The organism is Paenibacillus sp. F024 (genome assembly GCF_057814255.1).
In genome coordinates, this window is sequence record NZ_JBVASZ010000001.1 from 515,513 (window position 1) to 573,183 (window position 57,671).

51 protein-coding genes (2 of these 51 running past the window's edge) are annotated in these 57,671 nt (G+C 50.9%); 10 read left to right on the top strand and 41 right to left on the bottom strand.

Annotated elements, in window-relative coordinates:
• The 18 genes from ACZYR9_RS02625 to leuC all read right to left on the bottom strand — a co-directional run.
• Positions 1-1,386, bottom strand: the 5' portion of a protein-coding gene (locus tag ACZYR9_RS02625; protein ID WP_488976882.1) for an ABC transporter substrate-binding protein. Its footprint begins 81 nt before the window's first position; 1,386 of the gene's 1,467 nt are visible here — the first part of the coding sequence; the start codon lies at positions 1,384-1,386; its stop codon lies beyond the left edge, outside the window.
• 59 nt (positions 1,387-1,445) lie between these two features.
• Complete coding sequence (locus ACZYR9_RS02630) at positions 1,446-2,327, bottom strand: ABC transporter ATP-binding protein (RefSeq protein WP_488976883.1); 882 nt, start codon at positions 2,325-2,327, stop codon at positions 1,446-1,448.
• Positions 2,328-2,331: 4 nt separating this feature from the next.
• Complete coding sequence (locus ACZYR9_RS02635) at positions 2,332-5,256, bottom strand: FtsX-like permease family protein (protein WP_488976884.1); 2,925 nt, start codon at positions 5,254-5,256, stop codon at positions 2,332-2,334.
• Positions 5,256-6,359, bottom strand: coding sequence for an efflux RND transporter periplasmic adaptor subunit (locus tag ACZYR9_RS02640; RefSeq protein ID WP_488976885.1), 1,104 nt, complete (start codon positions 6,357-6,359; stop codon positions 5,256-5,258). Before ACZYR9_RS02640 ends, ACZYR9_RS02635 begins: the two co-directional genes overlap by 1 nt.
• Positions 6,319-7,182, bottom strand: a complete 864-nt coding sequence (locus tag ACZYR9_RS02645; protein WP_488976886.1) for an ABC transporter ATP-binding protein — start codon at positions 7,180-7,182, stop codon at positions 6,319-6,321. The genes ACZYR9_RS02640 and ACZYR9_RS02645 overlap by 41 nt, the downstream gene beginning before the upstream one ends.
• A gap of 245 nt (positions 7,183-7,427) precedes the next feature.
• A complete protein-coding gene (locus ACZYR9_RS02650; protein WP_488976887.1) occupies positions 7,428-8,108 on the bottom strand; it encodes a DnaD domain-containing protein in 681 nt (226 codons plus the stop codon).
• Positions 8,109-8,129: 21 nt separating this feature from the next.
• Positions 8,130-9,428, bottom strand: a complete 1,299-nt coding sequence (gene asnS, locus ACZYR9_RS02655) for an asparagine--tRNA ligase (RefSeq protein ID WP_488976888.1) — start codon at positions 9,426-9,428, stop codon at positions 8,130-8,132.
• A 74-nt stretch (positions 9,429-9,502) separates the two neighbouring features.
• A complete protein-coding gene (locus tag ACZYR9_RS02660; RefSeq protein ID WP_488976889.1) occupies positions 9,503-10,717 on the bottom strand; it encodes an acetate/propionate family kinase in 1,215 nt (404 codons plus the stop codon).
• Positions 10,714-11,586 carry a 3-hydroxyacyl-CoA dehydrogenase family protein gene (locus ACZYR9_RS02665; RefSeq protein WP_488976890.1) on the bottom strand — a complete coding sequence of 291 codons (873 nt, stop codon included), beginning with the start codon at positions 11,584-11,586 and terminating at the stop codon, positions 10,714-10,716. Before ACZYR9_RS02665 ends, ACZYR9_RS02660 begins: the two co-directional genes overlap by 4 nt.
• 276 nt (positions 11,587-11,862) lie before the next feature.
• Complete coding sequence (locus ACZYR9_RS02670; RefSeq protein ID WP_488976891.1) at positions 11,863-12,984, bottom strand: mandelate racemase/muconate lactonizing enzyme family protein; 1,122 nt, start codon at positions 12,982-12,984, stop codon at positions 11,863-11,865.
• A gap of 84 nt (positions 12,985-13,068) precedes the next feature.
• Positions 13,069-14,349, bottom strand: a complete 1,281-nt coding sequence (locus ACZYR9_RS02675; protein WP_488976892.1) for a TRAP transporter large permease — start codon at positions 14,347-14,349, stop codon at positions 13,069-13,071.
• Entirely contained in the window at positions 14,328-14,828 is a 501-nt protein-coding gene (locus tag ACZYR9_RS02680) for a TRAP transporter small permease (RefSeq protein ID WP_488976893.1), read from the bottom strand. The genes ACZYR9_RS02675 and ACZYR9_RS02680 overlap by 22 nt, the downstream gene beginning before the upstream one ends.
• Before the next feature lie 22 nt (positions 14,829-14,850).
• A complete protein-coding gene (locus ACZYR9_RS02685) occupies positions 14,851-15,882 on the bottom strand; it encodes a TRAP transporter substrate-binding protein (protein ID WP_488976894.1) in 1,032 nt (343 codons plus the stop codon).
• Positions 15,883-15,917: 35 nt separating this feature from the next.
• A complete protein-coding gene (locus ACZYR9_RS02690; RefSeq protein ID WP_488976895.1) occupies positions 15,918-17,036 on the bottom strand; it encodes a mandelate racemase/muconate lactonizing enzyme family protein in 1,119 nt (372 codons plus the stop codon).
• A complete protein-coding gene (locus ACZYR9_RS02695) occupies positions 17,033-18,175 on the bottom strand; it encodes a mandelate racemase/muconate lactonizing enzyme family protein (protein ID WP_488976896.1) in 1,143 nt (380 codons plus the stop codon). The genes ACZYR9_RS02690 and ACZYR9_RS02695 overlap by 4 nt, the downstream gene beginning before the upstream one ends.
• 73 nt (positions 18,176-18,248) lie before the next feature.
• Positions 18,249-18,914: a GntR family transcriptional regulator gene (locus ACZYR9_RS02700; RefSeq protein ID WP_488976897.1), complete on the bottom strand. Its 666-nt coding sequence runs from the start codon at positions 18,912-18,914 to the stop codon at positions 18,249-18,251.
• Between the two features lie 323 nt (positions 18,915-19,237).
• Complete coding sequence (leuD, locus tag ACZYR9_RS02705; protein ID WP_488976898.1) at positions 19,238-19,822, bottom strand: 3-isopropylmalate dehydratase small subunit; 585 nt, start codon at positions 19,820-19,822, stop codon at positions 19,238-19,240.
• A gap of 32 nt (positions 19,823-19,854) precedes the next feature.
• Positions 19,855-21,273, bottom strand: coding sequence for a 3-isopropylmalate dehydratase large subunit (gene leuC, locus ACZYR9_RS02710; RefSeq protein ID WP_488976899.1), 1,419 nt, complete (start codon positions 21,271-21,273; stop codon positions 19,855-19,857).
• Positions 21,274-21,406: 133 nt separating this feature from the next.
• Here leuC and ACZYR9_RS02715 point away from each other — a divergent pair, with 133 nt between their 5' ends.
• Positions 21,407-22,336: a LysR family transcriptional regulator gene (locus ACZYR9_RS02715; RefSeq protein ID WP_488976900.1), complete on the top strand. Its 930-nt coding sequence runs from the start codon at positions 21,407-21,409 to the stop codon at positions 22,334-22,336.
• Positions 22,337-22,369: 33 nt separating this feature from the next.
• Here ACZYR9_RS02715 and ACZYR9_RS02720 read toward each other — a convergent pair whose 3' ends face one another.
• The 9 genes from ACZYR9_RS02720 to ACZYR9_RS02760 all read right to left on the bottom strand — a co-directional run bounded on the left by ACZYR9_RS02720 (position 22,370) and on the right by ACZYR9_RS02760 (position 32,222).
• Positions 22,370-23,743: an MFS transporter gene (locus tag ACZYR9_RS02720; protein WP_488976901.1), complete on the bottom strand. Its 1,374-nt coding sequence runs from the start codon at positions 23,741-23,743 to the stop codon at positions 22,370-22,372.
• A 112-nt stretch (positions 23,744-23,855) separates the two neighbouring features.
• On the bottom strand, positions 23,856-24,227 hold the full coding sequence (locus ACZYR9_RS02725) for a Rieske (2Fe-2S) protein (protein ID WP_488976902.1): 372 nt from the start codon (positions 24,225-24,227) through the stop codon (positions 23,856-23,858).
• Positions 24,227-25,357 (bottom strand): amidohydrolase family protein, encoded by a 1,131-nt coding sequence (locus ACZYR9_RS02730; RefSeq protein ID WP_488976903.1) that lies wholly within the window; start codon positions 25,355-25,357, stop codon positions 24,227-24,229. The genes ACZYR9_RS02725 and ACZYR9_RS02730 overlap by 1 nt, the downstream gene beginning before the upstream one ends.
• A 49-nt stretch (positions 25,358-25,406) precedes the next feature.
• A complete protein-coding gene (locus tag ACZYR9_RS02735; RefSeq protein WP_488976904.1) occupies positions 25,407-25,757 on the bottom strand; it encodes a Rieske (2Fe-2S) protein in 351 nt (116 codons plus the stop codon).
• Complete coding sequence (locus ACZYR9_RS02740; RefSeq protein WP_488976905.1) at positions 25,754-26,875, bottom strand: amidohydrolase family protein; 1,122 nt, start codon at positions 26,873-26,875, stop codon at positions 25,754-25,756. The genes ACZYR9_RS02735 and ACZYR9_RS02740 overlap by 4 nt, the downstream gene beginning before the upstream one ends.
• A gap of 161 nt (positions 26,876-27,036) precedes the next feature.
• Positions 27,037-28,209, bottom strand: a complete 1,173-nt coding sequence (locus tag ACZYR9_RS02745; protein WP_488976906.1) for an iron-containing alcohol dehydrogenase family protein — start codon at positions 28,207-28,209, stop codon at positions 27,037-27,039.
• 71 nt (positions 28,210-28,280) lie between these two features.
• Positions 28,281-29,585 (bottom strand): MFS transporter, encoded by a 1,305-nt coding sequence (locus ACZYR9_RS02750; protein ID WP_488976907.1) that lies wholly within the window; start codon positions 29,583-29,585, stop codon positions 28,281-28,283.
• Positions 29,586-29,922: 337 nt separating this feature from the next.
• Positions 29,923-30,705 (bottom strand): IclR family transcriptional regulator, encoded by a 783-nt coding sequence (locus tag ACZYR9_RS02755; protein ID WP_488976908.1) that lies wholly within the window; start codon positions 30,703-30,705, stop codon positions 29,923-29,925.
• A 404-nt stretch (positions 30,706-31,109) separates the two neighbouring features.
• The gene (locus ACZYR9_RS02760) at positions 31,110-32,222 is read right to left on the bottom strand and encodes an S-layer homology domain-containing protein (protein WP_488976909.1); all 1,113 of its coding nucleotides are present in this window, start codon (positions 32,220-32,222) and stop codon (positions 31,110-31,112) included.
• A gap of 349 nt (positions 32,223-32,571) precedes the next feature.
• Between ACZYR9_RS02760 and ACZYR9_RS02765 the strand changes: the two genes are divergently transcribed.
• The 7 genes from ACZYR9_RS02765 (at position 32,572) to mtnB (ending at position 40,063) form a co-directional block, all read left to right on the top strand.
• Positions 32,572-33,777 carry a pyridoxal phosphate-dependent aminotransferase gene (locus ACZYR9_RS02765; protein ID WP_488976910.1) on the top strand — a complete coding sequence of 402 codons (1,206 nt, stop codon included), beginning with the start codon at positions 32,572-32,574 and terminating at the stop codon, positions 33,775-33,777.
• 341 nt (positions 33,778-34,118) lie between these two features.
• Positions 34,119-35,231 (top strand): glutamate 5-kinase, encoded by a 1,113-nt coding sequence (gene proB / locus ACZYR9_RS02770; protein ID WP_488976911.1) that lies wholly within the window; start codon positions 34,119-34,121, stop codon positions 35,229-35,231.
• A 46-nt stretch (positions 35,232-35,277) separates the two neighbouring features.
• The gene (locus tag ACZYR9_RS02775) at positions 35,278-36,552 is read left to right on the top strand and encodes a glutamate-5-semialdehyde dehydrogenase (protein WP_488976912.1); all 1,275 of its coding nucleotides are present in this window, start codon (positions 35,278-35,280) and stop codon (positions 36,550-36,552) included.
• A gap of 48 nt (positions 36,553-36,600) precedes the next feature.
• On the top strand, positions 36,601-37,470 hold the full coding sequence (gene proC / locus ACZYR9_RS02780; RefSeq protein WP_488976913.1) for a pyrroline-5-carboxylate reductase: 870 nt from the start codon (positions 36,601-36,603) through the stop codon (positions 37,468-37,470).
• A 21-nt stretch (positions 37,471-37,491) separates the two neighbouring features.
• Positions 37,492-38,763 carry a 2,3-diketo-5-methylthiopentyl-1-phosphate enolase gene (locus ACZYR9_RS02785; RefSeq protein ID WP_488976914.1) on the top strand — a complete coding sequence of 424 codons (1,272 nt, stop codon included), beginning with the start codon at positions 37,492-37,494 and terminating at the stop codon, positions 38,761-38,763.
• Positions 38,760-39,422, top strand: a complete 663-nt coding sequence (locus tag ACZYR9_RS02790) for a 2-hydroxy-3-keto-5-methylthiopentenyl-1-phosphate phosphatase (RefSeq protein ID WP_488976915.1) — start codon at positions 38,760-38,762, stop codon at positions 39,420-39,422. The genes ACZYR9_RS02785 and ACZYR9_RS02790 overlap by 4 nt, the downstream gene beginning before the upstream one ends.
• Positions 39,419-40,063 carry a methylthioribulose 1-phosphate dehydratase gene (gene mtnB / locus ACZYR9_RS02795; RefSeq protein ID WP_488976916.1) on the top strand — a complete coding sequence of 215 codons (645 nt, stop codon included), beginning with the start codon at positions 39,419-39,421 and terminating at the stop codon, positions 40,061-40,063. The genes ACZYR9_RS02790 and mtnB overlap by 4 nt, the downstream gene beginning before the upstream one ends.
• Positions 40,064-40,132: 69 nt before the next feature.
• On the opposite strand, the gene pyrE is transcribed toward mtnB, so the two are convergent.
• The 7 genes from pyrE to pyrR form a co-directional block, all read right to left on the bottom strand.
• Positions 40,133-40,789, bottom strand: coding sequence for an orotate phosphoribosyltransferase (gene pyrE / locus ACZYR9_RS02800; RefSeq protein WP_488976917.1), 657 nt, complete (start codon positions 40,787-40,789; stop codon positions 40,133-40,135).
• Positions 40,790-40,829: 40 nt separating this feature from the next.
• Complete coding sequence (gene pyrF, locus ACZYR9_RS02805) at positions 40,830-41,546, bottom strand: orotidine-5'-phosphate decarboxylase (protein WP_488976918.1); 717 nt, start codon at positions 41,544-41,546, stop codon at positions 40,830-40,832.
• 104 nt (positions 41,547-41,650) lie between these two features.
• On the bottom strand, positions 41,651-44,863 hold the full coding sequence (gene carB / locus ACZYR9_RS02810) for a carbamoyl-phosphate synthase large subunit (RefSeq protein WP_488976919.1): 3,213 nt from the start codon (positions 44,861-44,863) through the stop codon (positions 41,651-41,653).
• A complete protein-coding gene (locus tag ACZYR9_RS02815; protein WP_488976920.1) occupies positions 44,850-46,028 on the bottom strand; it encodes a carbamoyl phosphate synthase small subunit in 1,179 nt (392 codons plus the stop codon). Before ACZYR9_RS02815 ends, carB begins: the two co-directional genes overlap by 14 nt.
• A gap of 57 nt (positions 46,029-46,085) precedes the next feature.
• Positions 46,086-47,369: a dihydroorotase gene (gene pyrC / locus ACZYR9_RS02820; RefSeq protein ID WP_488976921.1), complete on the bottom strand. Its 1,284-nt coding sequence runs from the start codon at positions 47,367-47,369 to the stop codon at positions 46,086-46,088.
• Positions 47,370-47,392: 23 nt separating this feature from the next.
• Positions 47,393-48,301 carry an aspartate carbamoyltransferase catalytic subunit gene (locus ACZYR9_RS02825; RefSeq protein WP_488976922.1) on the bottom strand — a complete coding sequence of 303 codons (909 nt, stop codon included), beginning with the start codon at positions 48,299-48,301 and terminating at the stop codon, positions 47,393-47,395.
• Positions 48,298-48,858: a bifunctional pyr operon transcriptional regulator/uracil phosphoribosyltransferase PyrR gene (pyrR, locus tag ACZYR9_RS02830; protein ID WP_488976923.1), complete on the bottom strand. Its 561-nt coding sequence runs from the start codon at positions 48,856-48,858 to the stop codon at positions 48,298-48,300. Before pyrR ends, ACZYR9_RS02825 begins: the two co-directional genes overlap by 4 nt.
• A 413-nt stretch (positions 48,859-49,271) precedes the next feature.
• On the opposite strand from pyrR, the gene dapD reads away from it, so the two are divergent.
• Together dapD and ACZYR9_RS02840 are read left to right on the top strand one after the other, a co-directional pair.
• Positions 49,272-49,985 (top strand): 2,3,4,5-tetrahydropyridine-2,6-dicarboxylate N-acetyltransferase, encoded by a 714-nt coding sequence (dapD, locus tag ACZYR9_RS02835; RefSeq protein WP_488976924.1) that lies wholly within the window; start codon positions 49,272-49,274, stop codon positions 49,983-49,985.
• Between the two features lie 96 nt (positions 49,986-50,081).
• Positions 50,082-51,233 (top strand): N-acetyldiaminopimelate deacetylase, encoded by a 1,152-nt coding sequence (locus tag ACZYR9_RS02840; protein ID WP_488976925.1) that lies wholly within the window; start codon positions 50,082-50,084, stop codon positions 51,231-51,233.
• A 50-nt stretch (positions 51,234-51,283) separates the two neighbouring features.
• Here the strand turns inward: ACZYR9_RS02840 and ACZYR9_RS02845 are convergent, their stop codons facing one another.
• The 7 genes from ACZYR9_RS02845 to ACZYR9_RS02875 all read right to left on the bottom strand — a co-directional run.
• Positions 51,284-52,204, bottom strand: a complete 921-nt coding sequence (locus ACZYR9_RS02845) for a siderophore ABC transporter substrate-binding protein (protein WP_488977136.1) — start codon at positions 52,202-52,204, stop codon at positions 51,284-51,286.
• A gap of 140 nt (positions 52,205-52,344) precedes the next feature.
• The gene (locus ACZYR9_RS02850) at positions 52,345-53,103 is read right to left on the bottom strand and encodes an iron ABC transporter ATP-binding protein (RefSeq protein ID WP_488976926.1); all 759 of its coding nucleotides are present in this window, start codon (positions 53,101-53,103) and stop codon (positions 52,345-52,347) included.
• A complete protein-coding gene (locus tag ACZYR9_RS02855; protein WP_488976927.1) occupies positions 53,097-54,047 on the bottom strand; it encodes an iron chelate uptake ABC transporter family permease subunit in 951 nt (316 codons plus the stop codon). The genes ACZYR9_RS02850 and ACZYR9_RS02855 overlap by 7 nt, the downstream gene beginning before the upstream one ends.
• Entirely contained in the window at positions 54,037-54,990 is a 954-nt protein-coding gene (locus ACZYR9_RS02860; RefSeq protein WP_488976928.1) for an ABC transporter permease, read from the bottom strand. Before ACZYR9_RS02860 ends, ACZYR9_RS02855 begins: the two co-directional genes overlap by 11 nt.
• 104 nt (positions 54,991-55,094) lie before the next feature.
• Positions 55,095-55,292 (bottom strand): nitroreductase family protein, encoded by a 198-nt coding sequence (locus ACZYR9_RS02865; RefSeq protein ID WP_488976929.1) that lies wholly within the window; start codon positions 55,290-55,292, stop codon positions 55,095-55,097.
• 180 nt (positions 55,293-55,472) lie between these two features.
• Positions 55,473-57,038: a helix-turn-helix domain-containing protein gene (locus ACZYR9_RS02870; RefSeq protein WP_488976930.1), complete on the bottom strand. Its 1,566-nt coding sequence runs from the start codon at positions 57,036-57,038 to the stop codon at positions 55,473-55,475.
• A 151-nt stretch (positions 57,039-57,189) separates the two neighbouring features.
• A protein-coding gene (locus ACZYR9_RS02875; RefSeq protein WP_488976931.1) for an aminotransferase A crosses the window boundary here: on the bottom strand, positions 57,190-57,671 show its end. 685 nt of this gene lie beyond the right edge of the window; the window shows 482 of its 1,167 coding nt (coding positions 686-1,167); the start codon falls outside the window, past its right edge; its stop codon occupies positions 57,190-57,192.

The window sequence follows — 57,671 nt, forward strand, 5'->3', positions numbered from 1 at the left end:
GGTCTGCCACTGCTTCAAAGCCTCGCGGACCTGAAGCCTGCCTTCCATCACCTGCTGAAGCTTCTGGTGCCCGATGGACTGCACATCATATAATCTCGGGTTTTCAAGATACAGCTTGTTGTCCTCAAAAGGCACCGGCAATAAAGTCGTGAACGCTTGCTGATTGTACTCCGCTCCGTCCTTTTTCTTTATATATTTTTGCCGGGACACGATATTGTGAGAGCTGCCGGCCTTCAGCCGTGCCCAATCCTCACCGTTAATAAACTTCAAAAACTTCCAGGCTTCCTCCGCATTTTGCGCTTTGGCGTTAATGGACATAATACCGTCCATCCCGATATAGCCCCCCATGTCCGGCGCCTCTTGATGAACCGGCAGCGTCACGACATCCCACTCGAATGCAGAAAATCCGTTGTACTGCTCAGTATTCTTCATCACATTGATGATCCGATCAAGCTCGCCATAGTTGATAATCGACATCGCCACGCGCCCCGACAGAAAATCGTCATGAAAGAACGGGTTTTCATTCTGGCCCGACATTCCGTTCATTTTGGACATATCGAGCGGTCCGGGAACAAGCTTTTCGCTGTTAATCTGCAGCATCGTTTTCCAAGCGTTCTCCCACTGAACCGAATCGACCGTCATTTTGTCGCCGCTGTCGTTGAACATTTTCAGCTGAAGAGGCGCGGTATACAGCTGTGTTGCCCAGGACATATCCCCGCCCATATTGTATGTCGAGAAGGAGAATCCGTACTTTCGGTTTTCACCCTCGCCCTTGGCCAGCCGCCGTGCCAAATCAAACGTTTGCTCCCAAGTCATTTTGTCCGTAGGATAAGGAACGCCCGCTTCGTCAAACAGCCTTTTATTGTAAATGACGGCGGAGGAGTTGAAGGTTGGCGCAAGCGCATAGATTTTACCTTCACCGACCTTTTTGATGCCCTCAATGACAGCCGGCACAATATCGTTGATATCGAATTTGTCTTTGGTGATCAACGGGTCGAGCTGCGTAAGCATATTATTGTTAATTAAATCCGGAAGCTGCTCATATCCGACCATAACGATATCCGGAGGATTGTCTCCCTGCATCGATTTCTTGAGCTTTTCGAGAGGATCCTCCGGCTTCTCCTCCCTGTTCGGCCGGCCACCGTACATATAACGATCGTCCTGCATCGGAATAATCTCAATCGTCACATTCGGATTGGCAAATTCATAAAGCTCGGTAAACCGCTGACGAAAATATTCATCATTCGCGCCATATGACGTTGTAGCAATGCGCAGCGTGCGCTCCGTGTTGTCCGTCGGATTCGGACCCGTACAAGCTGCAAGTAAAGACGTCATCATACTTGTGCTGAGCGACAGCGCCGCCGTTCTTTTGATCCATTTGTACATACTGAAAACCCCTCCGATGGAATAGTTAAAGCCGAGCTTATTTCAATTTGCACTGCAATTTAATCCAGTGAATTTGGGGGTTTGATCATGATTTTCTCCCCATCAAACTCCATGGATGCCTTGCCGTCGATTCCAAGCGCCTGCAAATACGTTCTAGGAATTTGCAGGCGACCCGCCCGGTCAAGCACCACGTACTCCTCATGGACATCATGAATCGTCCCCTTGCCTGCGGCTGCATCACCCTCCGCCTGGCCCAGGTTCGGATTCCGCTTGATGAATTCAGTACTCGTCATCCCGTCACGGATCGCAACCACCCGGTCCACCTTGCCGGCCAGCGTCATATCATGCGTTACGATCACGATGGTAACCCCAAGCTCCGTATTAAAACGGCGAAAGATGTCCATGATCATATCCGACGTCTTCGTATCGACGGAGCCGGTCGGTTCGTCGGCCAATAGAAGGGACGGACGGTTGGCCAGTGCGATCGCGATCGCTACGCGCTGCTGCTCGCCTCCGGAGAGCTGCTGCAGCTTGTTATTCAAGCGGTCCTTAAGACCCACCCATTCCAATAGCTGTTTGGCGTAATAGCGGTCAAGCTTTCCGCTCAGCATCATCGGCATCTCCACATTTTCCAGCGCGGTTAAATACGGCACCAGATTGCGGGCATTGTTCTGCCAAATAAAGCCGACGGTATTGCGTTTATACCGGACCAGCTCATCGTCTGTAATTTTGAGCAGATTCCATTCCCCCACGCGCACCCGCCCGGCCGAAGGACGGTCGAGGCCGCCGAGGATGTTCAGCAGCGTCGATTTGCCGCTCCCGCTGTTGCCGATAATCGCCATCATCTCACCTTTGTCTACGGTGAAGTTCAGTCCCTGCAGCGCAACAACTTCGATATCGTCGCTCTTATATATTTTGACGAGACCATCGCATTGAATCACCGCATCATTTCTCCTCTCCCAGCTTTACAGCCTGATGGACGCGCAGGCGTCGGATATGAAGGAACAACAATCCCGCTCCGGTCATCATCATGACCGCTACGACGACATAGAGCTGATCCATATCGCGGGCGTCAAAAATGACTCGAAACGGAGGCACCTGCGTCTTGACATTCTCCGCCGTTTGGAGAAAGGGTAAGAACAGGTAACTCGTCAATTTCCCGATGCCCAGTCCCAGCGCGATCGCCAAGCCTGCCGTAAGCATCTGCTCAAGCAGCAGCATTCCCGTCAATTGACGTCTGGATAGGCCCATCGCGCGCAATACGCCGAACTGCACCACTCGACTGGACAAATTGAAAAACCAGTACAGGATATATCCGATCAGCGAAACGAGTACTGACACGAGGAAGCCGAGGCTCAAAATACCGAACACGCCTCCGCGGGCAGGATGCCTCTTCTGCAAAATCAGCTCGTTGCGGACATCTTTAACGCTTGCAATGTCGATTTTCTTTTCGTTGAGCGCTTCAATCAGCGGAGTGACCTTGGCCCCTTCGTCCATTTTCAGCCACACCTCATAGGGCGTTACCGGCGCCTGGTCATAAATATATTCCAGATTGGCGATCATAAACGGCGTTTGCTCCGGATACTGACTCGGCCAGTAAGGAACGGTCGCCACGACGATGAATTCAACAGGCTGGCCGGATATCGTAATATTCATTAAATCTCCCGGCTTGATCTGATGCCTCTGGGCAAACGTTGTCGGAATAATGACCGCTTGCTCGTATTGTCCAAGCAAATTCAAATAATGGTTCGGATGAGTAGAAAACAAATCTTTTCGGAACCAGGCCACCTCGGCAAAATCCACGTTATCGATTCCCATCACCATGCCTTGGCCCAGCGATTTGCCGGAAACGACGACATTACTCTTGGAGAGCAGGACTCGCGCCGCATGCTGTACGCCTTCCAGCTCGCGGAACACCTCAAAGGGCGGTTCGATATAGCGCAGCACCGGCGGCGGCCCCCCCAAGCCCCCTCCGGGACTTCCCGGTTGTCCGGGTCCTCCCGGTCCCGGATTCGATCCTCCGGGATTTTGCCGATTCCCTCCCGGATTTCCCTGTCCCTGCCCTTGTCCTTGGCCGCCTCCGGGATTCGGAGCCTGCGGGAGCTCATCGGAGACCGCCTGCCAATCCGCCATCATGACCACGTCCGTCCCATAGGAATACAAAATACGGTCCGTCGAGTTCTGGTCGATCGTCCTCGCTGCCGAGGCGTTATACACCCCGAGCCCCAATGTCAGAATCAGCAGCAGCATCAACGGGTAATATGAAGCAGACGACCGCGACAGCTGTGTCAAAGTAAGGTACACCGGAACTGGGAGCACCCGCTTTCCGAGCCAATTGCCCAAGCGCAGCAGCCACGGAAAGATTCGAAGAAAGAACAATCCGAGACCGATGATCGATAACGCCGGAATGAAAAAGAGCAGCGGATGCACCTGCAGCTGATCCGTCGTCATCCCCGTCTGCGCAAACAGAAGCTGGCGCTGTCCGAACAAGTAGTACCCGTAGCCGACCAAACACAGCAGCAGCACATCAAGGAACCATTTTTGCCAGAACGGCTTCTTGTCTGAGCGCGCCAGTTGTTGTTTATAGCTGACAATTGAGGCTCTCGCGTATACCATGGCAGGCAGAACACTGGCCATCAGCGCAAGGATTACCGCAGCCGCTCCGTAAAACAGCGCCTCCCCGGACAAGCCGGCCGGTACCGCCTTGCGGTCCACGAAGGTCAGAAAGCCGCTGGAGGAACCTATGCTTTTGGCCATAAACCAGCCGAGCAGCGGACCTAGGATTAAAGCTGTCGTTCCCAGCAGAATGCCCTCCAGCAGATAGATCCATATGATTTGCCTGGTGCTGCCCCCCCGGCTTCGAATGACTGCGATCACAGTTCGCTGCCGGTCAAGCGACTGTTTGGCATTCATGACGATATAATAGAACACCATAGCAATCATGGGAGCGGCTAACGTAAATAACAAAATTTGCAGCTGCAGGCTTTGTACTTTAAATTCCTGCAGCAGCGGGATGAATGATACGTCCACACGGGTGTCCTTCAGCTTCTGATACACCGTGATGTCGAGCCGTTCCAGCTTGCGCTCCAGCGAGGAGAGCTGATTCGTTTTGATTTCCCGCAGATCAAAGGCGTAATACCAGTTAGCCAGATTAAGCGGAATTTTCTTCTTCTTTAAAAGCTCATCGTTAAAAGCCGTTTCACTCATAAAAAAAGTAGTGACAAGTCCTTCCATCCCTTGAAACCAATACGGATCGGCATCATACCTCGGCTTAAACGTGCCTGTGATTTTCACCTTCAGCGGAGTGATGCCGAGTCCCCCTGTAATCGGGTAGTTAAACACGTCGCCGACGCGCATATCTCCTCTGAACATGGCCTCCTCGTGTATGACCGCTTCGATCATGCCGCCTTGAGGCTGATCGGAGAACCAGTTCCCCTGCGTCAGCTCGACTTGCTCCTTCAAGCCGCTTTGCGCCGTCAGCGTCATCTGTCTGCGCTTGCTTGGATCCACTTTCGTCGGGTCGTCAGGAGTAAGCTGCGAGCCCCGGATGGACATGCTTCGAACGTAAGCTTGGTAAGGAAAACCAATCTCCTGCGGCAGCCCTTCTTTGATATATGCGTCCACATCGGTGAAAGCGCCGATGTCCGCCCGGTCATTGCCGGAAGCTTGATAACGGATCATGACCGAACCGGCCGACATGCCTTCGCTTTTCTCCTGCAGCGTGGAGGATACGACCCTTTTCAGCGAGCCCTCCGAATACATAGGTATGCTGGTTGTAAAGGCGACAGCCATGATGAGGCCGGCCAGCGTGCTGAGCGTAAGCCAGCGCGTGTTCCACATTTTGCGAAATAAAAAACGGAGCATGACCATCAGCGTCCCACTACTTTCTGCCCGGGGGTAAGACCTTTTACAATCTCCACATCGGTCGACGTCTGCTGGCCGATTTCCACGTCCACTTCCCGTTTGCCGCCTTGGTCATCCACGACCTGTACATAGCTGCGGCCTGCATAGGTGCGAAGCGCAGCAAGCGGAATGACGACCGCATTCTCCTTACGCTGCGTAATTACCGACACACTGAGAGGCGTGCCGCGATTCATATTCTCCGGGAACGGTTCCAATTGAACGATCATGTAGTTTTCAATCGAGTCCGGCTCTCTGCTCTGGCCGTCTCCTGGAAACCCGCCGTTTCCTCCGCTGCCATCGTTGTCCTTCGGATTCGGCAGCTGCCGCACCTTGCCTTTGTGCTGGCCGGCCGCATTAATATCTACGACGACCTCCATTCCGACAGCCACCTTCTTCAAGTCGTCTTGACTCAGCGTGGCTGCCACGGTAAGCTGCGACAAGTCGGCGATCGTCGCGACCGCATCATAGGCTTTCGCCGTATCACCCTTCTTCAGATATACGGATACGACAGTTCCGGAGAACGGGGCCGTCAGCTTCGCCCCCGCGATGGCCTTCTCCAGCTTGATCAGCTCTTCGCGCTTCAGCTCAAAATCGATCTTCGCCTGCTCCAGCTGCTCTGCGCTCATCTCGTCGGCCTTGCGCAGCGACTCGATCATAGTCAGCTCATCCTTGCGTGTCTGCAGCCGCTTTTGCTTAAGCTGACTTTCCAGCTCCGTAACGTCCAGCTCGGCAATCACTTGCCCTTGTGTCACTTGATCGCCGCTCTTAACGGCTATATTCTTGATCCGGCGGCTGGCCTCATCGGTAAAGTACAAGTCTTCCTCCACCGTCGCCATCAGCTTGCCGGAGCCGCGCACCTTCGTTTCCAGCGTATCCGTCTTCACCACGTATTCCGGCTTCTTGGACAGCTGGGGCGGCTTGACGATAGGCACAATTTCCTCCTCTTCTTCCTTAGGAAGAAGCGAGCAGCCCGAAGAAAATACCAGCGACGCTGCGAGGCATACGAGCAAAAAAGCTTTGGCCGCTTGCTTAACCATTGATAAATTTTCCATCCACCATTTCAAATACACGGTCGGCAACCTCCATTATTGTCGGATCATGTGTAGTCATGCAGATTGTCATTCGCTCCGTACGAATGATGTCCCGGAAGACGGCCATGACCTGAGCTCCCATTTGCGAATCCAGCTCCGCCGTCGGCTCGTCGGCCAGCAGCAGACTGGGCTTATGAGCAATCGCTTTGGCAATGGCCACGCGCTGCTGCTCTCCCCCGGAGAGCTCAAAGGGCCGGTGATGCATCCGTTTGCCCAGACCTACAAGCTCCAGACAGTGCGTCACCCGCGCTTTCCATTCGGATCTTGGACGACCGGCCATCCGCAGCGACAGCTCCACATTCTCCCAAGCGGATAAAAGAGGCATTAAAGCAAATGACTGGAAAATAAATCCAATTTCAGTTTTTCTTATGTACGTCCGCCGATCATCGCTGCATTGATGAATCCAATGCTCCTTAAATCGGATCTCCCCCCGGTTAGGCAGATCCAGCCCTCCGATTAAATTCAAAAGCGTTGTCTTGCCGGAGCCGGATCTGCCCTTCAGCATGATAAGCTGCCTTGGAAACAGCTCCATGTCAATGCCCCTCAGCACACGAAGCTCCTGTCCTCCCACTGTAAAAGAACGCTCCACACCGGATACGGTGAGGATCGGTTTGCTCGTATCCAATACAGGTTCGTGCTCCCCAGGTTCGTCTATTAGGGCCTGTTCCGAAGCAGCGCTCCCGATCGCTGCCGGCGGCTGCACAACGTCAGTCTCGGAAGATCCGTCATGCACTGCTGAGGGAGCTGCAGATAGCGAATCCCCATGCTTCACGTCTTGATGTCTGCGCAGCCATCGAATCATACGGGCCCTCCTTTCATTTACGGATTGACTAATGTGTAACTGGCATCCATTTAGACGATCATGTTCAAAAAAAGGTTACAGAAATTTCATGGATTTTTAAAAAAATTTCCAGATCATGAGAAGTTCTTCTTAATCCGTTTTATGCATGCAAAAAAAAAATCCCTTAAAAGGCAGGACGTTCTTAGTCCTGTCTTTTAAGGGATTTGATCATCATGCTGCAGGGCGGTCCCGCTGCAAGCCTTCGCTTACCGCGCACGAAACCTCTGGGAATGCTCCTTCGCCTGCTCCACGGTTTTGATGCGGTTGCGCTGCCATTCCAGGAGAATTCGGTCAATATAGCGGAAATGCACCTTTCCTGCGAATACCGCTTCCTTCAGCCCGGCCAGAATAAGCTCCTCGGGATATCCGTCTTTATCCATCCAACCCGAGATCGATTCCAGCTCCATCGGAGTAAGCGGGCGTCCGAACTCTTTTTCGAAGATGGTAAAGATGTCCTTCTTCCCCGATACCCCGGCGCCGGCCTGCTTGCGCATCGATGCACGTTCCTCCAGCAGCTCTTCCAGGCGGCATTCCGCCAACCGCTCCATCAGCGGCTGCCAGTTATACTTCTCGCTGTGTACGGCAGACAAAGGATCCGTCTCCTCATCGATCCTCAGCAGCCCTTCCTTCAGCAGCTTTTGCAGAACCGCAATCACTTTTTCCTGCGGGATCGACATCCGCGACTGAATCTCCTCGAACGTCGGAAAATCCTTGTTTTCCTTTTGCTTGAAGGCCATAACGTGAAGAATCAGCATCACATCCGGCTCCTGCAGCCGAAGCTGATTGTAATACCGGAGCAGCCAATAAGGCACATCCACGTTTCCTTCCTGCCAGCCTGCGAGCAGTGCGGATGGCAGCTCCTTCAGCTCTTGATCGATACTTCTCATGCTAGCCCTTCCTTTCGGACATTAGGGGTATAACCGGTACAGCAGCCGCGGGAACGGTATCGTCTCCCGAACGTGATCAAGACCGCAAATCCACGCCACCGTGCGCTCAAGTCCCAGACCGAAGCCGGAATGAGGCACGGAACCGTATTTACGCAGGTCGAGATACCATTGATACGCTTCCTTGGGCAGATTGTGCTGATTAAACCTCTGTTCCAACAACTCCGGATCGTCGATTCTCTGGCTGCCGCCTATAATCTCCCCGTAGCCTTCCGGCGCGATCATATCCGCGCACAGCACCACCTCCGGCCGTGCCGGATCAGGCTTCATATAGAACGCTTTGATGTCTGTCGGATAATGCGTAATAAATACCGGCGTGTTATATTGCTGGGCAATCGCGGTTTCGTGGGGAGCTCCGAAATCTTCGCCCCATTGGAATTCTTGGCCGTTCTCCTGCAGAAATTTGACGGCCTCGTCGTACGTAATACGCGGAAAAGGCGCCTTGATGCCCTCCAGCTTGGATATATCGCGTTCCAGCACCTCCAGCTCCTTGCGGCAGTGCTCCAGCACGGACTGCACAATATAGGCGACAAATTGCTCCTGCACCTTAAGGTTTTCCTCATGCGTGACGAACGCCATCTCGGGCTCGATCATCCAAAACTCGATCAAGTGACGGCGCGTCTTGGATTTCTCCGCCCTAAACGTCGGCCCGAACGAATAGACCCTGCCAAGCGCCATGGCCGCAGCCTCCATATAGAGCTGGCCGCTCTGGGTCAAGAACGCATCCTCATCAAAATATTTCGTATGAAATAAGCTCGTCGTCCCTTCTGCAGAAGAAGGCGTCAGAATCGGAGGGTCCACCAGATGAAAGCCGCGTTCATCGAAAAACTGCTGAATCGCCCGGATAATTTGCGCCCGGATGACCAGAATTGCCCGCTGCCGCGGAGTACGGATCCACAGGTGGCGATGATCCATCAGAAAATCGACGCCGTGCTCCTTGGGCGTAATCGGATATTCGCTGGTCAGCTGAATGATCTCCACTCCCGTTACGGAGAGCTCGTAACCGCCCTTGCTCCGGGTGTCTTCACGAACTACGCCCGTAATGTACAGCGAGCTTTCCTGCGTCAGCTTGCCTGTATCCTCCCAAACCTTTTCATCCACTTCGTTCTTTACTACAACGCCTTGAATAAACCCGGAGCCGTCGCGCAGCTGCAAAAAGCGGATTTTTCCGCTGGAACGAATATTATGCAGCCAGCACCCGATCGTAACCGTATCATTGACGTGCTGACCCGCTTCCTGAATCATACATAAAGTGCGGCTCATGAATGGCCATCCTCCCTGCATTTCGTTATGTATCTACAATTTATGAACAGACGTTCGCTCTAGGCCTCATCTCATTATTCTACATCATTGCGGTGTAAAATCAAACGGTACGTATCCCGCGCAATGACAAGCTCCTCGTTGGTAGGGATGACCAGCGCCTTCACCCTTGAATCCGGCGTGGTGATCGCCCGTTCTCCGGATTCCATCCGTTCGTTTGCAAACCCATCCAGCTCGAGCCCGAGAAAGCTTAAATTCCGGCAAACCGCTGCGCGCAGCATTGCGGAATTTTCACCCACGCCCGCTGTAAATATGACGGCATCCAGTCCGTTCATTGCAGCGGCATATGCGCCGATGTATTTGCGCAGCCGGTATTCGTACATGTCAAACGCAAGCGCAGCGTTCCGATCCCCCTGCCCCATCGCTTCGACGATTTCCCTCATGTCGCTTCCAATGCCGGAGATCGCCATGAGACCGCTGTGACGGTTCAGCATCGAATTCACTTCCGCCAGCGTAAGCTCTTCTTTGCCCATCGTGATCGGCACGATCGCCGGATCGATGTCGCCGCTGCGGGTGCCCATCATCAATCCTTCCAGCGGCGTCATCCCCATGCTCGTATCCACCGAGCGTCCGCCCATGATGGCTGCGCAGCTGGCGCCGTTGCCGATATGACAGGTTACAAGCTTCAGCTCCTTCAGCGGCCTGCCCAGAAAAGCCGCAGCCCGTTCGCTTACATAGGCGTGAGACGTGCCGTGAAAGCCGTATCGGCGGATTTTGTGCTTTTTATAAAGCACCATCGGAATCGGGTACAAATAAGAGGTTGGCTGCATCGTCTGATGAAACGCCGTATCGAAGACAACCGCCTGCGGAATATCCGGCATATTCGCCTCTACGGCTTGGATTCCGAGAATATGCGCCGGGTTATGCAGCGGCGCCAAATCAAACAGCCGTTTAATCTCGCCTTTGACTTCCTCGTTGACCAAAACAGAGCTGGAGAACGACTCCCCTCCATGCACAACCCTATGTCCGACCGCTTCAATTTCATTGACCGACCGGAGAATGCCGTGAACCGGATGAGCCAGAATGTCCAGCACTTTGCGAATGGCCGTCGTATGCTCCAGAATTTCCCTCACTTCCCGGATTTCCTGCTTGCCGGCAGGCTCAAAGTGCAATATGGCCGATTCCATACCTATGCGTTCCACTTTGCCCTTCGCGAGTACGGTTTCGTCCTTCATGTTATATAATTGAAACTTTAACGACGAGCTGCCTGCATTAATAACAAGGATGATCACAGCCGATCACCGTCCTTATCGTAGCGAAAAAAACCTTGTCCGGTTTTCGTTCCGAGATGTCCGGCCCTCACCATTTGCTTTAACAGAACGGAAGGGCGGTATTTCACATCTCCGAATTCCCGGAACATGCGCTCCATGGAGGCAAGCACCGAATCCAGACCGAAACGGTCGGCCATCTCCAGCGGACCGTAATGGAAATCATACCCGATCCGCATGGCGTTATCAATATCCTCCGCATCGGCTACCCGCTCCGAAAGCACATGCATCGCCTCATTGATCAACACACAAATTAATCGCGTAGTGACAAAGCCCGGAGATTCATACACTTGAATTCCTCGTTTTTGAATCGTCTCTTCCACGAACCTCTTTGTGCGGACGAAGGTATCCTCGCTCGTTTTCAGCGCTCTTATAATTTCCACCAAATGGATTTTCGATACCGGGTATAGAAAATGAAGCCCGATCACCCGCTCCGGGGACTTGGTTTCCGCGGCTAGCTCCGTCAGGCTTAAGGTAGATGTGTTGCTGGCCAGAATGATGTTCGGAGGACAGATATCGTCTAGCTGCCGGAACAGCTGCTTTTTGGGCTCCAAATCCTCAGTGATCGACTCGATGACCAGATCGCACTCCATCATCCGGTGCAAATACGTTTCTTTATGTATTTTCGACAATATAATTTTCTTTTCCACGGCAGTGATCGCCCATTTTTCCAGCTGCTTATCCAGCGTCAGTTCAATTTGTTCCATGGCTTGCAGGAGCTTCTCCGGCGTGCGGTCAACCAGCACCACATCCAGCCCTTTTCCCGCAAGCATTTCAGCAATGCCCTGACCCATCGTACCCGCGCCGACAACCCCGATTTTGTTAAAAATCATGGTGCTCACCCCTTTATTCATACTACCAGAGCTAGGATAGACATCGGAAGAAGGAATAAAAAAACATTAACCATATTTTACTCGAAAGACTCAGAACGTAATCCATTATCTCAAAGGGTTTCTTAATTACTTGATGAATTAACCATTGCAAAAAAGAAAAATGCCGCAATAGGTTCACATGAACGCTATTGCGGCGGCAAAGCCGGCAGCCGGGGTATGCTTTTCTTCATGGCTTGAATCATTTGCTGTCAACGGTTGGCATGATCCATGACCTATTTAAGGATGTACGCGGTAGCGGTCGATGACCTCGGCATTCATTTCGATACCCAGGCCTGGACGGTTAGGCAATGGCACCTTGCCCTCTTTATCAATCTGAAATGGCCGAAGGATTAGTTCATCTCTCAATGCATTGGGGTTTTGATCGAACTCCAGCCAGCCTCCGTTAGGAATGGAAGCCAATAATTGCAGGTTTGCCGCCATACAAACCGCTGAAGAGAAAACATGAGGAGTGCATGGAAGATGCCAAGCCGAGGCCATGGCTGCAATTTTTCGGCACTCGGTAATCCCCCCTGACCAGATGGCATCCGGCTGTACAATTTGGACGGCTTTGCGGCTGATGAGTTCTTTAAAACCGTAGCGCGTCGTTTCCTGCTCATAACCCGCGATGGGGATAGAAGTCGCTTGGGCAATTCGGATGGATCCTTCTATATCGTCCACGGCAACAGGCTCCTCCATCCAGGCGATATCCAGCGCCTCCAGAGCCCGCGCCGCTTTTAGCGCGGTGGGGACATCCCAATTGCTGTTTGCATCAACCATCAGAGAAACATCATTTCCGATCGCGTCCCGAACGGCCTCCACTCGTTTAAGATCGGCGGATAGCGGGAGCCCTCCGACTTTGATCTTTACTCCGCGAAAGCCGGTATTCACAGCGGCTCCCGCTTCTGCCGCCAGCTCAACAGGCCCCTTGCCTTCCGAGTAAAAGCCTAGGCTTGCATAAGCTTGCATGGAATCTTGATTGGAGCCAAGCAATTGATAAAGCGGCAAGCCCGCTATCTGACCTCTAATATCCCAAAGAGCGATATCGATACCGCTAAGCGCGGCAATAACAATGCCTCTGCGGCCATGCTGTACCGTCGTCCGGTAAGCCTTTTCCCAAATCCGCTCGACAGCGTTAGGGTCCTCCCCAATCACCAATGGGGCCAGCTCCCTTTCAATGACCGTTATTGTCGATGGTAAAGGCCCCCCAAAATGGGCGGCTTCGCCGATTCCGACCAAGCCCTCATCCGTGTATACCTTCACGAGTATACAGTTTCTGCTTGCAATATAATGCTGAGAGTCCCAGATAGGTTGATCCAACGGATAGCTTAAGCCAATCGTCTCCATTTTAGTTATTTTCATCTAACACCTCATCCTGGTGAAATGCAGTTCCTTCTTGACATCGATTGTATTATCGGTTTCATCGTACAATTTTGCCAACCGCGGTCATTCTAGCAGGCTGGGTATCCATAATACGGTTTGCGGAAAAATGGTGACAACCGCAAGCGTGATAAGAAGTACAACATACCACGGCACTAGAGATCGTACCAATGTGAGAACCTCTAGCTTGGCAATCCGTGCGATAACGAATAATACCATACCAAACGGCGGGGTTAAGACGCCTATCATAAGGTTTAAAACCATGACGACACCGAAGTGTACCGGATCAATATCGAACTTTTCCAGCAATGGCAAAATGATAGGCATGAATATCGTGATGGCTGCAATGGTTTCCATAAAACAACCAACAATTAAAAGAAAAATATTGAGTAGAAGCAGTGCCATAGCCGCAGAAGTAATATATTGACTGAGCTCGGTTAAAACCATTTGCGGGATTTGGGAGCGCACTACAAGATTTCCGTATAAAGCCGCGGCCGCGATGATCAATCCGATGATGGCGGAGTCTCGAACCGTTTCCCGGAGTGCCTGATGAATGTCCTTCCAGCTTAATTCGCGGTATACAAATTTTCCTAGAACAAAGGCGTAAACAACGGCAACGACTGCCGCTTCCGTAGGTGTAAAAATACCGGCATAAATGCCTCCGATGATAATGACAGGCGTGAGCAGCGGCAAAAAAGCACCCTTTAAATGGACCGCAAATTCCCTAAATGATAGCAGCTTTCCTCTTGGAAATTTATTTTTAACAGCAAACCAGGTAACCCCTGCCATCATAAAAATTCCCATGATCATGCCGGGAATAATCCCGCCAAGAAACAGGCTCCCAACGGATACCCCCGCTACTACCCCGTAGATGACCATCGGAAGACTTGGGGGGATGATCGGCCCAATGGTTGCGGAGGTGGCGGTGAGGGCTGCGGCGAATTTCGTATCATATCCGGCATTTTTCATGGCCTTGATCTCTAACGTGCCGGTACCTACAGCATCTGCCACAGCTGTCCCTGACATCCCTGAAAACATCATCGAAGCCACTACATTGACATGCCCCAATCCCCCCGGCAAAAAGCCGACCAACGAGTCAGCAAAACGATAAATGCGTTCAGAAACGCCTCCCGTATTCATCAGACGACCGGACAAAACAAACAAAGGAATGGATAAAAGAACGAATGAATTTACACCGTTCAACATCATCTGGCTGATAACGCCATCCCTGATCTCTCCCCAGTTGATATACATCAAACCGACCGAAGTCAACCCAAGCGCAAACGCGGCGGGGACTCCCACCAAAAAAAGGGCGATCAAAACGGTTAAGAAGAAACTGAGTTGCAAGCTTCCTCACCTCTTTTCCATGTGAACGCCTTAATGATGTTACCCACAGTGTAAAAAGTCATGAGTATAGCGCCGAGGTTCATACCGATGTATAAATAAGACATCTTATACCATAGCATCGAGGCGGACGTGACTTGGCTGTTTACCGAGGTCATCTGTATGTTGCCAATGATAAAATGGATTAGAAAAAAGAGAATGCCTATCTGGATCACCACGCTTACCCATCTGCGGATAACGGAGGGCAGGCGGTTCAATAGCACATCGATGATAATGTGATTCCCTTCTTTCATAACGATGGCGCTCCCGATAAAAGTCAGATACACATACAGAAATCTTGCCATTTCTTCGGTCCATGGGGCCGGAACATGAAGGGTATACCGGAATACCACCTGCAGCGCTACGACAAGTACAAGTCCGATCAAAAAAAGGACGCATAAGTGATCTAGAAATTTTTCGAAACGTTCCATAAGCCTTGCCATAGGATTACCCTCCGGAACATGGTTATTTTGCGTACTTCATCACTTCTTCAAGTGTGGTAACGTCCCATTGACTCTTGAAATTCTGCTCTAATACAGGCTGAGCCGCTTGACGGAAAGCCTCGATATCCGGTTCAATAACCTCCATGTTTTTAGATTTTAATTCATTAAAGAATTTTTCCGTATCTTTAGCAGCTTCTTCATCGGCAAACTTCATGGCTTCTATAGCCGATTGTCTAATCACGTCCTGCTGCTCCGGTGTCAGCCCATCAAACAGCTTTTTATTGATCCATAGAAACACCGGCTCTACGACATGGGCTGTGTTGACCAGATATTTTTGCACCTCGTACAGCTTGTAGGTTGCGATCTGCTCGTATGGGCCCTCGGATGCATCAACGACTTTATTTTGCGATGCTCCGTAAAGCTCGGGCAAGGATATCGGCGTCGGTCTGGCGCCAATCTCCTTCCAGTTGGCAACCCATGATTGAACCTCAGGCAAACGCAGCTTGATATCTTTCATTTCCGCAGGAGTCCGAAATGGCTTGCTGCTGATGGTTTGACGAACCCCTCTTTTGTTCACCGCCAGGATATGCACGTTTTTTTCATCCAAAGCCGCCCTCATTTTCTTTCCCAGGTCACCTTCCAGGACGGCATCTAAGTGGGCAAAGTCTTTAAATAAATAAGGTGCGGTAATAAACATATATTTGGGCGCGAACATATCCACTCCTTGAATGCCGCCCATGACCATTTGAAGGTCCCCATTGGATAAGCTGTTAAAAATATCGCGCTCCGATCCAAGCTGTCCGTTTGGAAACACACTGACTTCAATAGAGCCATTGGAACGCTCCTTCACCAGCTCCGCAAATTTATACGTCCCTTTTACGGGAGCCGCTTTTGCGTCAAATACAGAAGCCACATCAATTTTCACTGTTTCTCCGCTTGCCGGCTGTCCGCTGCCGCCTGTGGTCTGCTGTGCCGGGGAACCGCATGCCGCTAACGCGGACAGGGTAAGGGACATCACTAGGAACGGAGCGATAAATCTTTTTGTTTTCATCATTTGAACCCTCCATTTTTTATACAAATAAAGCGCTCTCATTTCACTTGATATTTCTCAATCGTGGACCAGTTTAACCGGATACCCAGTCCTGGACCGTTCGGCGGCGCTAACCAGCCCTGATGGTCGGTTATCGGGTCCAGTATCAACTCATCTCGCAGAGGATTTTCGTCCTGGGTAAATTCAAAGTACTGAGCATTGGGAATGGAGCATGCAAAATGCAAATTGGCCGCAAGAGAAATGGCCGATGCCGAAAAATGCGGGATGCACGGCATTCCCCAAGCGCTGGCTAACGTAGCAATCTTACGGCATTCCGTTATGCCTCCGGACCAAATGACATCCGTCTGAACAATATCAACTGCACGGCGCGTAATGGTGTCTCTCATTCCGTATCGGGTATATTCCGTCTCATATCCCGCGATCGGAATATCGGTAGCCGCAGCTAATGCAGCACTGCTTTCCATATCGTCGCTGGATAACGGCTCTTCAAACCACAAGATGTCGAAGGGCTCCATCCATCGGGCCATCCGGAGAGCCGTATTGTAGTCCCAAGCATTATTCGCATCCACGGCCAGCGCAACGTCAGGTCCCAATGCTTCCTTTGCGGCACGCACCCGTTCAAGATCCTCTTGCAGAGTTTGCCCTCCTCCGATTTTCATTTTTGCGGCTTTAAAGCCCCTGCTGGCATAGCCCGCCATCTCCTGCTGAAGCTCATCAAGTCCCTTACCCTGCAAATAGTATCCTCCGCTGGCATAGGCTGCGACACGTTCACACGAGCCGCCCAGCAATCGATACAGCGGCAGGCTGGCGGATTGACCAAGGATGTCCCATAGTGCCGTATCGATACCGCTTATAGCCGAAATCACAATCCCTCTTCTCCCTGCTCTAAAGCTGTGCCTATACATTCTTTCCCACAAATATTCGATCAAAGAAGGATCCTCGCCGATAAGTACGGGTTTTAAAATTTCATCGATTAGCGCAGCCAGCGTACGTAAAGTCCCCAGAGCGAAGCATTCGCCTGTTCCGGTGATGCCCGCATCGGTGTGAACCTGTACCAGGAATACATCGCGGGGATACGTTACAGCCAAAAGCCCGTCTCGAGGGGGCCGCTTAGGCATAAAAGAAAGTGGAATATAGGTGATGTCCGTTATTTTCATACGATATACGCCTCCAATACGGAACGATCTACTTCAATACCCAATCCCGGTCTATCCGAAATTTCAATCCATCCATTATGATGCAAAACCGGGTTGCTCACCAGCTGACTTCGAAACGGATGCGATGAGCAATCGTATTCAAAAATCGGCTCTTTGGCAAATAAAGAATAATTGGCTATAGGCAATGCGGAAACCAAATGCAATGAGGCCGCTTGCCCGATGCCTGAGCCCCAAACATGGGGATTGATTTGTACGCCATAGGCATGGGCAAACGCACTGATATGCTTGCATGCGGTAAACCCGCCCACATGGCAAATATCAGGCTGGGCGATATCGATCGCTCCCTTTGCAATTAAATCCCTGAACCCGAATACCGTATATTCGCCCTCTCCTCCTGCGATAGGAGCATGTAATTTGTTTCTGATTTGCGCATAACCCGTTATATTTTCCGGAATGACCGGCTCCTCAATCCAGCGGAGGTTATAATCCTCCAGAGCCAGCCCCAATTCAATCGCTTCGGCCACACCATACGCATGATTAGAGTCAATCATCAATGTAACGTCATCGCCAACGGCATTTCGAATAGCCTGCATGACTCGAATATCGTCTTTAACTCCAAAACCCAATTTGATTTTCATGGCCGTTAAGCCCGCTTCCCTGTGGCTCTCCGCTTCTTTGGCAAGCCTTGCTTCTTCGCCCTGACCCGAAATTCTGTAAAATCCGGTGGCATAGGCCTGGATCTTTTTCCGGAAAGCCCCTCCAAGGAGCTTATAAACCGGCACGTTATGCTTCTTTCCGGCAATATCCCAAAGCGCAATATCTATCGCGCTTATCCCACCGATGACGGCTCCCTTGGTCCCATAATCACGGGTATAATTGTACATCCGGTGCCATAAGACCTCGATGTCGCCGGGATCTTCTCCGAGCAGCAGAGGCTTTAGAGCGCTTTCAATTGTGGCTGCAGCAATTTGGGAAGGCTGCAATCCCATACACAAGGCTTCGCCCCACCCGCTTATTCCTTCATCGGTCATGATCTCAACGATCGTAGCCGACCTGTGATAAACCCATCCTTGTGAAAAAGCGAAAGGCTGGTCTATTTTTGTACGTAAAGGGTATGTTTTGATATCGGTTATTTTCAAAGAGATTCCCTTCCTTCATTTTATTGTTTTTCCCTAAAAGTCGTTGACCGCCTTTGATTGTAACTGCAATCATTTAGAACCCGTTGATATCATTTTTTATAGCAATAATGTTCGATTGCTTCGTACTTCTGATGTGATCCCTCATTTTTTTCTCAGCCAGTTCAGGATCTCTCTTTTGAATAGCATAAAATATTTCCCAATGCTCTTTATTTGATAATTGCAATCTGCCCGGTATCGTCAAAGATAAGTTATGAAGCCGTTGAATGTGGTCCTTTAAGTTGGAGACCATATTCAAAATTCGCTGATTGCCGGCGACTCTTAAGATCACATCATGGATCTCATCCCCCTTTTTTATCACTCCTTTCAAAAATCCTTCATCAGCCTCTTTTAATATCGATTCCATATACTTCAAATTTTGATCGTTGATTAAGGTTGTAGCGATATGAGTACAAATACCTTCCAGAGCTTCACGAATCGTAAATATTTCCTCAATATCGATTAACGTGATTCGTTTGATATAAGCTCCCTTACGAGGAATCATTTCAACTAGACCGTCTTGCTCCAATTTTCTTAAAGCTTCACGTATCGGTGTTCTGCTTACTTTAAATTCTTCAGCAAGCGATTCTTCCGTTAAAGGCGTATTCGATGTCAATTCGCCATGAATAATTTTCTTCTTGATCACTTCATAAATGACACTAAATCTCGGAGCTCCATTCAGAGCACTTAAATTTTCTTCCATTCATTACACCTCACAAACAGCATCATTTCATCATGCAAATAAAGTATATTGGGTGGATTTCCCATTGTACTCTGATTGTATACATAATTATCTTTAAATTTAGAAAAATTATAACATTCCCCAAACTAAAAATTCAATATACAAAAATAAAATAAATTAAACTGCTATCGCTCCAGACGGCCGAAAGCGCTCATGTTGCGAAACCAGGTTTGTTACAGAGCCAAATAACAAAGCTGAGGCTCCAGGTAATAGACAGCAAAAAAGCTGTTGAGATGAAAAATCTCAACAGCTTTCTTTATGATTACATAGGTTGCTTATAAGGCTCAGTGTGCCGCCTCATAGGCAGCAATTTTGTCTTCATGCTGCAGCGTCAGGCCGATATCATCAAGCCCTTGAAGCAGGAATTGGCGGCGGTGCTCATCCAGATCGAAGGTGATGGAGAGGCCTTGGTTGTCCTTGATCGTTTTGTTTTCCAGATCCACGCTCAATTGGTAGCCTTCGTTGGCTGCCGTGCGTTGGAACAATTCCTCAACCTGCTCTTCGCTCAGCTTGATCGGCAGAATGCCGTTCTTAAAGCAGTTATTGTAGAAAATATCGGCATACGACGGCGCGATAACGACTTTAAATCCGTAATCTTGAATCGCCCATGGCGCATGCTCACGGGAAGAACCGCAGCCGAAGTTAGCGCGGGAGATCAGTACCGAAGCGCCTTGGTAGCGCGGCTGGTTCAGACTGAATTCCGGAATGACAGCGCCCTGCTCGTCAAAGCGCCATTCATAGAATAGAAATTGGCCGAAACCGGAGCGCTCGATGCGCTTCAAAAATTGCTTGGGAATAATTGCGTCGGTATCCACGTTTACGCGGTCCACCGGACCGACCAAGCCTGTATGCTGTTTGAAAGCTTCCATGTCGTTAAACTCCTCACATGAGAATATTGATCTTAAGCTTCTTGCTTCACTTTAAATTTCCAGTCGCGTACATCGGTGAAATGGCCTTCAATCGCAGCGGCTGCCGCCATTGCCGGAGATACGAGGTGCGTGCGTCCGCCGCGGCCTTGACGGCCTTCGAAGTTCCGGTTAGAGGTCGAGGCGCAGCGCTGACCCGGTTGAAGCACGTCAGGGTTCATCGCCAGACACATGCTGCAGCCCGCATCCCGCCACTCAAATCCGGCTTCGGTAAAGATTTTGTCCAGTCCCTCTTGTTCCGCTTGCGCTTTAACTCGTCCCGAACCCGGTACTACGATAGCCGTAACGTTCGAAGCCACCTTATAGCCTTGAGCCACTGCCGCAGCTGCGCGCAGGTCCTCGATCCGGCCGTTCGTACAGGAGCCGATAAATACATAATCGATAGCGATCTCCGTCATCGGCGTACCTGGAGTGAGCGCCATGTATTCCAGCGCTTTCTCAGCCGCTTTACGCTCGTTCTCTGTTGTAAAATCAGCAGGATTCGGAACGCTAGCCGTTACATTCGTACCCATACCCGGGCTTGTACCCCAGGTGACTTGAGGAATCAGGCTGTCCGCGTCGAATTCCACTACGCGATCGTACACCGCACCCTCGTCCGTAGTCAGCTGCTTCCACTTGGCAACGACTTGATCGTACGCTTCACCTTGCGGCACATAGTCGCGACCGCGCAGGTATTCAAACGTCGTCTCGTCCGGAGCGATCAGACCCGCTCTTGCTCCCGCTTCGATGGACATGTTGCAGACGGTCATACGCTCTTCCATGGACAAGCCGCGGATCGCTTCGCCTGTATATTCAATAACATAACCTGTAGCAAAGTCCGTACCATATTGAGCGATAACGCCGAGAATCAAGTCTTTTGCCGTAACGCCCGGCTTCAGCTTCCCGTTGATGCGCACTTCCAGCGTCTTCGGAGTCGCTTGCTGCAAGCATTGCGTTGCGAGCACGTGCTCCACTTCACTGGTTCCGATACCGAATGCCAACGCGCCGAACGCGCCGTGCGTGGACGTATGGCTGTCGCCGCACACGATCGTTTTGCCCGGATGCGTCAGTCCCACTTCTGGACCCATAACGTGCACAACGCCTTGATCGATGTGGTTCAGGTCAAACAGCTTCACTCCGAAATCTGCACAGTTCTTGGAAAGCGTATCGATCTGCTGCTTGGAGATCGGATCTGTGATATTGAAACGGTCTTTCGTCGGGACGTTGTGGTCCATCGTCGCGAACGTCAGATCCGGACGGCGCACTTTGCGTCCGGACATGCGAAGACCTTCGAACGCTTGCGGGGAAGTCACTTCATGAACCAAATGAAGATCAATGTAAATAATGCTTGGCTTGCCCGGTTCCGAATGAATGACATGGTTATCCCAAATTTTCTCAATAATCGTTTTTGCCATCGGTTCCACCTCAATATAATATGATGCATCCTATGCGTAATATCGTACCATTTCCATCTTCATTGATCCAAGATATAATATCTATAATATTGATAGTTTTTAATTATAAGACGTTATAAAGGAGCCGCTGTTCATGGAACTTCGCCAACTGCAATATGCGCTGCAAATCGCCATAGACAAAAACTTTTCCCGAGCCGCCGAGAAGCTGCATATCGCCCAGCCCTCGCTAAGCCAGCAGCTGTCCAAGCTGGAGAGAGAGATCGGCGTGCTCTTATTTCAACGAACCACGAACTCCGTGGAAGCTACGTATGCCGGCACCTTATTTGTTGAAAAAGCGCAAAAAATTCTCGACATGGTTGAGCAGCTCAAACAAGAAATGGAGGACATCTCCCAAATGCGCAAAGGCAGACTGGTCGTCGGCAGCCTCCCTATTACGGGCGCCCATGTGCTGCCCTTGGTGCTGCCTGCGTTTCAGGCGCGCTATCCGGAGATCGACATCGTCCTTGTTGAAGAGACGACGACCAATCTTGAGCAGCTAACTGCAAGCGGGCAGGCCGATATCAGCCTCCTGTCGCTGCCGCTGATCGACGATTCCCTTGACTATGAAGCCGTCATCGAAGAAGAAATCGTGCTTACCGTTCCGAAGACACATCCGTTAGCCCAATATCACGCCGATGGGCAGGTCAGAGCTGTTGATATAGCCCAATTGCGGGACGAACCGTTCATTACATTAAAAAAAGGACAAGGGTTCCGGCAGATTACGATCGATTTATGCCAGCAGGCAGGGTTCACTCCTAAAATCGTGTTTGAAAGCAGCAACATCGAAACCGTCCAATCCCTTGCCGCAGCTGGAATGGGCATTGCTTTCGTGCCGCTTATGGTATCCCGGGGCCGGTGGAGCGAGCCTGCGCCGGCTTTCCTGCCGCTATCGATCAGGCCGACGCGGACGCTGGTTATCGCTTATCGCAAAGGCAGATATTTATCCAAAGCCGTCACGGCTTTCATGGAGACCTTCCGCGATATCATGAGCAAGGAGAACGCAAAAAACCGGCCAGGATTCTGACCGGTTGAACCATACCGCCAAAGCTAATTTCCATTAGCCCTTTTGCATCTCGCTTTGAGGTATAAGAATAAACTCTTTATCCTTATCTTGATCCGTATCCGTAACTTCAATATTTTTACTATCAAACTCAAGGTCTTTAGTCTCTCTCGTGTTCATCATCGCAAAAAGGGAAAGAGCCCCGATGAACATCATATAGACCGCTACAGGCACCCAGGAATTGTTAAAGCCGCTCATCAGTGCAGTAGCTATCAACGGAGCCGTGCCTCCAGCCAATGCGGCTCCCAGTTGATAGCCGACAGTTACCCCCGTATATCGAACGTTTGTACTAAATATTTCAGAGAAAAGCGTCCCAAGTACAGCTGTAACCGGGGCCCACAATATCCCTAGGCCGATGATGGTCGCAATCGTTAACCATAGGGTCGAGCCCAACGAAAGGATATAAAAATATGGAAACGCATACAAAACAATGGCGATCATTCCCCAAATGAACAAAGGTTTTCGTCCCACCTTATCGGAAAAAGCCCCCATAAAAGGAATCGCGATGGTTGTAATTAGCGTTCCGATGGTGACGGCATTCAGCACCGGTGTAGCCGTAAAACCGAGGTGCCCCGTTGCATAGGAAATAATGAAGGTTGAGAAAATATAAAACGGTGCGGTTTCTCCGGCTTTCAAACCTACGGCAATGAGCACGGATTTCCAGTGGTAGCGGAACGTGTCGACAATTGGCACTTTAGCAATGTTTCCGCTCTTTTTGGCCTCCTTAAAAGCAGGGGTTTCATCAATTCCCTTACGGATCCATAGACCGAGAAGGACGAGTACAGCACTTAAAATAAACGGAACGCGCCATCCCCATGCTAAAAATTGGCTATCTGGAAGTATTGTCATAAGGGTAATGGATAATGTACCGAGAAGCATACCGATGGTAACACCCATTTGAGGCACGCTGCCAAAAAAGCCTCTTTTCCCTTTAGGCGCGTACTCGACTGCTAGAAGCAAGGCGCCGCCCCATTCTCCTCCGATTCCAAGTCCTTGTATAAGTCTCAAGGTGATAAGCAAAATCGGAGCCCATATACCAATCGTCTCGTATGTAGGAAGCAAACCGATTAAAACCGTAGCTCCACCCATTAACCCTAATGTGAGAACAAGCGTTTTCTTTCGTCCGATTTTATCCCCGATATGACTAAAGATCACGCCCCCCAGCGGGCGAATAAAAAACGGCAGGGCAAACGAAGTATAGGCAAGAAGCAAGCCTACGACAGGATCGATCGTCGGAAAAAATATTTTATTGAACACGAGCGCTGCAAGTGTTCCATAAAGAAAGTAATCATACCACTCGATGGAGCTTCCTATTAAACTGGCCACAAGAGCTTTTTTTGATGTTTTTGGTGTTTCCTGCTGTTTTTCCATGAAATAATCCCCCTTAGACTCCGCTTGATCTCGAACAGATCATGGGAGCCTATGATTTAAATTCAACTCACACGTCAAGTCCGAATGAAGTCCGGCTTGATGATTCAGCATGTTACAGATGGATATACACATTATTATCTTCAATGGAAACATCATAGCGTTCTACAGTAACTTCATAGCTCTTCGTTCTCACCTTAGGATCCACGATCATGCAGCCCGTCTTAATGTCGAACTCCCATTGGTGCCAAGGGCATCGTACAATCTCACCTTCACGTTCATACTTAAAGCTGCCCGGACCCGAAGAGGTAATTAATGATGCCCTAAGACCGGTACAAAGAGCCGCCCCCTGATGCGGGCAGGTATTGCGGATGGCATAAAATTGCCCCGCGATGTTATAAACTCCGATGCTTCGTCCATTCGCTTCAACTATTTTTTTATCCCCCTCGGGAATTTCAGATGCTTTTCCAATTAGAAAACCGGACATCACTTTGCACCTTCCTTTCCTGCTCCTCTGGCCGGCAGGCCATATAGCTCAGCTGCATTCTGATAGAAGATTTTCTCCCATAAGGAATCCTCCAGCTTGGGAAACGCTCTTACAGGCGAGTCAAAATCCCAGTGCGGGTAATCCGTGCAAAACATTAAGGTCTCATCGGCATAGACAGCATTCATCATTTGAGTAAACGTCTCGGGATTCGGTGTCGCCTCAAGCGGCTGCGAGGACACTCTCACGTTGCTGCGGAAATATTCACTCGGCTTTTTCTTCACCCATGGCGTTTGGAAGCGCAGAGCCTTCCAATCCTCGTCCAGCTTCCATAGGAACGGCGCAAGCCAGAACACGCCTGCCTCCTGAAGAACGACCTTCAAGGTCGGGAATTTTTCAAAGACGCCTTCATAGATAAAGCTGGCCAGATGCGCCGCCATCACCATCGGTCTGCTGGCCCGATACTCAGGATAATAGCTGACATAGCCGGCTCCGGTATTCGGGCCGTTAATCCCTACCCCTTCCATCAAAACATGAATCGTAAAAGGAAGATTGTGCTCAACGCACGCTTCATAAATCGGATGATAGTACCTGTGCCCGTAAGGTTTCTCAGCCCCACTGGACACGATGACTTGAACCATATCCGGGTGAGATCCGACACGATGTATCTCTTTTGCGGACTGCAGCGCATCCTGCTTAGGAATAAACACGGACCCTTTCAGCCTGCTGTCTTTGGCCAGCCAATGCTCCAATGTATATTCATTAATCGCGGTGCTGATTGCTGCGGCGTAATCGAGATCGGGCGAAGCCTGACACGAGTAATCGCTGCCGGTTAATATACCGTACTCGATTTGATAACGGTCCAGCAGCTGCTCTCTCATGAAATTCAGATCGCTTCCGGGGAAGCCTCCGCTTGGCGGCGTAGAGTCGGTCATCTGACCTACTTTAATACCTCCGTTAAGATATAAGGAGCCCGGGAGCCGCCACCCCCACAAATCGATCTGATCGCGATAAGCTCGGGGCAAGTAATTTTTAACCTCATCAAGCGGGGTATAATTATGGATGTCGACGTCAATAATACTTCTCTTCATTTTGATTTTCGTTTCCGATTCTCTAACTTCGTTGACTGCCATATCAATCCACTCCCTTAAATAATTTAACCTTTTACTATTCCTGCTAATTTCAGATGTGCACTACCACTCTGTCCTCTTCAACGGATACATGGTATACCTTTACTTTGTATCTGTCCGGGTCAACAAGCGACTCTCCTGTCTTCACATTGAATTCCCAGCCATGCCAAGGGCAAACTAGAATTTCGCCCTCCATTCCGTAGATGTATTCATGCGGTTTTGAAGTCAATGTGGTTCCCGAAAAATGGCCTTTACACAGCTCCGCCTGTTCATGAGGGCACACATTGCGAATGGCGTAATATGTCTCGCCATCGTAATAAATTCCGATGCTTCGTCCCTCGATCGTGACAATCTTGCATGTTCCCGCTTCAATCTCCCCGACTTGGGCGGCATCGTATTTCATCTGGTCAAGTCACCCTCTTCCTCTTCGGATTGGCTGTCCGTGATTCCATACAACTCGGCAGCATTCTCATAAGCGATGCGGCGACGCAGGTCTTCAGGCAGCTTATGAAGCACGAACGTTGGAGTATCGTTGTCCCAATGGGGATAATCGGTAGCAAACATCACGGTTTTTTCCGCCCGCATCATGCTGAGCATTTGGACCAGCTCCTGATTGCTCGGCTCCTCGATGGGCTGAGTCGTAAAACGGCAATGCTCAATGATATATTCGCTTGGTTTCTTTCGCAGCCACGGGACCTCGTTCCTCATCGCCCTGAAATTTTTGTCCATTCTCCACATCAGATGCGGAACCCATGCCAAGCCACCCTCAATGAAGGCAATTTTCAGGGTTGGAAAGGTTTCGAAAACCCCCTCGCAAACAATACTGTTGAGCTGAGACATATGATGGATGGCCAAAATATTGTGGCGTTCAAAATTGGTGGTCGGATAACCCGCAGCCGAAATGGGAGGATTGATACCGTCCCCTTCGCCTCCTCCGTGGAACGCGACAACCAGATTGTTGCGAACAGCCGCCTCATAGATCGGATAATATCGGCGTTGCCCGAAAGGCTCCCGCGATGAGACGGCCATAATGACCTGCACCACTCTCGGATGCGAACCGAGGCGGTCGATTTCCTTCGCCGCCAGAAGCGGATCTTGGGTTGCCACGAGAATGGAGGCCAGCCACCGGTCGTCCGTCGGAATCCATGTGTCGAGCGTATAGTCGTTGAAGGCCGTAGCTACTGCTGCTGCGTAATCCGGGTTATTATGTGCGGAGACGGTCAGCAGGCTGCCTGTAAGAATCGCTTTACTGATGTTGTAGCGGTCGAGCGCATCGGCCTTTGCGTATTCAGGGTCTGAGCCGGCAGGCAGCCCGTTGCCGGGTGATGCATCCCTGCGGGACAGCGGAATTGGTTTAAAGATCGTAATCGGCAGCGATGCTTCGGGAGCGCTCAATCGAGGCCACCAAACCCGGGGAAGATAAGGCTTTAGGTCGTCAAAGCTTTTTAAGGTTTGGTGAAAATCACAATCGATAATCCCTTGTTTAAGCGACTGCTTTGATTTAGCGTTGGAGGTAATCATACGGTTCATCCTTTCTTTTATATAAAATGGTATAGGCTAACCCAAACTGATCATCTCAATGGTCGTATTACATCCGATCTTTGTAATTTGTATTCCTTTGAAAACGGTTCTTTCCACTGCCCGTCATATAATTTAAATATCGCATAGCCGCCTCCCCGGATTTAAATTTTCTCGATAAATGCCAGCGGGCTTTCCCCGGCAAATGCCGCTTTATAGATTTGCTCTACATCGCTTTTGGATACGCGTCTGGGATTGATAGCGATATTGCCGCTTTTGAAGGTATCCTCGATCATGCGCGGAATCAGTTCTTCGTGAACTCCCATTGCTTGAAACGATTGGGGAATGCCGAGCTGATGATTTAATCTCACGACCTCCTTTACTCCCGCCACTGCGGTTTCCAATTCATTTTCCTGTCGGGAAATTCCTAACGCTTCAGCCGCCAGCGCATACCCTTGCGGATTGCCGATTAAATTAAAGGACATGACATAAGGCAATAAAACGGCATTGGCTACTCCATGCGGGACTCCGGCAAAACCGCTTACCGGGTGCGACATGGCATGAACTAATCCTAAACGGGATACGGTGAATGCGATACCTGCCAAGGTACTGGCATATAACATCCGGCTCAGATCGGTAATGTTTCCGTTCGCCGCTGCGGGCCTCAAGGATTTGCTTATAAGACGGATCGCCTCCATAGCGCACGAATCCCCATACCAATTTTGAATGTTATTCGTTAAAGCTTCGATGGCATGAGTTAATGCATCCATCCCGGTAGAAGCCACCAGATGAGAAGGAAGACTAAGCAGTAAATTCGGATCTAATACAGCCACCTTGGGGATAATGTACGACGATATAATGGGCTTCTTAAAATGATGTTCATCTGTGACCACCGTTACATTCGTTACTTCAGATCCCGTTCCGCATGTTGTCGGTACAGTAATCAAAGGCGGCAGCGGATGTTTGATTTGGTCGATTCCCGTAAAGCTCATAATGGGTTCCGAATTGGTAACCAAGATCCCGGCCGCTTTGGCCGTATCTATCGAACTTCCGCCCCCAACCGCCAATATGCCGTCGCATTGTTCGGAAATATAAAATTCCTTAGCCTGCTCCACGCACTCAATGTTAGGATCCGGCAGCACTTTATCGTATACGGCAATCTGTATGTCGTTTTCCATCAAACGTTGGGTCACTTTCTCCAGTAAACCGGACTGTATAACCCCTTTATCCGAAACAATCATTACCCTGCTGCACTTTAGTGAACGAAATTCACTACCTATGCACATGCTGCTGTCCAATCCAAATTCGATCCTTACGGGTAAATAAACAGAAGACAATAGGATCCGCTCCTTTTATATATGAGTCCGAAGATTCTTTATTTGTTCCGCTCCAACGAGCAGTGAATGTACTATAAATCCAAATTTTTCCCTTCCCGTATGGCCATAAGTGAAACAAGAGAAATGATACAGGCGGCAACAATATAGAGAGCTACAGGCACCCAAGAGTTATTGAAAGCATTAAGCAACGCAAGCGCAACCATCGGTGTCGTACCTCCGAACACGGCGGCTCCTAACTGATTCCCGACAGAAATGCCGGTATAACGTATATTTGTGCTAAAGATTTCCGAGAACATTGTACCCATCACAGCCTCCAGCGGAGCCCATATAATGCCGATTGCGATAACCGTAGCTACCGTCAACCAGAGGGCGGACTGTAGGGACAACAAATAAAAATACGGGAAAGCAAACAGCAGCATGGCAATGGTTCCACCTATGTACAGCGGCTTTCTTCCGATTTTATCCGAGAGCCTTCCCATGAGCGGAATCATAAAAATCGTTACCAGGTTGCCAATGGCCACGGCATTTAGAACCGTAAAAGTACTATAACCCAGATACCCCGTTGCGTAAGCGATTACAAAAGTCGCAAAAATATAATAGGGCGATGTTTCTACAAATTTGGCCCCTGCAGTGATTAATACCGCTTTCCAGTGATACCGGAGCGTATCTACAAGCGGCACTTTGGCGATATCCCCGCTATCTTTCGCTTCCTGGAAAACCGGCGTTTCATCAATGCCCTTACGAATCCAAAGGCCTACAACAATCAATACCGCGCTCAGGACAAAAGGCAATCTCCAGCCCCACGAAAGGAATTGTTCTTCCGGCAATTGGCTTAACAGTGAGATGGCAACGGTCCCAAGAAGCATTCCCACGGGTACTCCAAGCTGCGGGATGCTTCCATAGAACCCTCGGTTCTTTTTGTTTGAATATTCTACAGCCAATAATACAGAACCGCCCCACTCTCCACCGATCCCAAGACCTTGGCACAATCTAAGGAAGATGAGTATAATCGGAGCCCAAACCCCGATCGCATTATAGTCCGGCAATAAACCGATCAGTACGGTTGCTCCGCCCATCAGCATTAAGGTCAACATCAGCGTTTTCTTTCTTCCGATCTTGTCGCCAATGTGACTGAATACAATCCCTCCTAATGGACGAATGAAAAAGGATAGCCCAAAAGACAAATAGGCAAGCAGCAATCCTACAACGGGATCGTCACTCGGAAAAAACAGCTTATTAAAAACCAATGCGGCCATCGAACCGTAAAGAAAAAAGTCAAACCACTCGATGGAGCTTCCGACCATACTCGCGATCAATGCTCTGTTCGCTTTTTTCTTATTCAATTCCGGCTGAGGCGCCATCTGAATTTGAGCCATCGTATTCCTCCCTTAAGCAAATGATTTCTCATTATCGAAAAGCTCTCTCTTTCAGGAATGCGCTTACATAAATAATTATCTTATGAGCTATCATATGAGTTCCCTGATGAATTGTCTGATGGGTTATCTAAAGGGGTATCTGATGAATTATCTGATGGGTTACCTGGTGATTGTCTGATGAATTACAGGAAGATTATACCTTCTAAACATTTTTAATTTCTTCATGGATTGTGGTAAACTTACACTTGAGAGGTGTATCTTTTCAAATGGGAGTTTGGTCGCTTGCCATTTTTAATGAAAAGGTCCCTCTTTTTTTCATTTTCTTCGTATCATGGTGTCAGCTTGTCACCTCCACGGGAGCATATCCTAATTTACTTGATACCTTGGAAGTCGTTTCCAGAAGTTGTTCAACCAATTTTTTTTCTTTGGACATAATTCGAATCGTGGGCGCACAGATGCTGATCGCCGCCGCGATTGATCCGTTTTTGGAAAAAACAGGAGCTGATACGCATGAAATCCCGTTTTCAAAGGTTTCATACGAAAGATAGTAGCCCTGCTTCCGGATTTGTGCCAACTCTAACCTGAAAATATTAGGATCAACGGTAGTATGGGACGTATACGGTTCCAGCTTTGTCGTCGAAAGATAGTGTTCCACTTTAGCTTCATCGCTGTAAGCCAATAAAACCTTTCCAAGGGCCGTCGAATACGGCGGTGAGGTTAACGACAAGTGAAACTGCAATCGTAAAGATGAATCATTCGAAACGACTCGATCCAGCAGCACTACGACATTGGCATCCAATACTCCAAAGTGTACGAGCTCATTCGTAGATTTTGCCAATTCCACAAGTGAAGGATGGGTCACCTTGCGAATATCCAACCGCTTCTCAAATGCATATCCCAGTTCAAGACATGCCAAGCCAAGCTGATAATTTCCCGTATCGGGGTCTTGGCTTATAAATTGCTTTTCCTTTAACCCGTCCAGTATTTTTAACAAGTAACTCTTTCTGATTTTTAAAAATTCCGACATTTCAACTAAAGAAAATTCACTTTTATTCTTGAAAGCAAGCAGAATGTCTAAAGCATGAGCCACGTTACCATAGGAGCTTTTGGTTGTCTCCATTTGTTTTCACCTCCTTCTTTGGTGAACACCATTCACTAATTTGATTTTATTATTAAAAGTAAAAAAATTCAATACTTTTTAATCGGTTCCATGGATGTTTTTCCTAAACCTTCATCATCCCCCCAGAATTACCCATATATCATTTTCTTTAATCAATGATTACCCGGGAGGTGACAAAGCAGCCGGTTTTCTTCCTTTTGCCGAATTCACCGGTCTCTCCTCAATGCTTCATGAAAATTTATATCTCCATTTATCTCCATCACTTTATTAGTAAATCTGATTCACTAAAAAATAGACTTTCTACCCTGCTCTCTCCGTAAAAAATGCTGTTTGTGGTTTCATAAGGAGCTTCTGCGAGAAACGCAAAAAACCGGTCAGATTCCTGACCGGTTGAACGTCCACCCTTAATCTGTCGTATATCGGCTCAGCTTTTCCTCCATAGGGGCGTACATGACTCCTTCATGCGAACGCATCGAAAGCTCCTCTACCCAGCCGAAGGACCAATGTCCGCGCGGAACATCCGGCCAATGCTGGTGTACTTGCGTTTGGCCGTCATGCAGCGCGCCGCGATAATAAATCATGCTCAACCACTTGGCCGCCATTTGGCGTTCAACCGCACCGTCCAAATCCGCTCTTCCGTTGGAATCGCCTTCCATCAGCCTTAATGCCGCAGCCGTTGCCGCTGCATCATTCGCCCAATGACCCTGCGTATCGGTAAAGCCCGACATCATGGGAATGGAATCAATGCCGCGGACGCGAAGCATCAGCGTAACGAACTCACCTCTGGTAATCGGATGATTCGGATTGAATTGGCCGTTATTACCTGACATATAACCTGCCGCGGTGACCGCCCGGATATATCCGGAAGCCCAGTGGTCTGCTGAAACGTCGCTGTAAACCGTACCGTTTCCGTCAGTGTTCAGATCCGATACGCGGGCAATCACAGCCGCCGTTTCGGCTCTGGTCAAGAATTTTTCGGGTTGAAAGTTTCCATCCGGATATCCGTTAAATACGGGCTTGTGCAGCTCGCTTCCCAGGACTACGGTAACCGGAGCCGTTGCCGCTTGGGTTCCTCCGTCAATTCCGCCCTCGCAGGCCAGTGCGAAGGTCGCATTCTGTGGGACATCGTCCTTCACTTTTAGTTTAAAGTGTACGACATCAGCGTCATCGTCGTCGTCATCTTTACCGTCGATTTTCCACTTCAGCGTTTGCGACTTGATATCCCATTCCGCATTCTCAATGTCATCGATGTCAAGGCCATCAGGGATCTTCACCGTCAACCAGCCTTTGGACTTCTTGTCTACCTTCACGTTGTGATACAAAATATGGTACCCGATAATCCCGCCTTTCACGGCTGTTTTTTGGTCAGCGACACACTGCAGGTTAAGTCCCGCTTTTACTCTGGATTTGTAGCCCTCATCTCCTTCCCAGCCTTTGGCTGCCGCCGCTCCCCCCGGTACGATAAGCGCCGCGGACAGCACCCCGAGCATGATCCGATTCCACCGCTTCTTCAACATAAATCCTCTCCTTTTTTAAGTAACGGTTAAGCTGCTATTGTACCGGTATTACCCGGGAACCTATAGGCTGAAACGACCGAAAAAAAAGATCTATGAACCCGTGAACTATTGCTTTTTTTTGCCTGAAATCAGGCCTATGGAGGCAGGAAAAGTGATTCGGAAGCTCGTAAAACGGGTACCTTCTTTCGCTGATCGGCTCCAGCAGCGGTTCAAACTTTCATGGATTTGTAATCCTTCTGTACCTGCAGGCATTTTCGTGTTACATTAATTCTATCTGCCTTTATGATTTTAAAGCGCGGAATCTTTTGCGTTTATGGACTATTCTAGAAACCATTGGAGTGACCTTCGAATGAATCATACTTCTCAAAGCGCAGTGAGCGCTTTTCCTATTCAACCCGCGCAGCGTCTTGCAGACCTGCCCACACAGTTTTTCGCCAAGCTCGTGCGCAAAGCAAATGAGCAAACCGCTGCCGGCCATGACGTGATTAATTTGGGACAAGGCAATCCTGACCGCCCTACCCCTCCACATATCGTGAAAGTATTGCAGGAAGCCGCGGAAAACCCCGTTTATCACCGCTATCCTCCCTTTAACGGCTATTTGTTTTTAAAAGAAGCCGCAGCCAGGCGATATAAGGAGGATTACGGCGTCGAGCTCGATCCGGAGAAGGAAGTGGCGATTTTGTTCGGAGGCAAAACCGGGCTCGTCGAGATCGCCCAATGCTTGCTGAACCCTGGAGACGTATGTCTCGTACCGGATCCCGGATATCCCGATTACTGGTCCGGCGTCGCTCTTTCCGGAGCCCGTATGGCGTTCATGCCGCTGCGTGAATCGAACGCTTTTCTGCCGGACTACAACGCTCTGACTTCCGAGGAGATCAACAAAGCGAAGCTGATGTTCATCAACTATCCGAACAATCCGACAGGCGTCAACGCTCCCGCTTCCTTTTATAAGGAAACCGTAGAATTCGCCGCCAAGAACGGTATTGTGGTGGCCAGTGACTTCGCTTACGGCGCCATTGGATTTGACGGGCAGAAGCCGCTCAGCTTCCTGCAGACACCGGGAGCCAAAGAAGTGGGAGTCGAATTTTACACCTTGTCCAAAACATACAACATGGCCGGCTGGCGCGTCGGCTTCTGCCTGGGCAACGCCGAGGTCGTTCGGATGATCAATCTGATTCAGGACCATTATTACTGCAGCCTGTTTGGAGGCATCCAGGAGGCGGCGGCCGCTGCGCTGACCGGTCCTCAGGATTGCGTAGAGGAGCTTGTTTCCGTCTACCAAAGCCGAAGAGACACCCTGTTCAAAGCGCTCGACAGCATCGGCTGGAAAGCGAACCGTTCGCAAGGCTCTTTCTTTACATGGCTGCCTGTTCCCAAAGGCTATACTTCCGAATCGCTGGCGGACATGCTGCTGGAGCAGGCGAAGATCGTTGTTGCTCCGGGCGTCGGTTTTGGGGAGCACGGCGAAGGCTATGTTCGTCTGGGATTGCTCAGTACGGAGGACAGACTGCAGGAAGCCGTGAATCGCATCAAAGCGCTCCGGTTGTTCGGCTAACCCTCCCGGCAGCATAAGGAGTCCGGGTTTCCCGCCTTTACAAACCTTACCACGCATGCTATCCTTAATTGAAAAGCAAACGTTATGATGGGATTAGTAGGAAGCCCCTGCACGTCCAGAGAGTAAATTCCACCGGCTGCGAGAATTTACCGTGGAGCCTTGCCGAACCCGCCCCTGAACGGCCAACGAGGAGTTGGACGGCATACCCTGCCGTTACTGGGGATGAAGACGGATGATTTATTCATCAAGTAAGGTGGTACCGCGGAAGTAGAGGCTTTCGTCCTTAGCAGGACGGGGCCTTTTTGTATTGATATGACAATGTTAGGAAAAGAGTGATCCGGATGCAGCAAACGATTGTAGTCAAAATCGGCAGCAGCTCGCTGACCTCCGACGAAGGCGGATTGAACCGAGCCAAAATCCAGTTTTTTGCCGAGGAGCTTGCAGAGCTGCGCCGGCAAGGGCATGCCGTGCTGCTTGTTACTTCAGGAGCTGTGGCGGCGGGCTTTCGTGAAATGGACTATGCCGCCCGTCCCAAGCTGCTGCACGAGAAGCAGGCGTCCGCATCCGTCGGCCAAGCCTTGCTTATGCAGGCCTATCAAGCGGCTTTCAGCCAGCATCATATCGTGGTCGGACAAATCCTGCTGACCCGCTCCGATTTTGTAAGCCGTAAACGAATCCATAACGCTCAGATGACGATAGAGGAATTGCTGCGGCGCGGCATCCTGCCGATTATCAACGAGAATGACACCGTCTCCGTGGACGAACTCAAATTCGGCGACAATGATACCCTGTCCGCGCTGGTAGCCAACCTTGTGCGTGCCCGCAGACTGGTCATCATCACCGATACCGACGGACTGTACACCGCAGACCCGCGCAAGAACGCCGACGCCAAACGGATTGACCGCGTGTCTCAAATTGACGAGGATATCTATAAAATCGCCGGAGATTCCGGCTCCATGGTCGGAACCGGCGGCATGCGCTCCAAGATCGAGGCGGCACGGATTGCCATGCGCGGAGGCGTTCCTGTATTTGTGGGACGTGCGGCGGAGCCTGGCGATATGCTGCTCGCCGTTGACGGAAACGGCAAAGGCACTTACTTTGATACAAGCGCGCACAATCTCCCGATGAAGAAGCAGTGGCTCGGTTTTCACTCTCAGCCGCTCGGCAAGGTGATCGTGGACGAAGGCGCGGAGACGGCGCTGGTGAAGGGCGGCAAAAGCCTGCTTCCTGCAGGCGTCAAGGAAGTCATCGGCGACTTTCATCCCGGCGACGTGATTGAAGTGGCCGGACCAACGCTCCGGACGATCGGCCGCGGAGTCGTGAACTATGCTGCTTGGCAGCTTCAAGCCGTCCGGGGTCTCAGCACGGAAGAAGTGCAAAAAAGAATTGAAGTTTCCCGGATCGAGGTCATTCACCGCGACGAATGGATTACGCTCTCTACAGCGGCCAAATGAACATAGCGCTCATGGATCAATCGTATTTTTAAAGGAGATGGTAACAGTGACGAATAAGGATCAAGCTTTAACTCATAGCGAAGTAGTGCAGAAGGCAACGCTCGCTAAGCATGCCGCGCCCAAGCTGGGCTTATTGACGACGGAGCAGAAAAACAGCGCCTTGCTGCGCATGGCGGACGCGCTTGTGCAGGAAGCCGATTCCATCATTGCCGCGAATGCGGAAGATTTGCACCGCGGCCGGGAGAGCGGGATCACCACATCCCTTCTCGACAGGCTGACGCTAAACATCCAGCGCATCGAAGCCATGGCCGAAGGCTTACGGCAGGTTGTGGCGCTGCCTGACCCGATCGGAGATACTCTGGAGGAGTTCGACCGTCCGAACGGCTTGAACATCCGCAAGGTTCGGGTTCCGCTCGGCGTGATCGGCATGATCTATGAAGCCCGTCCGAACGTTACGGTCGACGCCGCGGGATTGTGCCTGAAAACCGGTAATGCGGTTGTGCTGCGCGGCGGTTCATCCGCCCTTTACACGAATAAGCGTATTGTGGAAGTCCTTCACACCGCTCTGGCTTCATCGGATATCCCTCCAGATGCCGTACAGCTGGTTATGGACCCAAGCCGTTCTTCCGTCGACGAAATGCTGAAGCTCAATGGTCTTCTGGATGTATTGATCCCCCGGGGCGGGGCCTCGCTGATTCAGAATGTAGTGAAAAACGCTACCGTACCGGTCATCGAAACCGGCGCAGGGATCTGCCATACCTTTATTGATGCAAGCGCCCAGCCGGATATGGCTCTTCAGATTGCAATCAATGCCAAGGTCCAGCGTCCTTCCGTTTGCAACGCCATGGAGACGCTGCTGGTGCACCGCCGTTTTGCGGAGCGTCATCTTGGCATGATCGGGGAGCAATTTACGCAGCAGCGGGTTGAGCTGCGCGGCGACGAGGCCGCCCGGAAGCTTGTGCCGGCAATGACAGCCGCCTCTGCAGAAGACTGGGATACGGAATACAACGATTACATCCTCAATGTGCGAATTGTCGACAGTCTCGACGAAGCGTTGGAGCATATTCGCCGCCACGGCACGATGCACTCCGAGTGTATTGTTACCGAGGATGCCGGCAACGCAGAACGCTTCCTCACGGAAGTAGATGCGGCTGCCGTCTATCACAATGCCTCCACCCGATTTACCGACGGCTTTGAATTCGGCTTCGGGGCGGAGATCGGCATCAGCACGCAGAAGCTGCATGCCCGCGGTCCGATGGGCTTGCCCGCTCTGACCTCAACGAAATTCCGCATCATCGGAAACGGACAAATCCGTGGATAAGAATGCCTTTGGCAGCTTTTATTTCCACGCAGTAAAGGAGCAACCCAGATGACCTCTTCCTTGTCTCATATGAAATTCACGTTTGTCGGTGCCGGCTCGATGGCTGAAGCGATCATTCGCGGACTGATCACCAAAGGGGACGTACACGGGGAAAATATTTTTGTCATGAACCGTTCCAACCAAGCCCGGCTCGAAGAGCTCCGCGAACGCTACGGCACCCGCTATTCCGTCAATGAATCGGAAAAAGAAGACGCCATCCGAACGGGCCACGTTGTCGTTCTGGCCTTTAAGCCCAAAGATGCCGCTGAGGGACTGACCGGCATCAAGCATCTGATCCAACCGGGACAGCTTCTTGTCTCCGTCATCGCCGGCATGACGATCGACACCATACAAGCACTGCTGGGTGGAACGCAATATTCCATCGTCAGAACCATGCCGAATACGTCGAGCACGATCGGCCTCGGGGCGACCGGCATCAGCTTTTCCTCCAACGTAACGCCGGAAAGCCGCGCGCTTGCCTCCCAAATGTTCGAATCGACAGGCATCGTATCCGTTGTCGATGAACCGCTGCTTGACATCGTTACCGGTGTTTCCGGGAGCGGCCCGGCTTATATCTATTATATGATGGAAGCGATGATCCAAGGCGGCGTTCAGGGCGGTCTTGAGCCGGAAGAAGCGCGGCGGCTGACCGTGCAAACGGTGCTAGGCGCTGCCAGCATGGTCGAAGCCACCGGGGAAGATCCGGGCGATTTGCGCCGGAAGGTCACTTCGCCTAACGGCACGACTCAGGCTGCCCTGGAGACGCTTGATCACCACGGCTTCCCGGAAGCGGTCACGAAGGCCGTGCTCCGCGCCTCTGAACGCGCCGGTGAACTGGGTACTGCGATCAGCGCATCCGTCACTTCCCAAACCAAGTAAAGTAGGTGTCATGCATTGAATATGGAAAACCATGGCTCATATTGCGTAGCAACCTATCGCTGCTACGACGAGAAAGCCGATTTTCATAAAAAAGCGGCCGGCATCGCCGTCGGATTAACCGTCGGAAGCTGGACGGACCTTCCCGAAGCCCGCAAGGCCGAGATGGAGAAGCATCTGGGCCGAGTCATCCATGTGGAAGTTCACGAGCCGGCCGACGGACAGCCCGTAGCCGAAAGATATGCCGATATCCAAATCGCTTACCCGGATATCAATTTCAGCCGCGACATCCCTGCCCTGCTCGTTACGGTATTCGGCAAGCTGTCGATGGACGGCCGAATCAAGCTGATCGATCTCTCGTTTTCCGATGCCTTCCTGTCCGCCTTTCCCGGGCCCAAATTTGGAATTCAGGGCGTCCGCGACCTGCTCGGCATTCAGGACCGGCCTCTGTTAATGAGCATTTTCAAATCGGTTATCGGCCATGATCTTCCGGCGCTGCGCGAGCAGTTCCTCCAACAGGCCTTGGGCGGCGTCGATTTGATTAAGGACGACGAAATCCTGTTCGAGAATCCGCTCTCGCCGATCGAACGGCGTGTGGAAGCCTGCATGCAGGCCGCGGCGGAAGCGCAAAAGGTCACCGGACAAAAGCTGCTTTACGCCGTCAACTTGACGGGTCCGACCTTCGGCTTGATCGGGCAAGCCAAAAAAGCCATCGATGCCGGCGCCAATGCGCTGCTCTTCAACGTCCTGGCATACGGCTTCGATGCTTTGGCTGAGCTCAGCCGCCATCCGGATATCCGCGTGCCGATTATGGCCCATCCGGCGATGGCCGGCGCGTTCTACCCGTCTCCTTATCACGGGATCGCGGCCAGCGTCCTGCTCGGCAAGCTGATGCGGCTTGCAGGAGCGGATCTCGTCTTGTTCCCCTCCCCTTACGGCTCGGTCGTTATGCCGCGGGAAGAGAACATGGCGATCAAAGAAGCGCTGCTGACGACAGACGCATCCGCATATGCCTTGTCGGCACGCGGACAAGCCCCGTTGGCTCAAAGCTTCCCCGTTCCGTCTGCGGGCATTCATCCCGGCCTCGTGCCTCTGATCCTCAAGGATTTCGGCGATCAGGTCGTGGTCAATGCCGGAGGCGGAGTACACGGCCATCCGATGGGTGCCGCCGCGGGAGGCCGCGCCTTCCGGCAAGCCATCGACGGCTGTTTGGCCGGCAGACCGCTTCGGGAATATGCGGCTGACGGGCATGCGGAGCTGCAAGCCGCGATCGACACTTGGGGGATCAAAGAATGAGCAAGAAGCGGATTATTTTTTGCGATTTCGACGGAACCATTACGGTAAATGACAACATCGTAGCGATCATGAAGCATTTTCAACCCCCGGGCTGGGATACGCTTGTGGATCAAGTCATTCATAAAAAGATATCGATTCGTGAAGGCGTAGGGCGCATGTTCGCCCTGCTCCCCGCTTCCATGCGCCGGGAAGTTGTCGATTATGCCATAAGCAACGTAACAATCCGGGACGGATTTCAGGAGCTTCTGGAATACTGCAAACGCGAGGACGTTCATTTTCTGGTGACCAGCGGCGGGATCGACTTTTTTGTTTACCCCGTTCTATCGCAGTTCCCGATCCCGCAAGAGAACATTTACTGCAACGGCAGCGACTTCAGCGGGGCGCATATCCATATTGTTTGGCCGCATGCCTGCGACGAGCATTGTACAAACGACTGTGGCATGTGCAAGACGACCATCATCCGTCAATATCCTCCGGAAGCCTATGAGCGCATTTTGATTGGTGACAGCGTCACCGATTTCGAAGGGGCCAAGCTCGCGGACGTCGTCTTTGCCCGTGCGCACTTGGTGAAGCTCTGTGAGGAGCTGGACTTACACTATTACGCTTTCGAAAATTTTTTCGATGTCATTAAGCAGCTCGAGGAGATGAAGATACGTTGAGTTTCAACGCCATTCGTTTAGAAGAGAAGCAGCAGGCGTTCGCCGAGCTGCGCGAGGTCAAGACACTCTTTGCCGAGCGGGGATGGTTCCCGGGCACAAGCGGTAATTTATCGATTCGTACGGGCGAATTCTCGCCGAATCAGTTCGCTTTTGCGATTACATCCAGCGGCAAAGATAAATCTGTGAATACTCCATCCGACTATTTGCTGGTGGACCAGAACGGCAAGCCGATCGAAGCGACCGGCCTTAAGCCGTCCGCAGAGACGCTGATCCACTGCGAAATTTACCGCGCAACCGGCTGCGGCGCCATATTCCATGTCCATACGGTATTCAATAATTTGGTTTCCGAGCTGTATGGAGAGCGCGGCAGCGTGCCTGTGGACGGCGTGGAGCTGATTAAGGCCTTTAACATTTGGGAAGAGGAAGCGCAAATCGAAATTCCCATTCTGCCCAACTATGCCGATATTCCGAGCATTGCCAAGCTTGTAGAAGGGGCCATTGTCCCTCGTATTCCCGGTATCCTGCTGCGCAAGCACGGGATTTATGCCTGGGGAGCGAACGCCTTCGAAGCAAAGCGGCATCTGGAAGCCTTCGAATTCCTGTTCGAGTATGCTTACCGCCTGGCTCTGCTCAAAAAATAACGGTCACCGCAAAAAACTCCGATTAACCGTCTCAGGGTTAACCGGAGTTTCTTCATTTATGGAACAGCCTTATTTCCCATACTCTGCAGGATTGCTTCTCCATGCTTTTAACGCCTGCAGATCCTGCTCCTGAATGCTGCCCGCCTTCAGCGCAACGTCCAGCAGCGTGGTATAATTCGTCAGCGTTTCGAAAGGTACGCCGGCTCCTTCAAAAGCATCCTTTGCTTTATCGAACTGGTAGGAGAAAATGCCGATCACGCCAAGCGCCTGTGCGCCCGCATCGTTCACGGCCAGCGCCACTTTTAGTGAGCTGCCGCCTGTAGAGATCAAATCCTCGATGACGACGGTTTTTTGACCCGGCTTGATGGCGCCTTCGATCAGATTTTCCTTGCCATGGCCTTTGGCCTTGTCGCGAACATAGACCATAGGCAAACCGAGCTTTTGGGCCACCCAAGCGGCGTGAGGAATTCCTCCGGTCGCCGCTCCTGCAATCACTTCCGCGTCCGGGAAATTTTCCCGAATCAGGGTAACAAAGCCTTCAGCGATTCGCTCCCGAATCTCAGGGTACGAAATGGTCAGCCGGTTATCGCAATAAATAGGCGACTTTAGACCCGATGTCCAGGTAAAAGGCTGATTCGGGCGAAGCGCTACGGCTCCGATATGGAGCAGATCCGAAGCAATACGCTCGGCCAGCTCCGGACTTGTACGAATGGTTTGCACGCTCATCATTCCTCTCCATGTATTCCTCATAAGGTCAAGCTTTTCACTACACTGATGCCAAGATCGCTTCCAGCGCCCCTCTAGGGTCTGCTGCGGCTGTGATCGGGCGCCCGATAACAATGTAATCCGTTCCTTGTTTAAAAGCCTCTGCAGGCGTCATTACGCGGGACTGGTCTCCGATATCCGAGCCTGCCGGGCGAATTCCGGGCGTAACGGTAATAAAGTCCGCACCGCATGTTTCTTTAATCCGAACCGCTTCCAACGGCGAAGCCACGACTCCGTTCAAGCCCGCCGTCCGGGCCAGCTTGGCATAACGCAGGACGGCATCCTCCACCGTACCCGCAATACCGATCTCCTCATTCATCACCGCAAGGCTGGTGCTCGTCAGCTGAGTCACAGCGATCACCGTCGGTTTACTGCCTCCTTGGAGCCCCTTGTCAGCCCCTTCCAACGCCGCTTCCATCATGGCCCTGCCGCCAGCCGCATGAACGTTAAACATGTCCACGCCGAGCCTTGTAATGCTTTCCGCGCCACCTTTGACGGTATTTGGAATATCGTGCATCTTCAGGTCCAAAAACACAAGGTAGCCTTGATCCTTGAGCCTTTGGACAAAGGAAGGACCAGCGCTGTAGAACAGCTGCATGCCTACCTTCATGTAGCAAGGAATGCCGGCGAGAGAGCTCGCCAATGCCTCAGCCTGCTCGGCATGAGCGTAATCGAGCGCAATCATGATTCGTTCTGCCTTATTCTTATCCAACGCCATATTCCCAGCCTCCTATAAGGAATGAAGCTATCTTTTTAAGCCCAATCAAGGGATTAGCACAGCATCCTCGCGTTAAGCGGGACACTGTGCTAATACGGATGGTGTTATACATTCGCCGGCATAGCCGTAGATTGGAAGTAGATGGACTCCAGCACGTGCAGCAGCGCACTTACCGTATCAAGCGACGTCATACAAACCACGCCGTTCTCCACTGCCTCGCGGCGAATCCGGAATCCGTCGCGCTCCGGCGTTTTGCCCTTGGTCAGCGTGTTGACCACAAAGTGCGCCTCGCCGTTGCGAATCAGGTCCAGAATGTTCGGCGAGCCTTCGCTCAGCTTGTTCACACGGGTGACCTTCAGTCCGGCGGCCTCAAGCGCCTTTGCCGTTCCGCCCGTAGCCACAATCCGATAACCGAGTCGCTCGAAGGAACGGAAGATCGCTGTTGCTTCTTCTTTATCCTTATCGGCAATCGTCGCAATAATCGCTCCCGTCGGCGGCACCTTCATGCCGGAGCCGATCAAGCCTTTGTACAAGGCTTTGGCGAATGTTTTATCGCGTCCCATAACTTCACCGGTCGATTTCATCTCCGGTCCGAGCGTCGTATCTACGCGGCGCAGCTTGGCAAAGGAGAACACCGGCACCTTTACGGACACATAGTCATCCTCCGGCCACAATCCGGTTTGATAGCCCATATCGGACAGCTTCTCGCCCATGATGACGCGAGTCGCCACGTTGGCCATCGGAATTTTCGTTATTTTACTCAAGAACGGTACGGTTCTCGAAGAGCGAGGGTTAACCTCGATCACGTAAACTTCGTTTTGATAGATAACAAACTGGATATTGACAAGTCCGACCACATTCAAGCCTCTGGCAATCTTGGTGGTGATATCGACAATTTTTTGCTTTAGCTCTTCGGAAACGGTCTGCGTTGGGTAAACCGCAATCGAGTCACCCGAGTGAACGCCCGCTCTTTCGATATGCTCCATGATGCCTGGAATCAATACGGTTTCTTTGTCGCAAATCGCGTCGACTTCCACTTCCTTACCGAGCATGTAGCGGTCGATCAGAACCGGATGCTCCGGATTGATTTTAACCGCGTAATCCATGTAGCCCAGCAGCTCTTCGTCGGAGTACACGATTTCCATCGCACGGCCGCCAAGCACGTAGGACGGGCGCACGAGCACCGGATAACCGAATTTCGAAGCCATGCCCACCGCCTGATCGACGGAGGTTACCGTACCGCCCGGAGGCTGAGCGATGTCCAGCGAGCGCAGCAGCGCCTCGAACTTTTTGCGGTCTTCTGCCGCATCGATGTTCTCCAAATCCGTACCCAGAATGCGAACGCCGGCTTTGGACAGCGGAGCTGCCAGGTTAATTGCCGTTTGACCGCCGAATTGGACGATAACGCCGATCGGCTGCTCACGCTCGATTACGTTCATGACATCTTCAAAGAACAGCGGCTCGAAATACAGACGATCAGATGTATTAAAGTCTGTCGATACGGTCTCCGGGTTGTTGTTAATGATAACCGCTTCGTAGCCTGCTTTTTGAATAGCCCAAACGGCATGCACGGTTGAGTAGTCGAACTCGATGCCTTGTCCGATCCGGATCGGACCGGAGCCCAGAACGACAACCTTTTGCTTGGTCGTTTCCTTTACTTCATCTTCCGTTTCGTATGTCGAGTAGTAGTAAGGTGTCGTGGCTTCGAATTCGGCCGCGCACGTATCTACCATTTTGTATACCGGCTTCAGATTCAGGCTCAGACGGTAAGCGCGAACGTCCGCTTCCCTCGTCAGATTCAGTCCTTGGTCCGCTTGGCTTCTAATCTCCGCGATTGCGCGATCTGTAAAGCCTTTGCGCTTGGCTTCGCGCAGAAGTTCCTCTGAAAGCTCAGGCTGCAGCAGCTCGGCTTCGAATTTGATCAGGCCTTCCAGTTTGTGCAGGAACCACCAATCCACCTTCGTAAGGTCCTGCAGCTGCTGTACGGTGTAGCCGCGGCGCAGCGCTTCTGCGATCAAGAACATACGCTCGTCGTCCGGCTTCGCCAGACGCTGGTCCAATGTCTCTTTGTCCAGCTTATCGGTATCCTTCAAGTACAGCCGGTGTACGCCGATTTCCAGAGATCGAATCGCTTTTTGGATCGATTCTTCGAACGTACGGCCGATCGCCATAACCTCGCCCGTAGCTTTCATCTGCGTACCGAGCTTCCGGTTGGCTGCCGTGAACTTGTCAAACGGCCAGCGCGGAATTTTGGATACGATATAGTCCAGCGTCGGCTCAAAGCATGCATAAGTCTGTCCCGTTACCGGGTTTACGATTTCGTCCAGCGTGTAGCCTACGGCAATTTTCGCCGCCATTTTGGCGATCGGATAGCCGGTCGCTTTGGATGCAAGCGCAGAAGAACGGCTGACACGAGGATTTACTTCGATCACATAGTATTGGTAGCTGTGCGGGTCAAGCGCAAACTGTACGTTACATCCGCCTTCGATGTTCAGGGCGCGGATGATTTTGAGCGATGCCGAACGGAGCATCTGATACTCGCGGTCGGACAGCGTTTGGCTCGGCGCAACGACGATGCTATCGCCCGTATGTACGCCAACCGGGTCGAAGTTCTCCATGTTACAAACAACGATACAGTTGTCGTTCGCATCACGCATAACTTCATATTCCACTTCTTTCATTCCTGCAATGCTTTTCTCGATCAGACATTGGTTGATCGGGCTGTAGCGGATGCCGGAGGATACCGTCTCGATAAGCTCCTCCTCGTTCGCGCAAATCCCGCCGCCTGTACCGCCGAGCGTGTAAGCCGGACGTACGATGATCGGATAACCGATCTCTTTCGCAAAATCTACGGCCTCCTGAACAGCTGTAACGATCGTGCTGTCCGGCACCGGCTGCTCCAGCTCGCGCATCAGATCGCGGAACAGGTCGCGGTCCTCCGCTTTCTCGATAGCCGTCAGCTGTGTTCCGAGCAGCTTTACGTTCTCACGCTCAAGCACACCTGCGCGTGCAAGCTCCACGGCCATGTTGAGGCCCGTTTGGCCGCCCAGTGTCGGCAGCAGGCCGTCCGGACGCTCCTGGCGAATGATCTGAGTGACAAAATCAAGCGTAATCGGTTCGATATATACTTTGTCGGCCATGTTGGTGTCCGTCATGATGGTGGCCGGGTTGCTGTTGATCAGGACAACTTCGTAGCCCTCTTCTTTCAGCGCCTGACAAGCTTGCGTACCGGCATAGTCGAACTCGGCCGCTTGTCCGATAACGATCGGCCCGGAGCCGATCACGAGGATTTTCTTGAGGTCATTATTTCTCGGCATAGTGCAGTTCTCCTTTCGATGCGGAAGCGGATTTGGCGCTGCCCGCCTGATAAGCCGCTGCGATTTGCGCCTGGCGCGGTACGGGCGGATGGTTCTTCTTATGTTCGCGGATCATTTCCAAGAAATCGTCGAACAGATAGCTCGAATCAAACGGTCCGGGTGCCGCTTCCGGATGGTATTGCACGGAGAAGACCGGGTGCTTTTTATGACGCAGGCCTTCGACCGTACGGTCATTGTTGTTGATGTGCGTCACTTCCAGATCCGTGCCGCTGATGGACTCTTCCTTTACCGTATAGCCATGGTTTTGCGAGGTGATATAGCAGCGGCCGGACTTCAAGTCCTTCACCGGATGGTTCCCGCCGCGATGTCCGAACTTGAGCTTTTCGGTATCGGCACCACCGGCCAAAGCGATCAGTTGATGGCCCAGGCAGATGCCGAAAATCGGAAACTCGCCGATCAGCTCGGAGATCATGTTGACGGCATGCGGTACGTCCTTCGGATTTCCGGGGCCGTTGGACAGCATGATGCCGTCCGGCACCAGACGGCGGATTTCATCGGCCGTCGTGTCCTGAGGCACAACAACCACATCGCAGCCACGCTTGGTCAGATCGCGCAAAATTCCGCTCTTCGAGCCGAAATCCACAAGAACGACGCGCTCTTTGGTCCCCGGTGCGCTGTAGACGCTTTTCGTAGAAACTCGGGATACCTGATCGGTCATCAGCGGCGCTGCTTTCAACTGCTCCAGCAGCTCTTCCACCCGCTTGTTCGATGTGGTCAAGAGTCCCTTCATGGCGCCATGATGGCGGATACGGCGGGTCAGCATCCGCGTATCGATACCGCTGATCCCCGGAATGCCGTATTCCTTAAGCAGACTGTCGATCGAATATTCCGCTCTCCAGTTGCTCGGGATTTCCTCATGCTCGCGGACGACAAAACCATGGACAAACGGGCGAATCGATTCGAAATCGTCCCGCGTAATGCCGTAGTTGCCGATCAGCGGATAAGTCATTGTCACGATCTGTCCGCAATAAGACGGATCGGTAAGAACCTCTTGATATCCTGTAATCCCTGTATTAAAAACGACCTCGCCTATCGATTCGTCCGTGCTTCCGAAGGCTTTACCTGTAAACAACGTACCGTCTTCCAATAACAATCTAGCCTGCATGTATAGTCAACTCCTTCATTGTGCTGTGTTCGTAAGTTACATGTAAACTTGGAAACCTTACTCCGACCAAACCACTTTGCCTTCTACCATGGTTAAGGTCGGCCAGCCTTTAAGCTTCCAACCGGTGAACGGGGTGTTGCGGCCCTTGGATTCAAATTCCGCAGGGTTAACTTCCTTCTCTGTATCCAGATCGATCAGCGTCAGGTCAGCCGTACGGCCCACCTCCAATATGCCCCAAGGCAAGCCGAACACTTCGGCCGGAAGCTTGGTCATCTTGTCCACCAGGAACTGCAGCGTCCATTCGCCTGTCGCTACAAACTTCGTATAAAGAAGCGGGAAAGCCGTCTCAAAGCCGACGATTCCAAACGGTGCCAGCTGCATGCCGCGCGCCTTCTCTTCTTCGCTGTGCGGGGCGTGGTCGGTAACCACCATGTCGATGGTGCCGTCCGCAAGACCCTCGATGCAAGCCTGCACATCGCGAGGCGTACGCAGCGGCGGGTTCATTTTCCAATTGGCATCCATGCTGTCCGGAATGTCTTCGTCGGAGAGCAGCAGATGGTGCGGACAAACCTCAGCCGTTACTTTGATGCCGATCTGCTTGGCTTGACGAATCAAGCGAACCGATTGCTCCGTGCTTACGTGGCACACGTGGTAATGAACCCCTGTCGCTTCGGCCAGCAGAATGTCGCGGCCGACATGAATGGCTTCCGATTCGTTCGGGATACCCTTCAGCCCGTGCTTTCGGGAGAACGCCCCCTCGCTCACAAACAAACCCTCGACCAGAGTGTTGTCCTCGCAGTGAGCGATGATCGGCATTCCGATCGAAGCCGCTTTGGCCATGGCGTCTTTCATCATTTGAGCGCTTTGTACCCCGACTCCGTCGTCGGTGAAGCCGATCGCGCCAGCCGCTTTCAGCGCTTCGAAATCCGTCAGCTCGCGGCCCAGCTCATTCTTAGTGATGCAGGCATAAGGCAGCACACGCACGATACCTTCGGTTTCAGCCTTGTCCAGCACATATTTTAGCGTCTCTACCGTGTCGGTTACCGGTCTGGTATTCGGCATGCAGGCAATGGTCGTGAATCCGCCCCGCGCTGCCGAGCGCGTTCCTGTCGCAATGGTTTCTTTATGCTCAAAACCCGGCTCACGCAGATGCACGTGCATATCGATCAGTCCTGGCGTCAGAAGCTTGCCTTTCGCATCGATTACAGTATGCCCTGAGGTATCGGGAGCCGTACCCGCTTCAATTATGCTCTCAATATGATTTCCTTCTACCAAAACATGCTTTGCCGCACGTTCATTATCGCCAGTCAATACTTGCGCGTTCAGAATCCAGATTCCCATCGGTACCTCCGCATCGTTTATTTTTAACTTAAAGCCCGCTCGATCACAGCCATCCGAATCGGTACGCCATGGCTCATTTGCGTAAATATTTTCGATTTCTCGCTCTCGACCAGCTCATCGTCGATTTCAACGTTGCGATTCACCGGTGCAGGGTGCATGATGATCGCATGCGGTGCCAGCCCCGCCGCGCGTTCCGTCGTCAGACCGTAGGCGGCCCGGTATTCTTCAGACGATCCGAACAATGAACCCTCATGCCGCTCCAGCTGGACCCTGAGCATCATGATTACATCGGCCTTCAATGCTTCTTCCATCGTAGTGTATGACGCATATTCCGCCAATTCAGCGGCCTGCATTCCTTTCGGAGCGCAGAAGCTTACCTTGGCCCCGAGCGTCTGAAGCGCCCACAGATTCGAGCGCGCCACCCGGCTGTGTTGAATGTCCCCGATAATCGCGACATGAAGTCCGCTGATATGGCCAAAGTGCTTGCGCATCGTATATAAGTCGAGCAAAGCCTGTGTCGGATGCTCGTTATTACCGTCACCGGCATTGATCAGAGGTACTTTAATTTTTTGTGCCAGCTCGGCCAGAAGGCCGTTTGGCTTCATCCGGATCACCCCTGCGTCGATCCCCATCGACTCCAGTGTCCGTACCGTATCGTAAATCGATTCGCCTTTTTGCACGCTGGAGACGGCCGCCGTGAAGTTCAGGACTTCAGTTCCAAGGCGTTTCTCCGCCATTTCAAAGGAGAAGCGCGTTCTCGTGCTGTTTTCAAAAAACATGTTGGCCACAAAGCGTCCCTGCAGATGGTTCGATACCTTCACCGGGTGTTCCTCCCAATAGGCCGCGCGATCCAGAATGGACGTGAGCTCAGCAGCGCTTAGCCCTTTGGTGCCAAGAAGATGCTTATGTGTGTGTACCTGCAGCTGTGTCATTCGTTTGGCCCCCTCTGCCCCGTAATCACGACTTGATCGATACCGTCCACTTCCATCAGCTCCACATCGATGTTTTCCAACCGGGAGGTGGGAATATTCTTGCCGACATAGTCCGGCCGAATCGGAAGCTCCCTATGACCGCGGTCCACCAAAACCGCAAGCTGAATCATTTGCGGACGGCCCAGATCCATCAGCGCATCCATCGCCGCTCGGACGGTCCGGCCTGTATACAGAACGTCATCAAACAAAATCAGCTTTTTGTTGCGAATCTCCAGCTTATCCGGAACCGACTCCACCATATCCTCGCCGCTTCCCGCCGCTTTGCTCCGGTCGTCACGGTACCTTGTAACGTCGACCTCGCCGACGGGGGCAGGAACGCCCTCGATCTCCCGGATTCGTTCAGCTACCCGGTTAGCCAAGAATATTCCGCGTGTCCGAATACCGACAAGCATGCAATTCTCAAAGCCTTTGTTTCGCTCCAAAATCTCATGGGCTATTCGCGTTAACGCCCGCCGTATGGCGGTCTCATCCATCAGCACATGCTCGGTTTGCTGCATCCGCAGGGCAACCTCCTTCACCTGAGCTATATGAATCGTCGTGAGACATAAAAAAAACCTTACCGATGGGCAAGGTTTGTGCACAAGAACAGAACTCATCCTCCGGATGCGGGTATGCTTCGCCTACGGTAATCTGCCGCAGCGCTCCTGGATGGACCGTTCAAATTCGTCGTTCACCTTGCCAGCCTCACGGGACTGAAATTAAAGGTGCTGTTCAGTTAATTGAATTATCCCACGTTCGACACCGCTTGTCAATAGACCTCGAATCTTAGTTTCAAAAGCATTCCGTAAAGATTGCGGGAAGCGATCATTTTATGCTATAAAAGATGTAGTTCATTATGAACCAGAACCTTGGAGACGGACGTCGACCATCGTTCACGGTACCATTACATAGAGGAGTTGGAATTAAAGTTATGTCGATCGAAATGAATACAGAAGAAGTTATTAATCTTATTAAAACCAGCAAGAAAAAGACCCCTGTCAAAGTTTATTTAAAAGGTGACCTCGAGTCCGTTTCCTTTGGTGAAGGCATTCAAACGTTTATTACCGGCAAATCCGGCGTGATCTTCGGCGACTGGTCCGAGATCCAAAGCGTGCTTGAGGCCAACGCCTCCAAAATCGAGGATTATGTGATTGAGAATGACCGCCGCAATTCGGCTGTTCCGCTGCTTGACATGAAGGGCATCAATGCCCGCATCGAGCCGGGCGCGATCATCCGCGATATGGTAGGCATCGGCGACAATGCCATTATCATGATGGGCGCAGTCATCAACATCGGTGCTTCCATCGGCGCAGGTACGATGATCGACATGGGCGTTGTCATCGGCGGCCGCGTTAAAGTCGGCAGCATGTGCCACATCGGCGCAGGCTCCGTGCTCGCAGGCGTTATCGAGCCTCCTTCAGCTCAACCGGTTGTCATTGAGGACGACGTACTCGTGGGTGCCAACGCGGTGATTCTCGAAGGCGTTCGCGTAGGTAAAGGCTCCGTTGTTGCCGCAGGCGCCGTTGTTGTAGAAGACGTGCCGGAATACAGCGTAGTGGCCGGAACGCCAGCACGCGTCATCAAGAAAGTAGACGACAAAACGAAATCCAAAACGGAAATTTTAAAGGATTTGCGCAATTTGTAAAAATCGATACCAGGCAGGCTCGGCGTTGCGACGCCGGGTCTTTCTATTAGGATCAGCTTTTGTTAGGATCCGCCATAGCAAAGGAGGCTAACCCACGTGAGCGTCACTGCCACTCCAAGCCGTTTCGTTGAACTTCGCCGCGATCTGCATCAAATTCCCGAAGCGGGCTTTCAAGAATTCAAGACGCAGCAGTATTTGCTTGATTATATCTCTACCCTTCCCCAAGAGCATATTGAAATCCGCACGTGGCGGACGGGCGTGCTGGTGAATGTCCGGGGCACGCAGCCGCGGCGGAGGCTCGGCTACCGGGCGGATATGGACGGCCTGCCGATTCAAGAAGATACCGGCTACGGTTTTCGTTCCAAGCATCCGGGCTATATGCACGCTTGCGGCCATGATCTGCACATGTCGATCGGACTCGGGATCCTGACTCACTTTGCAAGCCACCCCCTCCAAGACAACCTGACGTTGATCTTCCAGCCGGCTGAGGAAGGCCCCGGGGGCGCTAAGCCGATGCTGGAAAGCGAAGAACTGAAGGACTGGATGCCGGATGAAATTTTCGCCCTGCATATTGCGCCCGAGTATCCGGTTGGTACGATTGCCACGAAGCCAGGCATTTTGTTCGCCAATACATCCGAGCTGTTCATCGATCTGACCGGCAAGGGCGGCCATGCGGCCTTTCCGCATAACGCCAATGACATGGTGATAGCCGCCTGCCAGCTGGTGGGCCAGCTGCAAACCGTCATCTCGCGCAATGTGAACCCGCTTGATTCCGCGGTTATTACCATCGGCAAAATCGACGGCGGCACGAAGCAAAACATTATTGCGGAGAAGGCTCGGCTGGAGGGAACGATCCGTACCCTGTCGGCGGACACGATGGCACTCGTCAAGTCACGCATCGAAGCCTTGGTGAACGGAATGGAAACCGCATTTGACTGCAAAGCTCTAATCGATTACGGCTCCAACTACAGGCAGGTATACAACGAGGAGAAGATCACCGAAGAGTTCATGCAGTGGGTGCGCGACACGCAGCAGCCCTATAACATTGACCTCTTCGAATGTACGGAAGCGATGACCGGCGAGGATTTCGGTTATTTTCTGGAAGCCGTTCCGGGCTTCATGTTCTGGTTAGGCGTAGGAACACCGTACGGACTGCATCATGCCAAGATTGAGCCCGATGAACGCTCCATCGATTTGGCTATCGGCCTTATGACCCGATACCTGACATGGAAATCGGACCAGCGCTAAACCAAAGAAAAACCGGGAAGGGCATTTCACTGCCCCTCCCGGTTTTCTCCTTATTTCAAGCCAGCTTCCACTTCTTTCACCATCTCTTCAACCGAAACGAATCCGCCGCCGGAAAGGTACCAGTAATTAGGATCCAGATAAACGATGTTTCCATTCTGGAATGCTTTGGTTTTTTTCACCAGCTCGTTTTCCACTACCTGCTTTGCGGATGCACCACTGCCTACTGCAGCATCGCGATCGATGACGAACAGATAGTCAGGATCTTTTTCTACGACATATTCGACGGCAATGCTCTGCCCGTGTGTGGACACTTCAATATTTTTATCCACGGGAGCAAACCCGAGTACGTCATGAATAACACCGAATCGCGAACCCGGACCAAATGCGCTGATTTTTCCGCCGTTAGCCAAAATGATTAATGCATTTTTGCCGTTTGCCGCTGCCTTTTCATTGACCTTATTAATTGCTTCATCCACTTTGGCCAATTCTTCCTTCACGACGGAGTCCTTGTCAAAAATGGTTCCGAGCGTGGCTGCATTTTGCTTAAAGGACTCCATATATTTTGCATTATCTATGCCCATAAAAATCGTCGGACCTATCTTCGTCAATTCTTCATAAGCTTTAGACTGTCTTCCGGAAATAATAATGAGATCCGGGCCGATTTCATTGATTTTTTCAAAATCGGGCTCCGACAAGCTTCCTACATTGGTATACTTCGCATCTTTATACTTTTCAAGATAAGGAGGAATGTTCGCCTGCGGAACACCGGTAACATTGATACCCATTTTATCCAAGGAATCCAATACGCCAAAATCAAATATGACGACTTTTTGAGGGTTTTTCTTCACTTTCGTTTCCCCCAATGGATGCTTGATCGTCAGCTCCTCACTTGGCTTGGAAGCCTCCGCTGCATTCGTATTGCCGCCAGTCCCTGAACCGGTCGTACCGCAAGCCGCGACAACAACGGCCATAATAACGCTTAAGACCACGAGATAAAGCTTTTTACCCAATTGTTCCACTCTCCTAAAATTTTTATGTATTACATTGATGGCTTGGCAGAAGATCATGATTGCTTTAATCCATCAAAATAATGTCCAAACGAGGCTTTCCATTACGAATAATAAACGCAAATTTTATGTTGGTTGATGTCCTCTATGCGAATATCCATATCATAGACTTCTTGCAGTACCGATGGATGGATGATGTCACCGGTCGCCCCTTCCCTCACAACCCTTCCGTCTTTAAGAGCAATGATGTAGTCGGAATAGCAGGAAGCAAAATTGATGTCGTGGATGACCAGAACAATGGTTTTCCCAAGTTCATCGACCATTCTTCTTAACACTTTCATGATTTGAACGGAATGCTTCATATCCAAATTGTTCAGCGGCTCGTCCAAAAGGATGTATTCCGTGTTTTGTGCAATGACCATTGCAATAAAGGCCCTTTGTTTTTGTCCTCCGCTTAATTGATCAAGGTATTTATGCTGTATATCGGTAAGCTCCATATAGCTGATGGCCTCATCGACATGCTTCAGGTCCTCCTTGGACAGCTTTCCTTGAGAATAGGGAAACCGGCCGAAGCAAACCAGTTCTCTAATCGTTAAGCGGACATTGATATGATTGGATTGCTTTAAGATGGATATTTTCTTGGCCAGCTCGCTGCTTTTCCAATGGCCGATTTCTTGTCCATCTATGAATATCTCACCGCGATCCTTTGGAATCAGACGGCTGATCATCGACAAGACCGTGCTTTTTCCCGCGCCGTTAGGTCCGATTAATGAGGTGATCTTTCCTTTGGAGATTTGGATACAAACATTGTCTACCACCGGTTTATTGCCGTATTGTTTCGATAATTCTCTTACTTCTACCACGATTTGTTCTCCTTTAATAGAAGATAAATAAAGTAAACGCCGCCGATGAAATTAATAATCACGCTTAACGTCGTAGAGAAGGTGAACACCCTCTCGACAATCAACTGTCCTCCGGCCAGAGCGATAATACTGATGAGAATCGAGCCGGAGATGAGATAGGTATGTCTGTATGTTTGCAAAAACTGATGGACCACATTCACCACAAGCAGGCCCAGAAAAGTGATCGGCCCGACTAAAGCGGTCGATATGGAGATCAGTACGGCAACGATCATGAGCAGCCTTTTAACAACGTGATCATAGGGAATGCCCAAATTAACCGCATGCTCTCTCCCCAGCGACAGCACATCCAGGAATTTTGCATATTTCATAAAATAAACGGCCGTCGCCAGGACCACTATGAACGAGATCAAGAGAAGATCCGTATTCACGTTATTGAAGCTGGCGAACATCCGGTCTTGTACAACCATATACTCATTGGGATCAATAAGCATTTCCATAAAAGACGAAAGATTCGAAAACAGCGTCCCGAATATTAACCCGACCAGCAGCAAAAAATAGATATGCTTTCCTTTTCTTTTAAACAGGATTTTATACAACAGCCCCGCAAAACAAATCATGCCTCCGACAGAGATAAGGAAATGAACGTTATTATTCATCATCGTGAGAGTGGTGGCGCCGAACATGTACACCACACAAGTCTGTATTAACATATACAGCGAATCCAACCCGATCATCGAAGGCGTTAATATCCGGTTGTTGGTAATCGTCTGAAACACGACGGTGGAAAAGGCGATGGCTGCGCCGGTCAGGGTAATGGCAAGGATTTTCTTCATCCTTCGGGGAAGCACATAATCCCAATTGGAGCCTATATCGATAAATAAAAAGAGTACCGTAACCAGAATCGCAAATAATGCCAGTAATCCGAGCTTGCTTCTATAAGCCATGTGCCTTTCTCCTCATAAGTAAATAAAGAAAAATACCGCTTCCTATCACGCCGACCGTAAGGCCAATGGATATTTCATACGGATAAATAATGACCCGGCCGAGGATATCGCAAAATAAGACAAACACAGCTCCCAATAATGCGGTATGAGAAAGGTTTTTTTTCAAATGGTCTCCTTGGTAAATGGTCACGATGTTAGGGATAATTAGTCCCAGGAACGGTAGCATTCCAACCGTAAGGATAACGGCAGAAGAAACCAAGGCTACAATAATCAGACCTATGAAAACCACCTGCTTATAATTCAGCCCCAGATTGACGGAAAACTCCTCTCCCATTCCCGCAATCATAAACCGGTTGGCAAACAAATATGCGAGGATAACTAACGGAACACTGATGTACAGCAGCTCATAACGCCCTGTCATGATCATGGAAAAATCCCCGTGAAGCCATGTGGAAACACTTTGAATGAGATCATGCTTATAAGCAAAGAATGTGGTGACCGAGCTTAAAATATTTCCAAACATCAGACCTACAAGAGGGATGAATATCGTATCTTTCATTTTCACTTTGTCCAGAATCTTCATAAAAATAAGGGTTCCGAACAGTGCAAAAACAAAAGCGACAAGCATCTTTTGCAGCGGCGTAGCTGAAGAAAAAATCAGCATGGACACCAAAATTCCCAATCGGGCGGCATCCATCGTTCCGGCCGTCGTCGGCGATACGAATTTGTTCTGAGTAAGCTGCTGCATCATCAGCCCGATCATGCTCATACTGGATCCGGCGATAATAATACTGATTAAACGGGGGAGCCTGCTGTCCACCAGGATTTGGGCCTGATCCTCAGACAAATCGAACAGATCCAGGGGAGTGATATTTTTGACCCCGATAAATACGGATGTGACGGATAAAATGATGAGCACGATAAACAAATATCTTTTTTTCATAACGGTTCCTTACTTGGAGAATTAATTTTTCGGATGTAAAATAATAAAGATAATCATTCTCAATACAACAATCAAAAAAAATAATCCCTGTGTAGTGATTACGGTCAACAACCTTTAACGGGATCCTTTTCCCGTCTTTCATTGCGGATTCGGCCGAACTGTGCGAGGCTTTTGCGGCCCGCCCCATGAACGAGTACTAATCTCCACGGTTGAGTCATTTTGTGATTCAGAACCCACACCGCCGTTTCCAGCAGCTGCTCTACAACTTCCACAGATACCGGTCTGTTCTCAAATACATGCACCTACCGTCTTTCTTTAATAATCCGGGCTGGCTCCATAACTCCTCCTTTTAGTGCAGCGTCATGACAATGAGATGTATGCGATCCATTGTTACAAGTGATAATCATTATCATCTTTATTTATTTTACATGAATTCTCACTCACTTGAATGGACATTTCTTTTTGGGAGTATGGATTTTTCGTCATTTGCCTGCGGCCAGCAGCAGCTGATTGACGGTTTGATCAAGCAGGCTTTCATGCACGGACGGATTATATAACAGCGGTTCCGCGTAACGGATAAAAAAACACCTTTTCTTCCGATGATTGCGTTGAAGCCGCCGCCAATCTTCCTCCAGCTTTACGCAGTATTCGTCTGAAGCCGTTGATGGCACCAGAAACAGGACATTATTACAATCCAAAGACGCGACCTCGTCCAGTGTCATGACCTCTCGGAAGCTGACCTCATTCGCCCGGGCTGGCGGCGTAACCTGCAGGTCGTCATAAAACAGATCCTTCATTTTTTTGTGCTGCGTCCCAAATACACGGAACTGTTCCTCGAATGTGCCGACCAATAAAAAAGGTTCGTCCCCCAGCTGCCGGCGAATGTGAAATCTGGCGTTCTCCACCTTCATATCAAAATAGGCCAGCCACCGTTCGGCAACGGAGGAAAGACCAAGAATTTGGCTGATTTTCAGCAGACGCTCCTTCCAAGGCATCCCTTTCCAATGAAGCATGACGACCGGGGCGATCTCGGACAATCTCCGATATAAGTCCTCCGAAATGGGGTATGTTAAAATCAGCTCCGGCTTACAGCTTTCAATTTGATGCCAATGCTTCTCCGGATGCTCGGACCAGTCTCTTCTTAATGCAAGCTTTGGTGTAATCCCCAGAACGGACAAATCGCCCTGAAACACCGGACATAGATTGGCAATTCGAATTTTGGCGCACGCAGCGTATTCCGTCGGCGACATTCCCATATGCTTCTTGAAAAGCCTGCTAAAGTATAATTCATCGGAATATCCGACGGAGTGGGCCGCTTCCGTGACGGATGACGGAGTATTCGCCAGCAAGCACAGCGATGCATTCAACCGGATCGTCGTCATGAACTTATGCGGGCTAAGCCCGGTATGTCTCCTGAACGATTGATAAAAGCGGTTGGGGCTCACCCCGGACAGACGGGCGATCTCATCCACATCCATCGTTGTATCGTAGTGCTCAAGCATATATCGCTTAGTTTGTTCCACATAATCGATAAGAACGTCATCTGCGATTACCGGCTTTTGAATGTAGGTCATCAGAGAGGACACCATAGCATACAGATGCGAATGCAACTGGTAAAACAGTATCGGCTCATCATCACCGCAGTCACTCAGGAAATCTTGAATCCAATTGCGGATTTGCGGCATCCGAAAGCTGTATAAGCAGAATCCATCCCAAGGCCTGATCTGCCGGGCTGAAGGTGCAGGGATAGATAAGCCGCTGCATTCCCATCGGAATCGGATAAAAACGACCCGGGATGCTGCGTCCTCCTGATTCTCAATGATGCATTGGCAGCTGGGAGGAATGAAAAATAATTCTCCGCTCCATACTTTGCCCGACTGGCGTTTGCCCCCGGCGGCTAGGGTTACCTTCAAGCTTTCGTGCATAACGAATCCGAACATCGATACATCATCGTTAGGAAGCTCAATGGTCTGTAGACTCCCCAGCTTACATTCCTCTGTACCCATATAATGCAAAGAAGGCTCTTGAACAGGTTGTACAGATTTCAAATAACGTTCCCTCCTTGGCGTTGGCAGTAATTATTGCTTTATTTTAATGAAAATGATTATCATCGTCAATTACCTCATCCATAAAAAAGCCCCGTAATTACGCTGTTTCAACGTAATTACGGGGCTTTTTATAACCATTCGTTTACATTTTTTAGCCTTGCTTCTTAACAAAGGCTTCCAGACGCTGCATTCCCTGTTCCAATACTTCCATACTATAGGCATAAGAAATGCGGATATATCCTTCTCCATAGATGGAAAAAGCATCGCCCGGAACAACGGCCACACGCTGTTCCTCCAGCAGCTTCATCGTAAAGTCCATCGATGACAATCCAAACCGCTCAATGGACGGGAATAAATAAAATGCGCCTTCGGGCTTATCCAGCTCGAATCCCATGCCGACCAAACGATCGTATACGTAATCGCGGCGCTTCCGGTATTCTTCTTTCATCGGCTGCGCATCGTCCAAACCTGAGGTTAACGCCTCGAGAGCTGCGTACTGGCTGATCGAGCTGGCGCAGGTCACATTATATTGATGCACCTTGACCATGTGCTGCGATAAATATGCGGGCGCGAGCGTAAAGCCGATCCGCCAGCCGGTCATGGCATGCGATTTGGACAACCCGTTTATTACGA

What these genes read in the sequence shown, in the direction of transcription:
- ACZYR9_RS02645 (WP_488976886.1), bottom strand. Translation starts at nt 7,182, where the DNA reads ATGATTCGATGGCTGCGCAGACATCAAGACGTGAAGCATGGGGATTCG.
- leuC (WP_488976899.1), bottom strand. Translation starts at nt 21,273, where the DNA reads ATGGCAAAAACGATTATTGAGAAAATTTGGGATAACCATGTCATTCAT.
- ACZYR9_RS02815 (WP_488976920.1), bottom strand. Translation starts at nt 46,028, where the DNA reads ATGCAGGCTAGATTGTTATTGGAAGACGGTACGTTGTTTACAGGTAAA.
- ACZYR9_RS02665 (WP_488976890.1), bottom strand. Translation starts at nt 11,586, where the DNA reads ATGATTTTTAACAAAATCGGGGTTGTCGGCGCGGGTACGATGGGTCAG.
- ACZYR9_RS02845 (WP_488977136.1), bottom strand. Translation starts at nt 52,204, where the DNA reads ATGGCCGTTGTTGTCGCGGCTTGCGGTACGACCGGTTCAGGGACTGGC.
- ACZYR9_RS02700 (WP_488976897.1), bottom strand. Translation starts at nt 18,914, where the DNA reads ATGGAAGAAAATTTAAGTGCTCTGAATGGAGCTCCGAGATTTAGTGTC.
- proB (WP_488976911.1), top strand. Translation starts at nt 34,119, where the DNA reads ATGCAGCAAACGATTGTAGTCAAAATCGGCAGCAGCTCGCTGACCTCC.
- ACZYR9_RS02855 (WP_488976927.1), bottom strand. Translation starts at nt 54,047, where the DNA reads ATGGCTTATAGAAGCAAGCTCGGATTACTGGCATTATTTGCGATTCTG.
- ACZYR9_RS02680 (WP_488976893.1), bottom strand. Translation starts at nt 14,828, where the DNA reads ATGGCAAGGCTTATGGAACGTTTCGAAAAATTTCTAGATCACTTATGC.
- ACZYR9_RS02760 (WP_488976909.1), bottom strand. Translation starts at nt 32,222, where the DNA reads ATGTTGAAGAAGCGGTGGAATCGGATCATGCTCGGGGTGCTGTCCGCG.
- ACZYR9_RS02825 (WP_488976922.1), bottom strand. Translation starts at nt 48,301, where the DNA reads ATGACACAGCTGCAGGTACACACACATAAGCATCTTCTTGGCACCAAA.
- ACZYR9_RS02735 (WP_488976904.1), bottom strand. Translation starts at nt 25,757, where the DNA reads ATGAAATACGATGCCGCCCAAGTCGGGGAGATTGAAGCGGGAACATGC.
- ACZYR9_RS02725 (WP_488976902.1), bottom strand. Translation starts at nt 24,227, where the DNA reads ATGTCCGGTTTTCTAATTGGAAAAGCATCTGAAATTCCCGAGGGGGAT.
- ACZYR9_RS02740 (WP_488976905.1), bottom strand. Translation starts at nt 26,875, where the DNA reads ATGATTACCTCCAACGCTAAATCAAAGCAGTCGCTTAAACAAGGGATT.
- ACZYR9_RS02670 (WP_488976891.1), bottom strand. Translation starts at nt 12,984, where the DNA reads ATGAAAATAACTAAAATGGAGACGATTGGCTTAAGCTATCCGTTGGAT.
- proC (WP_488976913.1), top strand. Translation starts at nt 36,601, where the DNA reads ATGACCTCTTCCTTGTCTCATATGAAATTCACGTTTGTCGGTGCCGGC.
- carB (WP_488976919.1), bottom strand. Translation starts at nt 44,863, where the DNA reads ATGCCGAGAAATAATGACCTCAAGAAAATCCTCGTGATCGGCTCCGGG.
- pyrE (WP_488976917.1), bottom strand. Translation starts at nt 40,789, where the DNA reads ATGAGCGTGCAAACCATTCGTACAAGTCCGGAGCTGGCCGAGCGTATT.
- asnS (WP_488976888.1), bottom strand. Translation starts at nt 9,428, where the DNA reads ATGAGCCGCACTTTATGTATGATTCAGGAAGCGGGTCAGCACGTCAAT.
- ACZYR9_RS02765 (WP_488976910.1), top strand. Translation starts at nt 32,572, where the DNA reads ATGAATCATACTTCTCAAAGCGCAGTGAGCGCTTTTCCTATTCAACCC.
- ACZYR9_RS02685 (WP_488976894.1), bottom strand. Translation starts at nt 15,882, where the DNA reads ATGATGAAAACAAAAAGATTTATCGCTCCGTTCCTAGTGATGTCCCTT.
- leuD (WP_488976898.1), bottom strand. Translation starts at nt 19,822, where the DNA reads ATGGAAGCTTTCAAACAGCATACAGGCTTGGTCGGTCCGGTGGACCGC.
- ACZYR9_RS02690 (WP_488976895.1), bottom strand. Translation starts at nt 17,036, where the DNA reads ATGAAAATAACGGACATCACCTATATTCCACTTTCTTTTATGCCTAAG.
- pyrR (WP_488976923.1), bottom strand. Translation starts at nt 48,858, where the DNA reads ATGCAGCAAACCGAGCATGTGCTGATGGATGAGACCGCCATACGGCGG.
- ACZYR9_RS02650 (WP_488976887.1), bottom strand. Translation starts at nt 8,108, where the DNA reads ATGAGAAGTATCGATCAAGAGCTGAAGGAGCTGCCATCCGCACTGCTC.
- ACZYR9_RS02860 (WP_488976928.1), bottom strand. Translation starts at nt 54,990, where the DNA reads ATGAAAAAAAGATATTTGTTTATCGTGCTCATCATTTTATCCGTCACA.
- ACZYR9_RS02785 (WP_488976914.1), top strand. Translation starts at nt 37,492, where the DNA reads ATGGAAAACCATGGCTCATATTGCGTAGCAACCTATCGCTGCTACGAC.
- pyrF (WP_488976918.1), bottom strand. Translation starts at nt 41,546, where the DNA reads ATGGCGTTGGATAAGAATAAGGCAGAACGAATCATGATTGCGCTCGAT.
- ACZYR9_RS02730 (WP_488976903.1), bottom strand. Translation starts at nt 25,357, where the DNA reads ATGGCAGTCAACGAAGTTAGAGAATCGGAAACGAAAATCAAAATGAAG.
- pyrC (WP_488976921.1), bottom strand. Translation starts at nt 47,369, where the DNA reads ATGGGAATCTGGATTCTGAACGCGCAAGTATTGACTGGCGATAATGAA.
- ACZYR9_RS02715 (WP_488976900.1), top strand. Translation starts at nt 21,407, where the DNA reads ATGGAACTTCGCCAACTGCAATATGCGCTGCAAATCGCCATAGACAAA.
- ACZYR9_RS02750 (WP_488976907.1), bottom strand. Translation starts at nt 29,585, where the DNA reads ATGGCTCAAATTCAGATGGCGCCTCAGCCGGAATTGAATAAGAAAAAA.
- ACZYR9_RS02635 (WP_488976884.1), bottom strand. Translation starts at nt 5,256, where the DNA reads ATGGTCATGCTCCGTTTTTTATTTCGCAAAATGTGGAACACGCGCTGG.
- ACZYR9_RS02755 (WP_488976908.1), bottom strand. Translation starts at nt 30,705, where the DNA reads ATGGAGACAACCAAAAGCTCCTATGGTAACGTGGCTCATGCTTTAGAC.
- dapD (WP_488976924.1), top strand. Translation starts at nt 49,272, where the DNA reads ATGTCGATCGAAATGAATACAGAAGAAGTTATTAATCTTATTAAAACC.
- ACZYR9_RS02790 (WP_488976915.1), top strand. Translation starts at nt 38,760, where the DNA reads ATGAGCAAGAAGCGGATTATTTTTTGCGATTTCGACGGAACCATTACG.
- ACZYR9_RS02720 (WP_488976901.1), bottom strand. Translation starts at nt 23,743, where the DNA reads ATGGAAAAACAGCAGGAAACACCAAAAACATCAAAAAAAGCTCTTGTG.